This is a genomic window from Arthrobacter sp. NPDC058130 (assembly GCF_042884475.1).
In the GTDB taxonomy this organism is placed as follows: Bacteria; Actinomycetota; Actinomycetes; order Actinomycetales; family Micrococcaceae; genus Arthrobacter.
In genome coordinates this window covers 356,014-413,230 of sequence record NZ_JBHVTV010000003.1, presented here as the reverse complement: position 1 = coordinate 413,230, position 57,217 = coordinate 356,014, and the positions used below count along the sequence as shown (strand labels likewise).

Here is a 57,217-nt window from a genome sequence, read left to right as displayed (position 1 = left end):
ACCTATTTACCTTGTAATCCACTCAACATTCGAGACAAGCGAGGATGCCATGTCCAGGAAACGTCACGAGTCCCCGACGGCTGCGTCGAAGGAAAAGGTCAGCTTATGGGGGCTGGTCCTACTCGGGTTTCTCGCCTCCCTCGCCTTGGTCGCGGCGCTATCCTATGTGTTCGCCGCCTACACCACGCAGAGTCTGACACCCTTGGGCAATGAGCAGACGCTGACGACTGATCAACAGTCCGGCGTTCTTCGTAACGCCGTGACAGCAGGGGCTGCGCTCGGTGTTGGCGTGACGCTCCTCCTCACCTACCGGCGTCAAAGAGCCACGGAGGAAAATCTCTCGATCACTAACAGCCTTTTGGAACTACAGCAACGGCAGCATGATACCCAGGTGGTCTCCGCCCTTAGGGACCGTTACTCACTTGCAGCAGAGCAGCTGGGGAGCAAAAAACTCCCCCTTGCCATTGCTGGCGTCCATTCAATCGAGTCCCTGACCGATGAATGGTTTGCGCAGCGCAACGACGTCGAGCGGCAAAACTGTGTAAGCCTTTTGACTGAATTCTTAAGACTGGCGAAGAAGGACAAGGATAATCTATCGGACGTAGGCTCCCTCATTACCGCGACCATCCTCCGCCGCTTAAAGGCAGGGCTCGAAGAGGGACGCTACTGGGGGCTGCGGATCAACATGGCCTATCATGCTCCGTCCATCATTTCCGACCTATACGTCAATGGCGCGCAGCTGGACCTCCGGGGCGTTCGTGCCGAAGACCGTGGAGACCATGACCTCGGCACCATGACCAGATGGTACATGGCCGCCGGCAGCGTCGACCTGACGGATCTGCAGTTGGACATGGGCAGTCTCCTCTTCCAGGACTCCGTGTTTCATGGCGGCAGCATCAGATACAGTATCGACGAAAACGGCAGTGGTCGTGGTCGAATCGACTTCTACCGCTGCACTTTCAGCGGAACAAAATTTGAAAATGTCGAACAAAGCCGCGATGCCCTGTCCCTTACCTTCAAAGACTGCCGATTTGAAGACGGTAGCTTTAGCTTTGCCACGCATCAGCGGCCCAAATCCTTGTCATTCGTCAACTGCACCTTCGACAAGAACATATTTGCAGGCAGCAAAGAAATGAGCGGGTTTGACTTCACCGAGCTCTTAATTCAGAATTGCGAATTTGCGAACGGGCTCCAAAGACTTGAAACTCGGAAAGCGCCAGAAATTCCAGAGCGCGACTAGTAAGACGGCGGTCGCTCTCCGTCGACATCCCGAGGTCGGGCAACTCAGCGGGCAGCGTCTCCGTTCGCAGTCACCTGGTCGACGGCACCGCGCAGCCCGGCGGTATGGAGTTCGGGTAGTGGACTGCGACATATTGCACGCGCTTCGTCGGCAGACACACCCAGCATTCGCAGCAGCGCCTCGGTCGCCCGGTCCGTCGTCTCGGCGTCGTCGCGGTCCGGTTCGGCATGGATGAGCTGTCCGAGGAAGGTTGCCGCGCCGACGGCGCACACCACGGCGACGTCGACGTCAGTCATTGTGAACCGACCGGATTCGACGCCGACCTGAATGTCACGCCGGACACGCGGCGCCAGTCCCGTCTGCGCGCCAAGGAGACCCAGTGCGTTGTGCAGGATCACCATGCTGAGCTGAGGTTCACGGCGATGGAAGCGACCAGTCAACCGGAAGCTGGTCGCAAACGCGACGGCGGGGTCCTCGGCGTCCGTAGTGAGCTCGTCCAGGACCGCGCCGAGGAGGTCCATGACGTGCTCGACCGCCGCCTCGAAGAGCTGGTCTTTCGACTCAAAGTGGTTGTAGAAGGAGCCGATCCCAACGTCCGCGGCCTGAGTGATCTCCAGCACCGACACGTTGGTTTGCCCTTGAGCGAGGAAGGACTGTGCTGCGCGGACCAACGCGGCGCGAGTCCGCGCCTTCCGTCGATGCGACCGGGTTGGCTCCGGGGACGAGGCTGGGGCTTGGGTCAACGCTGGCTCCTTGAAGTCATCCGGTCATAGGAATCCTACAGCGCCTCATCAACAGTGAAGAAATCTTCAACTACCCTTGACTGACGATATCTTCATAACAGAATATATATTCAGAAAGTGAGGCCATCCATGAACGACCACCATGACCACCCTGGGACCCGCAGTGACCTGCACACTGACCTGCATAGTGAGCAAGGGGCGCTGCGAGGCGAGCACCGCGGACGGGCGGCGAACCCGATCATCAAGGTGCATGACATCGCCTGGCTCGAGTTCCAGAAGCCAGACCTGCTCGCTGCTGAGACCTTCGCGCACGCCTTCGGCTTCGCCACGAGCCTGCGCACCCCTGACGAGCTGCACCTCCGGGGCACCGACACCGGGGCGCCGTGCGTGATCGTACGGAGGGGACCGAGATCGAAATACCTGGGCGCCGCGTTTACTGCGGCCGAGGCATCGGACGTCCTTCGCCTGGCTGACGCGACAGGCACGACCTCGAAAAAACTACCGGAGACCATCGGGGGCATAGGGGTCGACCTCGTGGATCCGAGCGGCGCCGCGATTCGCGTCGTCGCAGACACGCACAAACTCCCGTCGCTGCCGGCCCAGACGCCCCTCACGTTCAACGTCGGCCACGATCTGGCGCGGGCTAACCAGACCCAGCGGCCCCTGCGTCAACCCGCGACGGTTCAGCGCCTCGGTCACGTCGTGCTGCAGAGCACCAAGTACCGTGAAACGCTCGACTGGTACCTGGAGCACCTCGGCCTGATCGTCAGCGACTTCCTCTACTACCCCGGCCAGCGTGAGCGCGGTCCGACAATGAGCTTCATCCGCTGCGACCGGGGTTCCACACCAACCGATCATCACACCATCGCGATGACGCTGGGCCCGACGAATCGCTACGTGCACTCGGCGTACCAGGTCGCTGACATCGATGCCCTCGCCGCCGGCGGTGAACTTCTGCACGACCTTGGCTACCACCGTTCGTGGGGGATCGGCCGCCACATCCAGGGCAGCCAAATCTTCGACTACTGGCGCGATCCCAACGGCTTCCTGGTCGAACACTTCACCGATGGGGACATGTTCGACTGCACCCTCGAGCCCGGTTGGGCACAAATGTCCGCCTCGAATCTCGCCCAGTGGGGCCCTCCGGCGAGCAAGGACTTCCTCGGTATCTCCCCTGGCCGAGAGTCGCTGCGTGAGCTGACCTCGATGGTCTCCGCCCTCCGCGACGACAACGAGTTCGATTTCGCGCGCCTGCGCGGCCTGATGAAAGTAGTTTCCTCATGACCGTCTCCATCCTGCGTACTGCCGACGATTGGTGGGTCCACACGCCCACCGGTGCCGCCCGTATCGCCACTCCTGCGACCACCACGGGCGAGCTGATCGCCGATCGGGCGGCCATCCACGCCGCGATCGGCGGCAGCGAAACTGTGCCGGTGGAAAACCTGGATCTCATCTCGCCGATCACAGTGCCGTGCCGCGTTGTGGCCCAGATGACGAACTACGCCTCGCACGTGAAGGACGCCGGCATGGATCCTAAGAAAATCCCACTGACCTTCTTCCGCAAGTCCTCGGGCTCGATCAGCGGGCCCCATGACGATGTCGTCCGGCCGGCGCACGTGCGTTTCCTCGACTACGAGGCTGAGATCGGCCTCGTGATGGGGCAAGAGACCCCGGTCGGCTCTGTCATCACCGATGAGACGATCGCCGACTACGTCGCTGGGCTCGTGATCACCAATGACGTCTCGGCCCGCGACCTGCAACTCCCGAAGACCCAGTTCTACGAGTCCAAGTCCTACCCGAGCTTTACGCCCGCCGGACCGACGCTCGTGCTCTTCGAGGCCGAGGACTGGAACCGCTTTGGTGAGCTCCGGTTGCGGCTGTGGGTGAACGGCGAGATCCGTCAGGACATGACGGTGGCCGACATGATCTACCTGCCCGTCGAGGCGTTGCGGGCACTCACCCGCTTCCAGCACCTCTCCCCCGGCGACCTGGTCCTGACGGGCACCCCTGTCGGCACCGCGCTGAGCGCACCACCGAAGCCAGTCGAGATCATCAGCAATCTGCTCCCCCGGGCCACCAAGTGGCGCCTGTTCTTCAAGGCTCAGGGCGGCAATCCGAAATACCTCAAGAGCGGTGACGTCATCGAGATCGCCATCAGCACCGACGACGGGAAGATCGACTTGGGGCGCCAGCGCACGACGGTAAGGGACGCCCGGTGAACGGCATGCCTCTCTGGCCGCGGTACTCGGGCCCAGATGACATCGTTGACATCGAGAGGACCCCCCTCTCCGAACGCGGACTTCCGGCGACGACGTACGAGTTGCTGTGCCGAGCCGCCCGGCTCTGGCCGGACCGGACGGCGGCGGCAGTACTTGCGAACACCGAGCGCTGGCAGGAACCCGTCAAGCTGACGTTCGCTGAGCTTCTCGCCAATGTGAACCGGATAGCGAACCTGCTGGCAGGAATCGGGGTCGGCCGCCGGGACACCGTGGCCTTGCTCGCGCCCAACTGCCAGGAGCTCATCTCCGCGACCCTGGCCGCCCAGGCTGCCGGAATCGCCGTCCCGATCAACCCCGGCTTGTCCGAGGACCACATCGCCGAGCTGCTCCAGCGCTCAGGCGCGCGTGTGCTGGTAGCGGCCGGACCCGATCTCGATCCCGTCGTCACCGAGGCCGCCTTAAGCCTCGCGAAGAAAGGCCTGGTGGACCACGTGCTCCTCATGTCACCGACCGGGCAGGCGCCCGCCGGACCGGCCTCGACCGTCGGATACGCAGGCGTGGACTACCTGGCACGCCGGGCAGCAAACGCGCCGTCCGAGCAGTTCCACGGCCATCTGCCCGGGCCAGGCGATCTGGCGGCACTTTTCCACACTGGCGGCACCACAGGCACCCCGAAGCTGGCGGCACACACCCAAGCCAACGAGGTCGCCGACGCCTGGATGCTCGCAGCCAACGACCTCCCCGACGAGAACGCCGTGTACTTCGCCGCCCTGCCGTTGTTCCACGTCAATGCCCTCGTGGTGACCGTCCTCGCACCCCTTTTCAAGGGCCAGACGGTCCTGTGGTCCGGACCGCTGGGCTACCGCGACCCTGCCCTCTACGGCGTCTTCTGGAAGCTGGTCGAGCACCACCGGCTTACCGCCATGAGCGCCGTCCCTACCGTCTACGCCACGCTCTCCGCGTCTCCCGTGAACGCCGACATCAGCAGCCTGCGCCACGCCATGGTCGGAGCCAGCCCCTTGCCTGCGGCCGTTCGTGCCGGCTTCGAGACAGCCACCGGCATCACCCTGATCGAAGGGTACGGACTGACGGAAGCGACGTGCGTAAGCGTACGGAGCTTCCCAGGCGCCACCAACAGTTCGCTCGGCTGCCGACTGCCCTACCAACAGATCAAGGCTGTGCACGTCGACGACGCCGGAAACTGGCACGATGTCGGACCAGGCATACGAGGCCAGCTGGTGATCAAGGGCCCGACGGTCTTTCCCGGCTACGTCGTCGGCAACGGCCCCGACGGCCTCTTGCTCGACGGCCTCGGCAAACTCCGGGACGGCTGGCTCGACACCGGCGACCTCGGACAGGTCGATGAGGACGGCTTCGTCCAGCTCACCGGTCGTGCCAAGGACCTGATCATCCGAGGCGGACACAACATCGACCCCGCAATCGTCGAGGACGCCCTCCGCACCCACCCGGACGTGACGGGAGCAGCGGCGGTCGGCAGACCCGACCGGTATGCGGGAGAGGTACCTGTCGCCTACGTAACGTTGGCTAAGGGTGCGACCACCAGGACCGAGGACCTCATTCGATGGGCGGAGGACCGGGTCGGGGAACGGGCGTCCTCGCCGAAGTCGGTCACAATCGTCGACCAGCTTCCGGTCACTGCCGTCGGCAAACTCTACAAGCTCGCGCTACGGGCCGACGCCACCAAGGTAGCGCTGAGCGAGGCCTTGCGGGAGATGGCAGCCGTCAACGCCGTAGAGACCGATATCGAGGACGGCACCATAGTCGTCACCGTGCGTGCTGACGAGGCATCGCATGCGGCCGTCAAGTGCGCCCTCGACGAGTACGGCGTCCGATGGCGGATCGCGCACCGGCCCGCAGGAAAGGCGGAACGATGATCATCGTCCTCACGATAGCGCTGGTTGGATGCTTCACCCTGCTCGGCCTGGCGAAAGTGGTCGGCGCCGCGGGGATGCCAGCCCGCGCCGCACACGTGGGCTTCACCAGCGGCGCCTACAAGCGCATCGGCGCCTTGGAGCTGCTTGCCGCCCTCGGCCTCCTGCTCGGTCTGATCGAGGCGTGGATCGGCCTGGCCGCGGGAGTCGGCCTCGTGCTTCTGATGACGGGAGCCTGCGTCACTCATCTCAGGAACGGCGACGGTCCACGTGAGATCGCCCCGGCGGTGGCCATGACGGCGGGAGTCGTCAGCTATCTTGTGCTCGTTACGGCGGCAATAGTATGAGCGCCCATAACGACGGCGCGGCGCCGGTAGTCGTCGTCGGCGCTGGCCCTTCCGGGCTGGCTGTCGCCACCCTACTCGGCCAGTACGGCGTCGAGTGCCTCGTCCTGGAACGCCGGGAGGGCGTCCACCCGCTACCACGGGCGGTACATCTCGACGACGAGGTCTACCGCATCCTCAACCGCCTGGGCGTGGGGACACAATTCGCTGGGCTCAGCCGCCCGGCACACGGGCTACGTTTGCTCGCACCCGACCACCGAGTGCTCGCGGAATTCCAGCGACCGGCCGACGGCGGCGCCCACGGCTATCCCCAAGCGAACATGTTTGACCAGCCGGACCTCGAGCATCTCATGCGCAACAACCTCCGGAACATGCCTACGGTGGCCCTGCGCGGAAGTGTCGAGGTTCTCCGTGTGACCCAAGGCAACGCGGCAGTCCAGGTGGACTTCACCGATCGTGCCACAGGGGCACGCGAGTCGGTCCATGCCAGCCATGTCCTCGGCTGCGACGGCGCCAACAGCATGGTGAGGGGGGCCATCGCCGCGGAGATGGAGGACCTGGGCTTCGAGCAGCGCTGGCTGGTTGTCGACGTCGACACCTCGGCGCAATTGAACCAGTGGGAAGGCATCCACCAACTGTGCGACTCCTACCGCGCCGGTACCTATATGCGCGTCGGAGAGGTCCGTTACCGCTGGGAGTTCCGACTGCTCCCGAACGAGACTGCCGCCGACTTTGCGACGATAGATGCGCTCCATCCGCTGATCCGGCCGTGGACCGGCGACGTCCCGTTGGACGATCTGCGCGTGATCCGGGTCGCCGACTACACGTTCCGTGCCCAGGTCGCCAACAAGTGGCGCGACCGCCGGGTCTTTGTCCTCGGCGACGCCGCTCACCTGAGTCCTCCCTTCATAGGTCAGGGCATGGGGGCGGGACTCCGAGACGCGATGAACCTGGCCTGGAAGCTCGCCGGTGTTCTGGCTGGCGACCTCCCCGCAACCACGCTGGCCAGCTACCAGACCGAGCGCAAGCGGCACGCGAGAAGAACCATCACCGTCGCAAAGCTGTTCGGCCTCACCATGACCGCGGGTGGCCGCGTCGGTGCGGCCCTGCGGAGGTTCCTGGCACCGGGCCTGCACCTCGTGGCAGGCCTTCCCGCACAATCATGGACAGCTCTACCGCTCGGCTCTCGGCTCTCGGCACTCGCCCGCCCTTCCGCCGTCGGACGTCTCTGCCCCAACTCTCGCACCTCGGTCACCCCGGACGCCAAGAGATTCGATGACGTCGCCGGAGACGGATTCGCGCTGCTAGCTCTCGCGATCAGTCCCAAGGAGCACGAACAGATCCTGCACAAGGGCGCGGCGCCCGTCGTCCCCGACCCCGGATCTGAGCTCCACCAATGGCTTGTCCGACATCGGATCGCTGCTGCGGTTATCCGCCCGGATCGCGCCGTGATGTCCACCTCCGACTCCGTCGCCGACAGCGTCACCCGCCTGCCGCCGTTCACCTCAACAGCCCCGAAGACCGAGCGGACAGAGCGTTGACCCCGGGGGATCAACCGCTCCCTACCCGAACACAAAAGGAACACTATGAACTCCACGACAATCCAAGCCACGATCGATACTCTCGCCATCCACTCAGACAGCACCCAACGGCTCTTCCTCGAAGCGCGGACCGCCAATAGCTTCTCCTCCAAACCAGTCTCAGCCGACACGTTGGCCGCGATCTACGAGCTGACGAAGATGAGCCCCACGATGATGAACAACCAGCCGCTGCGCATCACCTGGGTCCAGTCACCCGAAGCCCGCGGGCGCCTCGCCTCGCACTTGGCCGAAGGCAACCAGGAGAAGACCCTCACCGCCCCGGCCGTCGCGGTGCTGTCCTATGACAGCGACTGGCACGAATATTTCCCGACGTTCTTCCCGCCGGCACCCGAACGCAAAGCAATGTTCGACGGCGACGCGACCACACGCGCCGAAATCGGCAAGAACAACGCCTGGCTCCAATCCGGAATTTTCATCATGGCGGTCCGCGCAGTCGGACTCCATGCTGGCCCCATGGGTGGATTCGACTCCGCCGGTGTCGACGCTGACTTCAACGCCGGTACCGCACACCGGGCGTTCCTGGTGGTCAACGTCGGGGAACCAGGCGAGGACGCTTGGTTCCCCCGCCTGCCCCGCCTCTCAGCCGACGTCGCCGTACGCACCATCTAACCGACCGCAAGCCGCAACAGGCAGGGTCTTCTTCTTCCACCGTCGAAGGAGGAGACCCTGCCTGTTGTGGTCGACGGGATCCCTCGGGGCCCCCTCGCGTTGCCGCAGGACGTGCGCCTCCAGCCTCCCGCGTCGCCCGGTGCACTGGCGCCGGTGGGGACTGCCGAACTCCGTTCTCAACCGGGACGGTGAGTACCGCTTCGCGCCGGGCCTGCGGACGCTGTACCGGGTTGCCGACCTCGACACCTGAACCACGACGCCGGTGATGGCCAACTGCTTCCCCGACCCGGTGGCGCTCTCATCCGGCATCACCCACGCGTTGGCGTTCCGCACAGGCGACCAAACAATTGCTTCCACCACAGACGGTGGGTATTGCAACACAGCTTCCATACGTTGTATGGTTATTGTTCCATACAACGTATGGTTTAGAGATGCATCTGCGCATTACCGCCGCCATAGCCCATCCCCGTCTGTACAGAGGAGCAACCCATGACCCTGCACTCCACGAACGACCTGCCATCCGGCCCGGCTGACATCGACTCAGTCAAACCCCAAAGACACGGTGCCGGTCGGCGTTCGCGCTGGGATCTCAGCACTCTGCGCGAACTGTGGCGGTTCAAGGACTACGGCCGGCCCGAGCGGAAGTCGCTGGTCTTGGGCGTACTCATGAACGGCGGGCAAATGGCCGCCAATCTTGCCGCCCCCTGGCCGCTGGCGCTGGTCATCAACGACCTGCTCCAGGGCAAGGGCCAAAGCAACGGCCAGGGCAAGAGCGGGATCCTGCACACCGTCGCCGGGTGGTTCGGCGGTTCGTCGATGGCGATGCTGCTGGTCGCGGCGAGCGCCGTTCTGGTTATCACCGCTACCGCGGGGATGTTCTCCTACCTGGGAGACATGTACATGAACGGGTCCGGTCAGAGGATCACCTCGCGCATCCGCGCGGATGTGTTCGCCTACACCCAGCGCCTGCCGATGGCCTTCCACGACCGGCAGACCGTCGGCGAGCTGACCAGCCGTGTCGTCTCCGACACGTCAACGGTGGAATCGACCCTGCGGGATGTGGGCACCGACCTCGTCCCGTCCGTGCTAACGCTGGCCGGTACCGCCGCCGTGATGGTCGCGGTGGACTGGCGCCTCGGGCTGATCGGGCTCGTCGTCGCCCCGTTGATGTTCCTGACCGCCAACCACTTCGCCGGCCTGACCCGGCAGTACGCCCGTCGCAAGCGCGCCGCCACCGGCGACCTGACAGGGCTCGTCACCGAGTCCCTGATGGGCGTCCGAACCGTGCACGCGTTCGGCAACCAGTGGGTGCAGGACCAGCGGTTCGCCGGGCAGAACGACAAGGTGCTCAGGCTGTCGCTTCGCTCGGTCAAGGTCAGCGCCAAGTTCTCCCCCACCCTGCAGTTGGTCGCTGCCGTGGGCACCGCGCTGGTGCTGTTCGTCGGGGGTTACGGAGCACTGACCGGCTGGTGGCAGGTCGGGGTGCTTGTGGTCATCACCAGCTACCTCAAGACCATGCTCTCGCCGACGAAGTCCCTGGCCAAGCTGGCACCTAGCTTTACCCAGGGCGCCGCCTCCGCCCAACGGATCGCCGACATCCTCGACCAGCCCACCGACCACCAGGGCACCGGCGAGCCGCTGCCGGCCCGCGTTGACGGCCGCATCGAGCTGCGCAAGGTCAAGTTGGACTACGGCACCGGCCGCGGCCCGGTCTTCACCGACGTCGACCTGACTGTCACCCCTGGCGAGCGGATCGCCCTGGTCGGTGACAACGGAGCCGGCAAATCGACCCTCCTGTCCGTGATCGGCGGCCTCTACCGTCCCACCACCGGTCAGGTGCTGCTAGACGGGCACTCGGTCCCCGACGTTCCGGAGCACTGGCTGCACCAGCAGGTGGCCATGGTCCTGCAGGACACCTTCCTGTTCTCCGGCACGCTGGTCGACAACATCCGTTATGGCCGGCCCGACGCCACGGACGCCGAGGTGGCTGCCGCCGCTGAGGCGGCCCTGGTCAGCGAGTTCGCCGATGACCTCCCCGACGGGCTCGACACAACCGTCGGCACCGGCGGGACCGGGCTGTCCGGCGGGCAGCGCCAACGCGTCGGCATCGCCCGCGCACTGCTCGTCGACGCCCCCGTCGTGCTCCTCGACGAACCCACCGCCGGCCTGGACGTTCACGCCGAGGAACTCGTTGTCCAGGCGCTGGGCCGGCTCGTCGAAGGCCGCACGATCGTCGCGACGACGCATCGGCCCGCGGTCACTGCGCTGGCCACCCGCAGCGTCTACCTGCGCCAGGGCGGCGTCCTGGACACCGGGCTGCCCGAGATCGTTCCGGCCGACTCTTCCGCCGACCGCACCCGCCTCACCACCATCGGAGCCTTCTAATGACCATCACCCTAACGACCATCACCGCGACGAACACCCGAGAACCGTCCACCAGCTGCACCGAGTCGTCGAAGAAGCAGACGGCGAACCCGTCCCCGCCCACGGCCGGCGAGGTGGTGCTGCGGGCCCTCCTCGCCCAGACCAAGGCGCTTCGGGAGGCCGAGCGCAAGGTGCGCGTCGGCGACCCGAAGGGGGTCACCAAGATGCGGGTCACCATCCGCCAGCTACGTTCCACACTTCGCGGCTTCTCCCGCATCCTCGATCGGCAGGTCACTCGACCCGTCTGCGCCGAGCTGGCCTGGCTGGGCCGCCAGCTCGGTGAGGAGAACGACACCCAGAGGACGCTAATCGAGCTGAAACGACAGCACGACGCTCTGCCATCGGAGTTGATCGTAGGCCCGGTCGTCGACGACGCCCGGACCAAGCTGGACCAGCTCGCCGTCAGTAGTAGCCACACCACCTATGCCACGCTCGACAGCGATCGCTACGCCACGCTTCGTCAGGTGCTGGACTGGCCGCCGGCCGACCCGCCCTTCACCGAGCGCGCAGTGCGGCCCGCGGCGGAGGAGCTGCCAAAGAGCATCGCCAAGGCGCTGCGCACGCTCGACCGTCATCTCGTGGCCGCCCAGGCGCTGCCGGCGGGGACGGAGCTGGATGAGGCGCTGCACGACGCCCGCAAGGCCGACAAGCAACTCCGCTACGTGATCGACGTCGCCGCCCCCGTAGTTGGCAAACCCGCACGGCGGCTTGGCCGGCAGGCCAAGAAGCTCCAGGATCTGCTAGGCGACTACCAGGACGCGGTCGTGACCCGCCCAGTGGTGCAGGAGCTCGGGTCCGCCGCGTCGGCCAAAGGTCATCCGACCAGCACGTACTACCTGGTGGACGCTCTAGAGCAGGTCCGCACCGACCGTGTTCTGGAGAAGCTCCCGCACCGGCTAAACAGCCTCTACGAAGAGGCGGCCTGGCTGCCCAATGCCGACTCCCTCCAGTACGACCCGGGGACCTGAGCAGCGCGGAACGCGAGCCGGAACTGACACGCACCGGAGCTGCCAACTCGAGCGTTACCGGCGGCCGACGAGCCTGCCGCATGCGTGCGTCGGCCCGGTCTCAACCGACCACCAAGGCCAGTCAGCCCCGGCCGCGTCGCGGGCCTGATCCCGCGACGCGGCGGGAACCGGGGCGCACTCTCCGTGGTTCAGAAGTCCTCGTCGAACGAGACGGTGCCGCTGATGCCGATCCGGTAGGCCGTCGACCAAGGCGTTACCGGCAGGAACGGGAAGGGCCGGGACTGAACGTGGGCCTGGCGGCCGCTGTCCGCCGACGGCGCCTGGTCGTCACCAAACCCGACCGGTTCGCCCGGGCCAACCGAAGCTCTATAACGTCATCGAGCTCATGACGAGAGTTTCCCAAGAGTTCCTGCTGCCGACAGGACTGCTCTTGAGGATCTGCCCCCCAAGTCTCAGCAAGTCATGCAGTTCCAAGCGCTCGCGGCCATGAAGGAGTACGCAGCCACACCGCTGTCCAAGCCAAGGGAAGGAGCCGCCAAACCGCAACGGCCACCAACAAAATGGGCCCCGCAGGGGCCCATAAAGAGAGATTTGTACACACTCAGAGGCTCACAAGCCCCTGAGCAGGGGAAACACGTGCCCGAGGTGGGACTCGAACTGCATTCCCGCCCCTGCGAACCCTAGGTGGCCGCGACAACATGCGGAATACGGAGCAGTTCGACGGCAGTAAACCCCGGTTCGAAGCCAAGAGTGCGGACAATGCCACGCACATCTTCTTGATTTAGACCGCTGCGGCGTCACTGACCTGTAACTCAGCGCACCACCCTGCGATGGCCTGTATCCAGGCGCTGGGTCCAGCCGCGGGAATCAAGATGTTCCAGCAGCGGAACCGCGATCCGGCGTGTCGTGTCGAGTGCCTGACGTGCGTCGCTCATGGTGAAGGGCTGCTCCAGGCGGGCGAGGGTGCGCATTGCAAGGGCCGGCGCCGTAGGCAGCAGTACCACTCCGTCACGCAACCGCAGCAAGCGCCCCGTGCGTTCGGCGGCGGCCAGCTCCCGGCTGCCTAGGCCAAGCGCGGCCAGCTCATCGGATTCCGGGGCATGGAAGGGATGTGCGGTCAGCCTGCGCTCCAACTCGGCGATTGCGGGCTCGACGGCGCCGAGGTTGTCACGGCTGCCAGGCGGCCGGACGTGGCCGCCGTCCCGTTCCAGGCGTGCACCGTCGATGACGTGGGAAAGCAGCCTCTCGTCGGGCAACTTGAGCAGGTCCCGCGCCGCGCCCATGGACAGGCCTGGGGCCAGAGGATCCCGCTCCTGCAGTGCCTGGACTGCAGCGCGCAGCCGACGCTGCCATGCCTCGAGGACTGGGGCGTGCACCCACCAGTCACCGAAAACCCGTACGCCCGCGGGTGCGGCCGCGTCGTTCCCGGACAGCAGCCCCAGCCGGCGAAGATGCTGCACCTGCACCGCTCCGCGGGCTGCTACTTCTCCCAGCACGTCTCCGGCCGGGTCCATGCCTGCAAGCCGCTCCGCCCAGTGGGCGCCGTCGCCGCGCCGGCGCAGGGCCGGAGGATCGGCGTCGAGAATGCGTGCGCCGCCGAGCACAGAGCGGCTCCCCGGGTCCCGCAGCACCAGCCGGTCTCCGAGAACGAGGGGCAGGTGCCTGTCGAGGACAAGCCGGGCGTGATCGGCCCCGAAGGGACGCAGCCGGGCCGGAACAGCCGCAGTGCCAACATGCACCATGAGTCGCTCCGGCACATCCGCATAGGCCACGCCGGTGGTGCGCCGGATGCCGACGACGTCGGTGGTGGGCCACGCACCGGCGGTAACCAGCGCATCTCCGCGGCGGATGTCCGTGGCGGAAACGTCCCGCAGGTTCAACGCCACCCGGCTGACCGGCTCCACTGAGGCGTGTGAGGTGTCGCGGCTCTGCAGGCCACGGACCACGACGGGCCGGGAACCGACGTGGCCGAGCAGCTCCAGCCGGTCACCCTGAGCCAGTGTTCCTGCTGCCAGCGTTCCGGTCACCACCGTTCCGGAACCGGTAATTGTGAACGAGCGGTCCACCCACAGCCGGACCCTCCCGGTGGTGGTGGGGGCAGGCACGTGGGCCAGGACGTCGTCGAGCGCGGCGCGCAAGTCACCCAGGCCGCTCCCGTCGATGGCAGACACAGCTACTGCGGGCGCGTCCTGCAGACCGGTCCCGGCCAGCTCTGTCCGGGTCCTGGCGAGTACATCCGCACGCCGCTGGGCGGATGCCCTGTCCGTGCGGCTAAGGACCACGACGCCATGTTGGATGCCCAGCGCAGCGACTGCATCCCGGTGATCACTTGACTGAGCCTGCCAGCCCTCGTCGGCGGCGACGACGAAACAGACAACGGGAGCGGGACCGATTCCAGCAAGCATGTTGCCGAGGAAGCGTTCGTGGCCCGGCACGTCCACGAACGCCACGTCCTGGCCGGACGGCAACGTTGTCCAGGCATAACCCAGGTCAATGGTCAGCCCGCGGCGCCGTTCCTCCTCCCAACGGTCCGGCTCCATGCCCGTAAGGGCGCGAACCAAGGTGCTTTTGCCGGAATCGACATGTCCGGCTGTGGCAACTACGTGCACTGATCAGCCCGCCCTGCCTGCATCCGCAGCCTCCAGGGCGGCCAAAGCCTCCCGCACGGCGGCCAGTATCAGGTCATCATCAGCTGCGGGCACGCAACGGAGGTCGACCAGGCAGGAACCGTCGTGAACGCGCGGCAGTACCGCCGGGTCGCCGGCGCGCAAGTAACCTGCAAGTCCTTCAGGAAGCAGGAGCGCCCATCCCGGCAGGGGAACACCGGGGGCACCGCCGCCGCCGACCCTGCCATCATGGGCCACGACGGGTACCCCGAGGGCTTGGGCGAGCCTGTCAGTGCGGCGCCGCAATTGCCCGATGTCGGCGTGCAGCGATTGGACAACCGGCGGCGCTCCGCCCGCCACGGTCGCCTCCAGGGCGGCGAGGGCGAGTTTGTCGGCCCGGACTGCACGGGCGAGCGGGTGGCGGGCCAACCGCGTGATGATCTCTTTGCGGCCCAGCAGCAAGCCGGCTTGGGGGCCGCCCAGCAGTTTGTCACCGCTGGCGATGACGACGTCGGCCCCGCTCACCAAAGCGGACGCGGCGTCCGGTTCATCCGGCAGGAAGGGGTCCGGTACCAGCAAACCACTGCCCAGGTCGGCCACGAGAGCTACGCCATTGGCCCGCGTCAGCTGGCTGAGTTCATGCAGCGGAACAGCGGACGTAAATCCGTCAACCCGGAAGTTGCTCGGATGGACCTTGAGTATGCAGCCCGTGTCCGGCCCCAGGGCGCCGGCATAGTCCTGCAGGTGCGTCCGGTTGGTAGTGCCGACCTCGCGAAGCGTCGCGCCCGTCGACTCCATCAAGTCGGTCAGCCTGAAGCCCGCGCCGATCTCAACCAGTTCGCCGCGGCTCACCACCACGTCCCGGCCGGCGGCCAGGGCCGTAGTGGCCAATACCAGTGCCGCAGCCCCGTTGTTGACCACCAGGGCATCCTCGGCGGCGGGGCAGGCGGCGAGCAACGCGGCACGGGCGCCGGCACCCCGGCGGGAGCGGCTGCCGTCTGCCAGGTCCAGCTCCACGTCGACGTAGCCACTGGCCGCGACAACAGCTTCCACCGCGCCTGCAGAAAGGGGGGCCCGCCCGAGGTTGGTGTGGACGATCACGCCGGTTGCGTTCAGCACCGGGCGCAGGGTGGTCGCTTTACGTGCAGTAATGGCGCCCAGCAGAGCGGGCTCCACCTGTCCGGGAGGCAACTCACCGCGCCGGGCCTGCTCCTGGATGTGCCGGACGAGTTCGCGGATGACGCGGTCGTTTAGCCGTTTCCTGGCCTCCCGGACGGCCGGAAGTGCCAGCAGGTCATTCGTGCGTGGAATCAGGCGGCGCGGATCGACCTGGTCCACAACCCCTCCTCATTCCGCGGCAGTGCTGCCGGTGGTTGGCGGTGGCGGACGGGAATCGAACCCGCCAGGCCGAGATGCTCAGCCTCACCGGTTTTGAAGACCGGGGGGCCCACCAGGACCCGGACGCCACCGCGTTCAATTTAGCAGATTGCCCTGGAGGGGTACGCTAGGCGGGTGAATGAGGCTCAGACGTCAGTTCAGCAACTCGATGATGGTGCCGTCAGCGCAATCCGGCTCACCGATTACGCCCACGGCGGGGGCTGTGCCTGCAAAATTCCGCCCGGCGAGCTCGAAGATGCGGTCCGTGGCCTCATCGGCCAACCCGGCGCCGAGGTGCTGGTGGGTCTCGACCATGGTGATGACGCGGCAGCGGTCCTCGTGCGCGACGACCTGGCGGTACTCACAACCGCCGACTTCTTCACGCCCGTCGTCAACGACGCCTTTGACTGGGGCCGGATCGCTGCCGCCAATGCGCTCTCGGACATCTACGCTATGGGCGGCCGGCCGGTCACGGCTATCAACCTTGTCGGTTGGCCCCGCGGTGTCCTGCCGTTGGAGTTGATGACCGAAGTCCTCCGCGGCGGCCTGAGCGTGGCGTCAGAGGCTGGCTGCCCGGTGCTTGGCGGGCACTCCATTGACGATCCGGAGCCGAAGTACGGCATGGCGGTAACCGGCGTCGCCCATCCCGACCGTTTGCTGCGAAACGACGCCGCCCAGCCGGGGCTGCCGATCACGCTCACCAAGCCGATCGGCGTCGGACTCCTCAATAACCGGCACAAGCAGACCGGTGAGGTGTTCGCTGAAGCGGTAGCGACGATGGCGGGCCTCAACCGCAACGCGGCCGAGGCCGCGGTGGCCGCCGGGGTCAGGGCGGCGACCGACGTGACGGGTTTTGGCCTCCTTGGACATCTTTACAAGATGGTCCGCGCCTCGGAAGTGGGTGCAGTGATCGAGCTGAACGCGGTACCGCTGATCGACGGGGCGCGGGAGGCGTTGCGTGATGGCTTCGTTTCCGGCGGGACCCGGCGCAACCTCGACTGGGTGCGGCCGCACGTGGGCGCCGCTCCCGGTGTCACCGAAGACGACCTGCTCCTTCTCGCCGACGCGCAGACCTCCGGCGGCCTGCTCGTGGTCGGCGAACTGCCCGGGTATCCCGTGATCGGGTACACCACCGCGGGTCGGGGCATCGAGATCCGCTAGTCCACGGCCGGCGCGTCAGCCGGCAGTGGTGATCGAATCGCCGGTGACGCCCGCCGCGCGGCGGTCGGCGAGCCGGTTCTTCTGCGGTTCGATTGTGAAGCGCGGATCCCGGGCCGAGGCTAGGCCGGCCTCGAACACCCCGAACCGGGTGAGGGCCGAGGCAGCCAGCAACGCCACCCCCGACGCCGCGGCTACCGCCCGGTTGCGGCCGGCCAGCAGTGACCCCAGCCCGCCCGCGACCGCCAGCCGCTCGCTCCATTTCAGCATGGCCCCCGCCTTGCCCTGATGCAGGGGTTCAGCTGCGACCGGGTCCATCCGGTGCTCCATCACCCGCGTCGCCACCAGGTCGCCGAGGACGCCAAAGGCGGCGAGTTTCCGGGCGGGGCCTGCCTCGTGCACCGGGGTCGTGATCATGGCGAGGCCGGAAGAGGCGAGGGCCGCCGAACTCACGAAAACGAAAGGCAGTTCCTCATGCGCAGCGTTCCACGTCGGTGTGGCGGTGGCACCGAGCAGGACCGCCGTGTATGCCGCCAGCGGTCCGGCGAACAACGCCGCCTCAAAGCCGGCCGGCCCCTCGACAGCCTGCAGCACTTTCCGCACCGGACCCAGCGGAAGCCGCGCGCCGCTCATCCGATCGATTTCCGCCATCGCCGAGACGGCTGTGCCGGCGCTGAAGGCGCTGAGAGTCCACGAGCCCACACTCATCGGCGAGGTGACCTTGAAGGTCCGCAGCATATTCAGAAAGCGCTCGGGCCTGCCCAGGTCCTTCACCAACGCCACAGCGCCCAGGCTCACTGCTGTCAGGGCGCTCAGCCGGGCATTCCGGCGCAGCGTCGGGCGCCCGGTCAGCTGCCCGCCTAGGCCAAGCAGTGCGGACCCCCCGGCGACGCCGCCAAGGAACAGGTAAAGAGCGACATCGTCGCCCCACGGCGCCGGCTTGACCACGGGACGGCCGTAGTACGAGGTGAATTCCGGCTCCGGAACCATGGACATCTCCCGGGAGCCGTCACCGTTGTTACGCCGGCCAGGGCCGCGCTTGCCGGCGGCGCGGCGGCGGCGCGCAGGCTCGGGTGGCCGGAAGCTGTCGAAGTCTGAGTGGGTCATGCGCGCCGTCCCAGGAAAGCCACCGCAGCCGCCGCTACCATGCCCGCGACCGCCATGCCGGCGCGCCGGTACATCCGCGGCAGATCGGCTGTCGGCACCCGCGGGTCCGGCGGGAGCCCGTACACCTCGGGCTCGTCGAGCAGGAGGAAGATCGCCCCGGTTCCGCCCACGCCGTCGAGCTCGTTCGCACCATAGAGCCTTGCTTCGGTCAGTCCTTGCGCATGCAGCGTGGCGACCCGTTCCCGGGCCGTCTCCACCATGTCGTCGTGGTCGCCGAACTTGATGGACGTCGTCGGGCATGCCTTGGCGCACGCCGGCGTCTCATCGGCGACCAGCCGGTCGTAGCACAGCGTGCACTTCTGGGCGATGCCCACGTTGGGGACAGCGGGATGCTTGGCATGCTGTTCGTCCCTGCTGGCGGCGACCTTGACCGTGCCGTCGCTGCGGCGCTCGATGACGCCGAAGGGGCACCCGGCCACGCAGGTTCCGCAGCCGTTGCATACGTCGTCCTGCACCACCACGGTGCCGAATTCGGTGCGGAAAAGCGCTCCGGTGGGGCAGACGTCGAGGCATCCGGCGTGCGTGCAGTGCTTGCAGACATCAGAGGACATCAGCCATCGGAAGTCTGCCGTATCCGGCGGTGTGGTATCCGCCTCCGCCAGGTCCGTTACAGCAGCCGCTGCCTGGGCCGGAGGACCTATGTGCGGCATGCCCAGACTGACCAGGGCACGCCCTGACTCCCGCGCCTCGATAATGCGTTCCTGGCCCTGTTCGATGAATGCCACATGCCGCCAGGTACTGGCTCCCAGCGAGCCGGTGTTGTCATAGGAGGACCCAAGCAGTTCCAGGTTTCCGTCCTGCGGATTGTGGTTCCACTCCTTGCAGGCAACTTCACAGGCCTTGCAGCCGATGCAGATCGAAGTGTCGGTGAAGAAGCCCTTCCGCGGATGGCTGTGCTCCCAGTGGGCATCGGCGGTGGGATCGGTCGGTCCGGACAGCTGGCCCATCTAGTCCTCCAACGTCGGGTCGGTACCCGGAGCGCTGCCAGCAGGCAGCGGCTGTCCGGGCGTGTGTGCTTCGGCTAAGGCAGTAGCGATCGCGTTCATCAGCGCGGCCCACCGTCGGTGCGGCCATCCTCAGCCGGGCCGGGTTCGATGCCTTCCGCCGCGGGATCGGTGACGGCGCGGTTACCGGTCTCGATGGTCACTCCGGCCCGCGCCTGGTACTCAGCAACCAAGGCAAGCAGTTCCTGTCCGCGCGGCCGGCGTCCCGGACGGATGTCGCAGGACGCGACCTTGGATTCCTGGATCTGGACGTTGGGATCCAGCGTGACACCGAGCAGATCGTTGGCCGCGTCACCACTGACGACGGCATTGTTGCCGACGCCCCAGTGGTAGGGCAGCCCGATTTGGTGCACGGTATGACCGCCGACGGCCAGGGGCCTCATCCGGTCAGTGACGAGCACCTTCGCCTCGATGGCGGAGCGGGCCGAAATAATGGTGGCCCACCCGTAGGGCTCAAGCCCGCGCTCGGCAGCCAGTTCGGGCGAAACCTCACAGAACATCTCCGGCTGCAACTCCGACAGGTACGGGAGCCACCGGCTCATCCCGCCGGCCGTGTGGTGCTCGGTGAGCCGGTACGTGGTGAAGACGTACGGGTACACGTCTGCGCCACTGGTCCCGGCGCTTGGCGCACTGAGGTTATCCGCGCGGGGGAACACCAGCCGTGCCGGGCTCTGCTGCTGCGGGTAAAGCGCGTTGGCCACCGGTGACTCCTGAGCCTCGTAGTGGGTGGGAAGGGGTCCGTCCACAAGGCCCTTCGGCGCGAACAACCAGCCCTTGCCGTCGGCCTGCATAATGAAGGGATCATCGCCGCCGAGTGCCGCCGGTCCACCGACAGAGGGATCCGGATGACTGCCCGGTGCCCGGTCAACCGGGAAGTCGGGCACGTCGTCTCCGACCCACTTGCCCTGTTCCTGATCCCACCAAATGTATTTCTTCCGCTCGCTCCACGGTTTACCGGCGGGGTCTGCGGACGCCCGGTTGTAGAGGATCCGACGGTTGGCCGGCCATGCCCAGCCCCATTCCGGTGCCGCCGGCCCCTGTTCCTGGCCCGGCTTACGGTTGGCGGCGTGGTTGAAGCCGTCAGCGTACACCCCGGTGTAGATCCAACAGCCGGCCGCCGTTGTACCGTCAGCGCGGAGTTGGGTGTAGGCGGAGAGAGGCTTGCCGGCGTCGGGACCATCCAGATGACGGCCGTTAATCTCCGCAAGCACGGCCTCGCCATCCGGCTCGCCGTGTTCATCCGTGGGATAGTCCCAGGTCAGATCGAGCAGCGGACGGTCGCGTTCGTCCTCGGAACCGGCCAACTTCTCCCGGATCCGTTGGCCCAACTCGAAGAAGAACTGCAGTTCGCTTTGGCACTCCCCTGGCGGCGCCACTGCCTGGTGACGCCACTGCAGCAGCCGCTGGGTCTGCGTGAACGAGCCCGCTTTCTCCACATGGGTTGCTGCCGGCAGGAAGAACACCTCGGTCTCGATGTCCTCGGTGCGCAGTTCCCCGGATTCGATTTCCGGGCTGTCCTTCCACCAGGTTGCCGACTCGATGAGGTTCAGGTCACGCACCACAAGCCACTTCAAATGCGACATGGCCATGCGTTGCATCCTGCCGTGGGCCGATCCCACCGCAGGATTCTGTCCGACCACGAAATAGCCTTCCACCTCGTCCTCGAGCATGGAAATGGCGGTCTCATAGGTACCGTGTGCTCCGGTCAGCCTCGGAAGGTAGTCGTAGGCCCAGTCGTTGTCCGCGTTCGCGGCCTCACCCCACCAGGCCTTGAGTAGGCTGATGGTGTAGGCGTCGGCGTCGGCCCAGAAGCCCTTTTGCTGTTTCGACCCGATCGCTGCCAGATACTCGCTGAGGCTGTCATGCCGGCCGGCACTGGGCATGGGAAGGTATCCCGGCAGCAGGTTGAACAAGGTGGGAATGTCCGTTGAACCCTGGATGCTGGCATGGCCGCGCAGGGCCATGATGCCGCCGCCCGGGCGTCCCACGTTTCCAAGCAGCAGCTGCAGGATGGCCGCGGCCCGGATGAACTGCGCTCCCAGGGAGTGCTGGGTCCAGCCAACGGCGTAGGCAAAGCAGGTGGTCCGGTCGCGTCCCGAGTTTTCCGTGATGGTACGGGCAAGATACTCAAAATCCGCCACGCCGATGCCGCACATGTCCCTGACCATCTCCGGGGTGTAACGGGCGTAGTGGCGCTTTACGATCTGAAAGACGGTCCGCGGGTCCTGCAGTGTGGCGTCACGCTGCACTTGTGCATGCTCCAGAGCCGGGCCGCCACTTCCGAAGGCGTCGCCAGCAGCACGGGCGGACGCCTCGGCACCGTGTTCAGAGCGAGGCCCCGGCTCATCAATCGTGCCCTCACCCCGTTCCGCGTATCCCCACGATGAAGTGTCATACGCCCCCTTCTCCGGATCGAAACCGGAGAACAGCCCGCCCAGGTCCTCAGCGTCGCGGTAGTCCTCATGGATCAGGGCGGCGGCGTTGGTGTACGCGCTGACGTACTCCTTGAACCAGAGGCCGTTGCTGATGACGTAGTTGATCAGGGCGCCCAAGAGCACGACGTCAGAGCCGGCCCGGATCGGAATGTGCTTATCCGCCACCGCGGAGGTCCGTGTGAACCGGGGGTCGATGTGGATGACCTTCGCTCCGCGCGCCTTCGCCTCCGCTACCCACTGGTATCCCACAGGATGGCACTCGGCCATGTTGGAGCCCTGGATGATGATGCAGTCGGCGTTGGCCATGTCCTGCAGCGATTGCGTGGCACCACCGCGTCCAAACGAGGCCCCCAAACTGGGAACCGTGGCGGAGTGTCATATGCGGGCCTGGTTCTCGGTCTGCACCGCCCCTGCAGCCGTGAAGAGCTTCTTGATCAGGTAGTTTTCTTCGTTGTCCAGGGTTGCCCCGCCCAGCGAGGCGATACCCATAGTGCGGCGCAGCAGCCGGCCCTGGTCGTCTTCCTGCTGCCACGTCCTGCGGCGCGTCTCGATAAACCGGTCCGCCACCATCTCGACCGCTGTTGCCAAATCCAAATGTTCCCACTCGGTGGAACGCGGCGCACGGTAAAGCACACGTGTCTGCCGGCCCGGCGAGTTGACCAACTGCTCACTGGCAGAGCCCTTGGGACATAGCCGGCCGCGGGAGATCGGTGAATCAGGATCGCCCTCGATCTGGACAACCTTCTCGTCCTTGACGTAGACCCGCTGTCCACATCCAACAGCACAATAAGGGCACACACTCTGCACGACGCGGTCCGCAGTGGCTGTCCGTGGGGCGATTGCCTGAGTCCGGGGCGAGGTCACCGACGGCCCGCGGCCCAGCAGGTCGCCGGTGCTCAACTGCCGGACGACCGGCCATTGAAGAAAACTTCGCGGTGCCATTTCAGGAGCATATCCCAGACCACGTCGGGAGCAACAGGACGAAGTTGCGCGTGTCCTCCCCCCACAATGCACGTGTTGCACAGCTGGCGCGTGTTGACCTGACTTCCTCCATACCGTTGGAATTGACGACGAAATAGCTCATCGTTTCGCTTAGTGGTGGAACGACCGACCAGCAGGCAAAGCGAGGAACACGGTGAAGCAGAGTGATATTCCCGACGACGGTGGCGCGACCTGCCAATGCGGTTCCGATCCGAGCGATCCCCCCGGGGCCCTTACGATCAACCAGTTGCTACTTGAGAGCCGCATGGGGCTCGAGCGTGTTCACCCCTCGGATCTTGAGCGGGAGATGGCAGCGGGCGCCCTCGTTGTTGACACGCGGCCGGTCGATCAGCGAGATCGCGACGGTGATCTTCCGGGAGCGGTCGTCATTGACCGAAACGTTCTCGAGTGGCGGCTCGATCCTTCCAGCCCCCACCGGCTCCCGATCGCTGACGACCCCGCTCGCCGGATCGTGGTCGTCTGCAATGAGGGGTACAGCTCCAGCCTCGCTGCACACACCTTGCAACGGCTTGGGCTGACCCGTGCGACGGACCTTATCGGCGGTTTCCAAGCCTGGGCAGCGCTGCGCAGGCAGTCCGACTAAATACCTTTTATGTTTCGGCGCTAATAGCTGGCCGAAACAGGGCCCACCTGGCCCGGAATCCAGCGGTTTCAAGGGCAACGGCACGCGATGAGTCGCCGTCAGTTATGCCTGATTGGGTTGCGCAAAGAGTGCGTAAGATTCAATCGCCACCTCGCTTGCAGGCCCTATCGAGGCGGAACGCCCGGCTGGAACGGCCATCATCGAGACAAAACGGGGGGTTCTTTGGACCAACGTCCGATAAATCAAACTGGAAAGCCATCGGTACTGTCCGTCGTCCAACTTGTTCTCAGCATCTGCGCCTTGGTGGCAACAAGCGCCGCGGCCATCCTGTGGAATCCGAACGACACAGACTTCATCACTCGCGCCGACAATGCGAGGTGGAACTAGACCATGCTCTTACCTCACCAAATGGAACTCCCGCTCGTCGTCAACGCCTCAGTTCTTGCAACGTTTGTCCTCGTCGTGACCGCCCTCGTCGGCGTGCTGGCCTCACGCCGACGGGCCGGGGTCAGAACTCCTCCCCAGCTCGTCGCGTTCACGCCTCACGGCAAGGCGTCAGGGAATCAACAGGCCCAGAGTCAAGCCCAGGGGAAACGAGATGCCCACCGTATGGACGGTGAATAGCGCCACCGAGGGCCAGAAAGTTAGCCTCCCAGTTAGCAACCAGCAAGGACGATCTGATGACGCCAAGTAGGGATCTACTTCTAAAGGGACCTCGAGGGCGCCGACTGTGTCTTGAGCTGGCGATGGAGCTGGATCCGGATGTCATGACGGCGGCATTCTGGTTGGCGTACGAACTCGATAGTGGGAGGGGAACATCCAACGTCCTGCTGACCGCTTCCTCTCCCGGTGACCTTGCGAGTCCGCCCCCGCCTCCGTCACCAGAGCAGCTCGTGGCCAGGCTCGCTTCGCTGAACTTCGCCGGCCTTGATGGTGAACAGATGCAGGCGGCCCTCGGGCGGTCGGTCGACACCGCAAGATATTGGCAGGCGCCCGATGGAGAGGACGTGCTCGCAGCACTCCCGGTCATTGCCGCTGCTCTGACCCCGGTCGCCGAACAACTCTTGGCAGCACCCGGCATCCAGTGGTACTGGCAGCCCCGAAGGGTTGAGCAGTGGGCGATTGACTGGCGATCTGCAGTTGACCGGGCACCGCTGCCGAAGAGTCCGCGACAAACGCTGTCCGAGTGGGGCCGCAAGGAACGTGCCGGGGAAGAACGGGCTGCACACGAACTCCCACGCGACCCGTACGCCAACGTCTCTGGAACGTGGTGGTCGATCCCGCACGGGCTGGTCCACACCGTTGGGCAAGTCCCGGCCGCCCTGAGCCTCGTAGAAGATTCCCTGGGCTGGGAGCATGCGACTACGATTCCGGTCCGGGGAGCGGGCCGGACTCTTGAGATCGGCACAGCAGAAGACTGGATATCGCTGTGCCGCAAATTCCCGCTGGACGTCACCACATCCCGGCGACACGACTGGTTCCGCACCACCGGGCGCCCCGGCCGATGGGTTATCCCGGATTGGGAACAAGTGGCCTTCATTCCCATGGTCTTTGTCAGGGGTTCCCGACGATTTCGCACACGCTTCCACCAACGTCGAAAACGCCATCCACGAGGAATGGAAATCCCACCTCGCACCCCTTGACGCTTTGGCCGGCGTAGAAGCCGCCGCTCGCGAATACACTCAGGCCGGCCGCCGGCTGGACAAGACCGTCGCGGCCGCGAAGTCAGCGGGGGCATCCTGGGCGGACATAGGCCGCGTCGTCGGAATCAGCCGACAATCGGCACACGAACGCCGGGCCGACAAATAATCGACCCAAACCCCGAGCAGTTTGTGCTCAGATGTGTCTCATCCGCTCCGACTGGGATTCCCGACACGCTTCCGACGACGTCCCGTTTCCTTGGAACCGGCACACTCAAAACGGGGTGCTCCCCAGCAGCCCGAGTTCGCGGACGGCCGCGTAATTTGACCATCCGTCATGTTGTCCCAAAAGTACCGCGCCAATTACCCGGGATCCGGCTATCGTCATCGGTTCCCCCGCAGTGCAGGTAGTTGCCGCCGAATTAAAGCACCCCGGATCGTTGGCCCGGTCGGTTCAGGACCTCAGCAACGCCGGCCACCGAGGCGGTGTGGGCATAGAAGAAGTCGCATTCCACGCACGTGTACGTGACTTCAACCAGCCCTCTGCGCGGCGGCATGGGGGTGTCGATGGATTCGATGATCAAGTACTCATCCGTCTGGCATTGAGTGCACCAGAGTCGCTGCCCCTCCCCCGGACCTGCTGGGCGGGCCAGGCTTGCGCGGATGGGAAACAGTCGACATTGACAGGCTCTTTTGTCCGGGAAGGTGGCCCACATCCACCAGGCCCCGCTTCCCTCATCGTGGTGTCCCCCGTGCATCAGGTTGACTCCCGGTCCGGGCCCTGACAAGGAAACTGCCCAGAGCAGGACCCAGCCCGCTCGGGGCACGCCTGCGTCACGTTCGCACTTGGAATGACCGGTATCCCCCAGCGGCCGGGCCCATGGTCCTTTGAAGATGGAACCGGTTTGGGACCCGCGCGGAGACGCGACACTCACAGGATGCAGATAGCCCCCGCGCTCGATCCTGAGGGGAGAGCGCGGGGGCCGTCACTGAGGCTTCCATCCGCCATTGGGGGGACACGGAGGAACCTGCCCAACATAATTGACCTGAAATCTCAAGTCAAACGCAAACCCACGCGCCGCCCGCGTGGGAACTCCCGAGGGCCCGGCCCGCATTTCGTATTCATAAGGCTGCTGTGTATTCTCAGATGCGCCAGACAGATCGGTCTGCCCGTCCCATTGCCTCTTTCACTCAGCACCCGAGAGCAATGCTTCGAACATTGAAAAGGCATCTCCCATGGAACCGTTGACCGATACAAACACCTTCCCCCTGTCTATCGCGCAGGTGGATGCAACGGTCTACGTCGAACCACCGCTGGCATCCGCAAAGCTCGAAAAGGCGCCAGCTGACCTTTTGGCGCTCCGGGAGCAACTGCTGGCGGCCGTGATTGCCCGGGTCGGGGAAGTAGAGGCCGCAGAGTGGGCCCTCGATCAGGCGAAAGCCGCCTGCGATGTGCAGATTGCGGCCGCCCTGGCCGCGGGCGTACCGGCCGACAAGGTTGCCACGGCCGCGGGCGTATGCGCCTCAGCCTTGCCTCAGGTCACGACGAAACCGGTGCCGGTAGCGGGTCAATCCCGCGTCGACCTCGGGAGCAGGACCGACGCGTCCGGTCAGCAGATGCGCCCCGGCCGGTAGCTCCCGCGCCCAGTTTTGGTCATTACTTTCCGCTGAAAGGTGGCCGGGGAGCCCACCTCTCGGTCATCGAATGCCGCGGCCGGCACACGGCGGATCGGCCGTGGCAGGTTGCGGCGCGCTCCTGACGCCGAATGGGTGCTGATGTGGGACACAATATGGTCGGTGTCTACCGCCTGACGACCCGGATGGTGTGCAGTGATGGGTCGGCCGGGTCGGGAAGTACCATGCCGGCCTGCAGGCCCGATTCGAGGTAGTCGATGATGGCGGTGTTGATCTTCTCGCCGGGGACAATGACGGGGATTCCGGGCGGGTAGGGCGTGATCTGCTCGGCGGCTACGCGCCCTGCCGCGTCCCGCCTCGGGACGTCCTCTGTCGGGCCGAAGAAGGCATCGCGGGGCAGGGCCACCGTTTCAAGTTCCAGCTCCGAGGGTGAGGGCAGTGCCACCTGCGGTGGCGCGGGCATGGACGAAGCTGCCTCGATCAGGGCCTCCAGCCCGTCGAGCAGACGCCGGGTTGAGGCGTCGTCGTCGGCCATGGACAGTGTCGCCAGGATCCTGCGGTGGTCGCTAAGGCCGACGTCGAGCCGGCGGTGGTCCCGCAGCCAGTCGGCTCCCTGGTAGCCGCTGATGCCCAGTGCGGACAGGTCCATGAGGATCTGCATCCGGTCCAGGTCGTGGGAGGACTCGGCGGTGAGGAGTTCATCTTCGAGCACTTGGATGCCTGGGAGCGCGTCGATGGCCGTGCGGAGCCTGCCGGCCAGGGACAGTGCGTTGCCGAGCAGTTCGGTTCCGTGTTGGACCATTTGCCGGCGCCAGCCGTCGATGGCCGAGTAGAGGATGGCGTTGGGGCTGGTGGTCATCAGCAGGTCCGCGCAGGCGGCGAGGTGTGCGGGGTCCACCAGGTCGCCCTGCAGGTGGTAGACGGAGCCTTGTTCGAACCCGGCGCCCATCTTGTGCACGCTCACGACGCAGATGTCCGCTCCGGCGTTCATGGCCCAGGTGGGCAGGTCTTTGTGGAAGGGCAGATGCGCTCCCCAGGCCTCGTCGACGATGAGTGGTTTGCCCCGATCGTGGCAGATTTTCGCGATCGCACCGATGTCCGCGCAGGTTCCATAGGGTGTGGGACTGACGATCAGGGCTCCGGCGGCGTCAGGGTACCGTTTCCACATCTCTTCCACGTCAGCTGGCGACGGCGGGTGTGCCAGGTGGAGCTGGGGATCCCAGCGCGGCCTGATCCAGCGGGGCTGGATACCGGAAAAGACCAGTCCGGCGACGATTGATTTGTGGGCATCGCGGCTGATGAGAAGGTCTCCCTTGCCTGCCGCCACGGCCAAGACGGCTGCTTTGACAGAGAGTGAGCTGCCGCAGGTTGAGAAGAAGGCCTGTTCAGCTCCGACAGCCTCCGCCATGAGCTGTTCGGCCTTTTTCAGGTAGCCGCCGGAGGAGGTGCGGTCATCCAGACCGGCGGAAACCAGGACGTCGGAGCGGAAGGTTTCAGCTCCGAGGACGTCCCGGACCCGGGGATCCGCTCCGTGGCCCTGCCGGTGCCCCGGAGGGGTAAAACCGTAGCGATCCAGGCGGTGATACTCGGCCAGCGCCTCGATCAGGGGCGCTTCATTCTGGTCCATCAGTCACTCTTTCCTGAGTTGTCGGTGCGCACTTTTGTGGTGCTCCCGCTGCTTACGTCATGGAACTGGCCACTGTAGTTACCTGTCCTGTCAGCTGCCTGAGAGAGTGGCCCGGAGTCAGATGCCGCCGACGATGATTCTGACCGCGGTGGTGCTATATCCCGCGTCGCCGGACCGGCAATTTTCGCAAGCTACGCTCGACCCCCTGCGTCGTTTCCTCTGGAGGGGGTGCTGCTTTCCGGCTCATCGTGGCCGTTCCGGTGCTGTTCGCGCAGGTCGCGTCCGCGGCGGATGTCCTCTTCTTCGCGGGCCTGGAATTTGTCGCTCTGTTTCGTGTCCCGCGGTGGCAACTGGATGGTCTCTTCAGCCTCGATGCCGGCCTGGAGTTGGCGGCCGCGTTCCATTTCGGCGTCGAACTCCGCGCCGAACAGCAGTGACATGTTCAGGATCCAGAGCCACAGCAGTGAGATGATGACGCCGCCGATTGCACCGTAGGTCTTTTCGTAGCTGGGCAAGTTGTGCCATTACCTATAGTTCGTGAAACCGCGGCAACCTCCGCCGAAAAGCCGGGACTTCGTAGCTTCACCGGCCCCGAGGGACACAGTTCCAAGGTGCGCCGCCCCGGTAGGATGCGCCGTTAGAGCAGCCCGGACCCGGAGACCAGCTGCGCGCGGCCTTCTTCGAGACGGTACGCGACGCCGAGCACCGCGGTGGAGGAATCCTTCACAGCGGAGGCGATGACCTGGGAGCTCTCCAGCAGCCGGTCCACCGTCTGCCGGGCGTGCTCGATGACCATGTCGTTGACCTCGGTATTGTCATCGCGCAGGGAGGCCAGCACCGACGGGGTGATGCGTTCGACCAGGTCCCGGATGAAGCGCGGCGGCATATCCCCGGTTCTCACAGCGTCCTTCGTTGCGGTCACGGCCCCGCAGTTGTCGTGGCCCAGGACGACGATCAACGGGACGCCCAGGACCGAGACGGCGTACTCGAGCGATCCCAGCACAGCGTTGTCGAGCACGTGCCCGGCGGTCCGGACCACGAAGGCGTCACCCAGGCCGAGGTCGAAGATGATCTCCGCGGCCAGCCGGGAGTCTGCGCAGCCGAAGATGACCGCGAAAGGGTGCTGGGTATCAACCAGCTCACTGCGCCGCTCGACCCCCTGGTTCGGGTGCAGGGCCTCGCCGGAGACGAAACGGGCGTTGCCTTCAAACAGGCGCTGCCATGCTTGGGCGGGGCTGAGAGTGGTAGTCACCCCTGCCACGTTACTCGTCCGCGCCTTGGGTCGCAGAGAGATTCCCGGCGGTGGACCGGACTTGAAAATCCGCTGGGATGTCATTCGGAGGACGTCAACAACGGTCGTTTGAGTAGTCGCCTTGAAGGGGCTTCCATGGGCCTCTGACCGCCGAGGGAATAAGCACGAGAACTCGGGTATCCGATCACAGCCGCCGCGGCCGGTCGAGACCATCATCCAGACGTAGCCCTGGTCGGCTCTCAACTCCTCAAAACAGGCCAGTGGCCCGGAGTCGTGGATGTCGCCGAAGAACCGCTGCGCGTACATCGGCCAGTGGGTGGCGGTGAAGATCCGCTGGGACCTGCGCGTCGACAGCACCGAGAAAGCAGCACTGGTCCGCTACGCGGACTCCTGTCCCAACGTCACTCTCACGGTCACCCGCGCTCAAAAGAAACACCCTCCCCGCGCTCCCCCGGGTCTGGCGATAGCCAAGCCAAGGCAATGAGTGGTCGGGGCCCGACGATTGCCAGCCGCCAGGACTGCCGTGCCGGCAGCTTCGGCCGGGCTGGAGCACACGGGTGCTCTCCCGGCCCACCGGCTGCAAGCGCTCGAGGGACGATTCGATGTCTAAGGGCCTGACCGCGCAGCAATCGCTGCGCTTGGCTCGCCATGATCCCGTGGTGATTCGGGGGCAGGCTGGCTCAAGTGCTGGCGGGTGCGTCCATCTGGAAACCGCATCTGCACCGCAGCACGTAGGCAGGGAAGTATCCCGTTATATGGTCCAGCGGCCCGGGTTGCCGGGACGCGGCGTTTTCGGCCTGCGGCACCAGGAGGGACATGGGTTCCCTGCAGTGGACGACGCCCAAAATCCGGTTGGTGACGCCGCCGTCGAATCCCGCACGGCGCAGGATGGCAGCGGCGGACGGTGCGGTGGTTACCAGGACCTGGGAATCGCCGCACGCGGTACAGGTGACGCTCAGGGTGAGGATGCCCTCCCCCGCATCAAGGACCGTGATGGAGGCGGCGATCACGTGGCGGTCGGTGCGGCAATTCATACACCAGGGTCGTCCGATTCTCGACTGGTCAGCGCTGCGTGCCGGAGGTAACGCTCAAGCGGCTCAGACCAGACCTGGGTAGCTCGACAGGATGTAGTCATTGGCCGCGGGACCCGTCATGCGAAGCGGCGTGTGTCCGGGACGGATCCGTTTTTCTCGCATGGCAGCCCAGAAGGCGTCTTCGGGCCGGGGCACCGTCTGGGACAGGAAGCACCAGCTGGTGTAAAGGCCATAGAGGCAGTCCCGTCCGAGGACGGACTCGGAGGCGGCGTCGGGGGCGGTGGCTTCCTGGAGGAACTGGTCATACTGCGAATCTGCCATGGTTGGCTCGTTTTCCGCTGGGTGCGTTGTGTGCTGCCGGGGGCTACAGCAGCTGATACTTGGACGCCCTGCACGAGGCGGCAAGAGTTGGGCCCGAACGGCCATGTAACGAGAAGCCCCGGCTCTACGACCCGTGATTACGACTTCCCTACACTGTAGACAGTAAGCGTAGACTGCAGTGTAAGCAAGCCCCCTGACCCACCTCCACGAGCGGTCTCTCCTTGGGACCGGCCGCCGCCCGATCCGGATCGGAAACCATGTCCCCCGCAGAAACGCCGGCCCCCACCCCGGCCCCGCCGAAGCAGCGCCTGAGCCGTGAGCTGGTCCTGTCCGCCGCCCTGGCGGTGGTTGACGCCGAAGGACTCGACGCGCTCACCATGCGCCGGCTCGGACAGGAAATCGGCCGGGACCCCATGAGCCTGTACCGCTACGCCGACAACCGGGCAGCTCTACTGGACGGCGTCTCGGAGCTCGTCCTGAACGAACTGGTCATCTTCCCCCAGGACCCCGACTGGCAGGCCCAGCTGAGGCGCATTGCCCACGACCTGCGCGACCTTGCGCTTCGGCACCCCAACGTCGTTCCCCTGCTCGTGACCCGCCCGCTGTCGACACCTCTGGGCCTGCGGCCCCTGGGCACGCTCCGGCCCCTGGAACAAATCCTCTCCCTGCTGATCGACGCCGGATTCGCCCCGGCCGATGCCCTCCACGTCTACCGCGCCTACTACGGCTACCTGTACGGTCACATCCTCAACGAATTGCAGGAATTCATCGTGGACCCGGAGGAGAACGAAGCCCTGCTCCGCCTTGGCCTGCACCGGCTGCCGGCCAAGGAATTCCCCCGCCTCCGCGCCCTCGCCCCGGTCCTCGCCGACTACGACGGAATGGCCGAACTGGATCAGGGCATCACCATCCTGCTGACCGGCCTCGCCGCCCGCCTCTCCCCCAAAGCGTAATCAGCGACTTTCGAAAGGCATCACCGATGTTGCTCCTCGTCGGCCTCAACACAGTCGTGAAAAACCTGCCCGGCCGGACGGCAACCTGCCAATACTGCGGCCGGCTGGTCCACCACCACCTGCAGGAACGCGCCACCAAGTTCACGCAGTTCTTCATCCCCGTCCTGACCACGTCCAGGACCTTTCGCATCACCTGCTCGAACTGCGGCCAGACCTCGGCCATCAAACCGCGACAGAAAAAAGCCCTGGCATGGTGAGGCGGAACTGTCACCCCCGACTTGAATCCCATGCCGGAGACGGACACCCGCGTAGCCGGCAGTCAGACTCCCCCGGTCATCGCACCCCGTTGAACCCTGCGGCCGCCACGCGGACCGCATCCGGGCGCCCGAATCCTTGGACTGGAAAAAGCTGGTCTTCCGGTACTTCTTCTCAGGCTCCGGCGCGGGCTGACTTGGATTCACCTGAACCTGCTGCGGAACTTGCTGCACCGGCTGCACCTTTCCCGCCGGCCACAATGGTCAATGATTTGACTTCACCTACGGTGCTATCCGTCAACCACTGGCAACCCACCCTCTCCGTTGAGCACCCGGCCAAATGAACAGCAGTTTCAGGGAATTTCGGCTGAATGCAATCAGCGAGCCATCCGAGAGTCACAGCAATTTTCACGCAGCAGCCAAGCTGCCTCCCGAGGAGACAAAGCCACTCGAACCAACATGCCGGGAAATGACCCATCGCACGACCAAAGGCAGGGCAGCGCACCACCATCCTCAGCAGAGCGCCTGCGGCCAGACATCATCAGGCACAGGCCTCCGTGTCCCCGGCAGGGTCAAGCGACCAGGAGCCACCTTCGCTGTTTGTGACTCTGGACTCCGCTGCCCACGCGCTGCGCAATTATGAATTCACCTTGGGCGCTCCCGGATGCCGGAAACACGAATAAAGCAGACATTAGGTGTTGACACTGTCAACACCCTCTTTGGCAGGACAAACAGCGCGCCCGCAACTCTCTTGACGACCAGGACGAGCATTCCAAGAAAGTTCGGACCAAGGTCGACGACGTCATGTCGTACCCGCAAACCAGAGCCATGAATAGGTGTTGGCCAACCACGACCAACCCGACAGAACCGGAACGAAGAACCACATAACCCCAAACGACAGCAGGCGGAAGGCCCGCTAGCCAGGGCCTTGAACCCGCCACACACACAACGTCAGAGGCCACCGCGGCGGCCAGGCCACAGACCGCAACAAGCGTCAGAGGGACCCGAGCAGGGTCAATGTACACACGTTAAAGCAAAAGCCCCCTCTGACGAGGGGCTTGCGTGCCCGCGGTGGGACTCGAACTGCATTCCCTCCCCCGCAAACACTGGATTCCCCCGGAAACATAACGAATCCGGGCCGATCCGACCGATGTACGACACGATCCGCAGCCCAAAGTGTGTACTTTGTGCACACCCCAAATTGGCCACGTCAAAGCTCTCAGTCCAACGACCGCACCCCGCAGCGAAGGGAGGCGGTCCTTCTTTGTCCTAACAGATTTTGTTCAGCGCGAAAAAACTTCTGCGGTTTCAAATCCGAGGCCGGCGGAACGCCACAAAAGCCCAGACACTCGTCCAGCCGCCCGGCCAGCATCCCGGATCTTCAGGTCCGCTGTCACGTCTTCCTGTCTCCTCATGACCCGACCGGCACAGACTCACATAGAAGTCAGGAAGCAGCCAACCGGCAAAGCCCACGAACCTGGTGCCTAGCGCCTGACGAGATACCTGGCAATCAGCCCGGTGCTAACTTCAAGTGAGACATCGCCGGCTGCCCCACCCACGACGAGTTCAAATGCCGCATCTGCGCTGAAGCTGCCGTCGACCAGCGGGGGGAGCCACACCACCGGCTTCAGCAGCGCGGCTGCCTTCATCGGCAGCTGCGGATAGGCCTCCGTCCCCAAGACCGTTGTTGCCGACCGGACCAAAGCCGAGGAGAGGAGTCCAATGTCACTTGCTTGGACCCGTACCGGTCAACGACCTGCACCGCATCCCCTCTATCCCGAGGTACACGGTCACGCATCCTCAAGGCGCGTCAGGAGCTCCGCGTCATGGCTCATGGCGAAATCCAAACCCTCGCCAATCTCACTGCTGCCCCCGTGACGCTACAGCACCAGCTCTGCACCCTGGAGCAGTAACGGCGGACAGAACGCCATTCTCGCGGCCCGATGCCACAGCGATGCCACAGCCACCATCTGTCAGCACCACTGGTGGGGCCGGCTACGAGCAAGTTGGGACGTTCTGCCCTAGCGCCTAGGTCTCATGGACCCAAAAGTGAGCTCATGACTCCCAAATCGGACCGTGGTCTATGCCTACGGCCTGTGATCTGTCCCCTCCAAGGAGCACAGGGAATCCAGAGACCCGTTCCCGTGGACCGAAAATGATACCAACACAAAATGTCGACCGGGTGAGCGCCGAGGACTTGATGTCTCTGGACGCTGACATCGGCTCAACGCCAATGCAAGTGGGGGCCATCCTCATGCTCAGCACGGAACCCGGTGAGGACCCGGTTTTCCTCCTGAATGCACTAATGCTTCGGCTCGGCGCTGTTCCCCGGCTGCGTCAACGGCTGGTCTCTGTCCCCTTCGGCTGCGGGCGTCCAATTTGGGCAGATGATTCCGGCTTTGACCCGGCCCGTCATCTGAGCGCGATCGCATGTCCGGCGGCTGGCCGTGAGGAGGCCGTGCTGAAGATTGCGGCAGAATTGCTGGTTACTCCGCTGTCCCACGACCGTCCCCTCTGGGCGGCCAAGCTCGTTACCGGCGTAAGTCAGGACCGGTCAGCGCTTGTTTTCGTTTTTCATCATGTCCTCACTGACGGGATTGGAGGTATCGCCGTCCTGGAGGCCTTGGCAGCCGCGGAAAACGGGTGGGATGACCGCCGGGAGGCAGGGACTCCACACTCGGCGGCGCACCTGGTCATTGACGCTGCACGGACCCGGCTCAACGCGCTGGCCCGACTGCCCGCTGCGCTGCGCACAGCAGCCGCCGGAGCCTTCGAGCTGAGACTGACGGGCAAAACCCGGGCTGCCCGCACGTCACTCAACCGCCCGACGGGTCCGCAACGGACGCTTGCTGTCCTCCGCTGCGAGGTGGAAACAGTCAGAACCGCCGCACACCTGCAAGGAGCCACAGTCAACGATCTCATCCTCGCCGCCGTCTCGACAGCCCTGCACCGCCTGCTGCTGGCGCGGGGCGAAGTCGTCGACGAGTTCGTGATCTCCGTACTGTTTTCGGCACGTCGCCAAACAACAGTCACCCACCTGGGGAACCGGAGCGGAATAATCCCCGTGCCCGTTCCCGCCGTCGGTCCGGTCAACGGCCAATTGGCAGCAGTAGCCGCAACAATGAAGACTGCCAAGCAGCAACCCCCCGGAGCCTCCGCTGCAATCCTCGGTCCCATATCGCGGGTCCTCGCGCACCTAGGCGCCTACCGCTACTTCATAGACCACCAACAGCTTGTCCATACTTTCGTCACAAATCTGCGGGGACCGGAACGCGCCCTAGTGATCGCTGGCACGCCGGTAACCGGCATCATTCCGCTCGGAGCAATCAGCGGCAACATCACGGTGGCGTTTGCAGTACTCTCATACGCCGGCACACTGACCATCACCACAATCGCTGACCCCGAGACATGCCCGGACCTGACAAGACTGCGTGACGAACTTGCCAGGGCCTTACAAGCTCTGACGGTGACTGGACCTTCGTGAGCTTTGACCCAAGAATATCCGGCCCCAGTAACACACCCACACCCCGCGCCCTTCCCGGTTCAACAGTCCGACCTCGTGCAGGACCTTCAGATGATGGCTGATCGTCGGCTGGGACAACTCAAAAGCGTCGTTCAGGTCGCAGACGCAGGCCTCATCGCCTTCATGGGAGGCCACCAGCGACATCAGGCGTAACCGTATTCACGTCCATCTATGTTTAGGCAAGGGTCGGGCCGCCTCCTGCAGCAAGGCCAGCAGTTCAAACCGTAAGTTTGGGCGTCTTACAAGCCCGGGACCTGGTCCGTCCAGCCCACACGACCGAACCGTCGTGCCCCCGAGGCGAATGAGGAAATACCTGCCGCACAACGGCCCCGGCCCAGGCCCAGCTTGACCAGGGCCCACGCCTAGACCCGGGCGCAGCACCCTCAGAGTTACGCCCTGTTAGCGGCTGAGCTGCCGGGTCGTGCTGGCCGCTCCGAGTTTGTCCGGGTTCCTGATCAGGTAAAGGCCGGTCACATGGTCATTGTCGGATTGCACAATGACTGCCAGGTCAACAACGTCCCCGCTGTAAATCACGATCGCCGGCATCCCGTTCAGTGACGACATCTCGACCCGCATATCGGGAATGGGTTTTTTGGCGATGCCGACCAGGAAGCGCGCGATGTGGTCCGCGCCGACAACGGGTCTGCGGGCGGCCGAGACTTTTCCGCCACCGTCCGACAGAAGGACGGCCCCGGGTGCGAGGACATCCATAAGCGCCTGAACGTCGCCCCCAAGAGTGGCTGCGACAAACCGGTCGGTGACCGCCTTTTGCCGCTGTGCGTCCACCTCGAAACGTGGTTGCCGCGCCTGCACGTGCGCCTTTGCCCTGCTTGCTAGCTGGCGGACGGCCACCAACGACTTGCCCGTCGCCTCGGCAATCTCGGAGTAGGGGAAATCGAAGACCTCGCGGAGGACGAAGACCGCCCGCTCGTCCGGGGACAGGCTCTCGAGGACGACGAGCATGGCAAAGGACACCGAGTCAGCCAGTACGGCATCATCGGCAACATCGGGGAGTGTCACTACAGGCTCTGGCAGCCAGGGGCCGATGTAGTCTTCCCGACGCCGTTGAGTTGTCCGCAGGGAATTCAGGGCCTGGCGGGTCACGGTTTTGGCCAGGTAGGCCCGCTGGTTCCCGATGCCCTCTGCGTCCACAGCCGACCATCGCACATAGCTTTCCTGGAGGACGTCCTCGGCGTCCGTGACCGTTCCCGTGATTTCGTAGGCAATGGTGAACAGCAGGGAACGGTGCTCCTCAAAAACGGTTGCCGATCCCACGGCCTTACCTGGCTTCCACCGGCATGGCGACATCGGCCGGCAGCGGGCCCTTGGGCCACGTGAACGAACCGCTCCGGCGCAGCTCGCCCCGGATCCAGGACAGCGTCAATCGGCATACCTGCTCTTTCGCGAGCCCGGCAAGACGACCCCCGACAACGAACGGGCGGGGCCGGTCGTCGGCAGTAACAGTCTGGATGAGCCCGGCCTTGCGCCCCAGGCTGATGCACCGGAACACGTATCCGGCCGACAGTGCGGCCGGAGACCTGTTCTGCAGGCGGGCGATGATGTTGTCCGCTGCGTGCGCGCCCAGTGGCAAGGCCGACGCGCAGCTCATCCGAAGGTGGCTGCCGACGGAGTCCGGAACCCGCACGGCATCGCCTGCCCCGAAGATCTCAGGGTAGTCCGGACAGGACAACGACTCGTCGACGATAAGCCTGCCTTCCGCATCGGTTGGCAGTCCGCTGTCACGCGCCAGGTCCGGCACGCTGAACCCGGCCGTCCAGACCGTGCAGTCAGAGTGCAGCGTAACCCCGCCGGCAGTAGTAAACGTCGAGTCGTCACACCGTTGCACGCCGGTGTTCTCCAGCATTTCGACACCCAGCGCCGCAAGCCGGTTCCGCACCGCGCGTTGACCTGAACGGGACAGGTCGCCGCCGATGATCCCGCGGGAAACGAGGCGGGCCCGCAGCAGCGGATATCGCTCGGCAATTTCGGCAACGAGCTCGACGCCGGTCAGGCCGGCGCCAACGATGCTCACGGCAGCCCCCTCTCCCAACTGCGAAAGCCTGGCCCGCAGGCGGACCGCAGACTTTGCATCGCCAAACCCATACGCACCAGCCGGCACCCCGGACGACACGTGGCCGCTGCCTACGGCGTAGAGCAGCCCGTCATAGCCGAGCGGGGCCCGGCCGCTTGAGAAGTGCACCTGGCGGTTGTCCGGGTCGATCCGCGATGCACTGTCCTCAATGAAATCCGCACGGCCGCCCAGGACGGACCTGATCGGTACCGCCGCTGATGCCCTGCTCCCGGCGGCAACTTCGTGCAACCGGATCCGTTCGACAAAGTCGGCAACAGGGTTAACGACGGTGACTTGCAGGTCTCCCAGCTGCTTGCTCCCGGCGAGTCTGTTCGCCGCCATGACGCCGGCATACCCGGCTCCGATAATGACCACGCGGCGCGATGACATTTTCAACTCCCATCAATAGATCCGTTGTTGAATATAGGACACCGCCCCGCCCCGGGATGTGACAGCCACGCTCTCCGCGGCACATGCGGAAGTGGTTCTATCTGCGCACGTCGTGGTTCGGGGTATTCGAGTGGTCGCGCGGTTGCAAGCACCGCTGCCGAGGAGCACGCCACCCCTTCAAACGCAGCACGCGCCAAAATTGGCCCCGTTCCTATCATGGGGATTCACGCGTATTCTGAACACACGTTTCGCGCGCGAAGGCTGGACAGAAAATGGCGCCGAAGAACCGTACAGGATCCCGTCTGGCCGCGGCCCTCTCAAGGGTCCTCGGGTTCTTGACTGTGAGCGCGGTCTGCGGCGTGCTGGTCGCGAGTCTGGTGGTCCCCGGTGTCGCTGCTGCCGGCCTTGCGGTCAGGACTTCGATCACCTTCTTCAATGGTCTTCCCTCGGAGCTGGTGGTTGATTCGCCGTCACAGACAACCAAGGTGCTGAGCGCGGACGGGAAGCCGATCGCCACCTTCTATGCGGAGAACCGTGTGAAGGTCGGGTTGGACCAGATGTCCCCCTACATCAAGGATGCGATTGTCGCCATCGAGGACAGCCGCTTCTACGAGCACGCCGGTGTAGACCCGCAGGGGATTCTCCGGGCGCTGACATCCAACCTGACCAGCGGGGGGCGGCAGGGCGCATCCACACTGACCCAGCAGTACGTCACCAACGTGCTCAATGAGTCCCTGTTATCAGCGGACAGGGGCGACCAGGTCATCCTCAGCGGGCAGAAGAGTCTCGGCGATAAGGTGCGCGAGATGAAGCTCGCCATCGAACTGGAGAAAAAATACACCAAGGACCAGATCCTCGAGGGCTATCTCAACATCGTCTTCTTCAACCGGGACGCCTACGGCATCGAAGCCGCGGCGCGGCACTTCTTCAGCACCACGGCCAAGGACCTCACCCTGCCTCAGGCTGCCCTTCTTGCGGGGCTGGTTAACAGCCCCACCTTCTACGATCCGTCCACACATCCGGAAAACTCGGTCAAGCGGCGCAACCAGGTCCTGGAGGCGATGCTCCGCCAGGGCAAAATCACTCAAGCGGACCATGACGCCGCGGCTACCAGCAGCGTCGACCTGAAGATCGCCTCCGCGAAGCAGGGCTGCGCCGCAGCGGAAATGGCGGCGTACTTCTGCGACTACGTTTCCCACCTCATCCTGAACAACCCTGCCTACGGCGTTGATGTGGCCGAGCGCGAAAGGAAGCTCTACCGCGGCGGCCTGACCATCATCACCACATTGGACAGCAGGCTGCAGGCGGCAGCGCAGGCCCAGGTGGACGCCACAGCCGGGCCCAATCCGGACAAGTGGGGAGCATCCCTGGTTTCGATCCAGCCCGGCACGGGCAAAATCCTGGCCATGGCGCAGAACACGGTATTCCTTCCAGAACCCGGGAAATTCGATACGCAGCTGAACTTCAACGTCGATGCCAAGGACGCGAACGGCAACGACCTGAACGGAGCCGGCGGGTTCCAGCCCGGATCCACCATGAAACCGTTCACTTTCGCGGAATGGCTCAACGAAGGCAAATCCCTGGTCGCCGAGGTGGACGCCTCCCGGCGGACCTATCCGCTGGACTTCCCCTGGAAGTCCAGCTGCGGAAAGGTCCTCGGCGCCTACAATACGGCGCAGAAAACCCTCGGCGCCGCCGACGACCTCCAGAACAATGATGAGGGCTACTACCGCAAGATGCCCGTCAACTACGGGCTCTACAACTCCATCAACACGGCCACCTTCGCCGAGGCCGCCCAGCTGGACTTCTGCGGCATCCAAAAAATGGTCGACGCCGTGGGACTCCACAGCGGCGTGGACAACGCCCCCGTCAACATGCACCAGCTGGGCAACCTGCTGGGCGCCATCGGCGTGGCGCCGCTCCATCTGGCCAACGCCTTTGCCACCTTCGCCAATGACGGCAAATACTGCGCACCGATCGCCATCGCCGACGTGACCGATACGTCGGGAGCGAAGCTTCCACCCGAGGCCAGCAACTGCCGCGACGCCGTCAAACCCGAGGTCGCCCGCGGCGTGAACTCCGTCCTTCAGGACGTGCTGAAACGGGGCTCCGGCATCTACATCGAACCCAAAGTCCAAAACAAGGTCCCCGTCGCGGCAAAGACCGGCACCTCTAACAACAACGGCGCGACCTGGGTGGCCGGCTACACCACCGGCCTCGCCACCGCTTCCTTCTTCGGCGACACCCTGGAAGGCCAGAAACGGCCCGGCCAAAACGTCACCATCAACGGCAAGTTCTACAAGGCCATCGACGGGTACATGCTCGCCGGCCCGCAGTGGGCAAACTACATGGTGCAGGTTGCCGGACTCTACCCCGCCGCCGCATTTCCCCCGCCGCCCGAGTCCATGACCAAACCTCCGCCGCCTGGCCCTCCGCAGTGACGCACCTAACGCACCGGCAACTGACGGGAGCCTTCCGTGAAACCTCATTCCGAATCCATGCAAGGAGGATGCTGTGCCCGACCGATGCCCCGCCTACGAGGAGCTCGAACCTGACCGAAGGAACGGCCGGTTTCATTGGTGCCCATCGGGACTACTCCGTTGGCAAGATCTTCATGAAGGAGGACCCAGTGAGCGCCTCCGATGAGCTAGCCGCCATTGAAGCGCGGCTCGTCGCGGACGAGGACGAATACGCGGGCGGGGTCGTCGACAAGAACGTCCGGGACCGGCGCTACCTCCTCACTATGGTGCGCGAATTACTAGCCCGGCTGGAGAAGGTGGAAGCCGTGGCATGGGACTTCGCTGAGCGGGGCGTCCGGATCGAAGAGCAGTTTGACGGCAAGGGGACGATCCACACAGTCAGGGCAGCGGGCCTCGGCGATGGATACCGGGAAGCTGCCCGGAGCATCCGTGCAGCCTTGGGGCCGGCGGTGGGAGAACCATACGGCGACGCAGCGACAACCGCGATCACAAGCCCACCGGAGCACCAGCCACAAACAGCCTCACCGGCCCTCCCACCGGAGGCTCTGGCCGGATAGGGCCAGAGCGACAGCCCGAATTCCTCAAGGCCCGCATCCCTGCGCATGAAGCCGCAGAGCGTGCCATGTCCCGGGCCTGTGGCCCTGGTTCGGAGACCCGGGAGGTGACCAGTACAACGCGTGGCTCCGGCAACGAACGGCAGGACCGGACGACGTCTTTGGCGAACACGGCACAGGGGCACGGGTCACCAGTCCGTCCCATCGGGGAGCGCCCTCCTCTGGCAGCCTGCCGATTCCGGGACAGGCCTGTTTGGTCTGCCCGCGAGGGATTCGGACTGGTGGGGTGATCGTGGGGGCGTCGGGAATGCCCGTGCACCAGGCCAAGCAAGAGAGACCCGCACGTTGCTGTGGATAGCCATCATTCTCGCTGTTCCCTGGCTCCTCGGCTTGCTCGGCGGCATCGGCGGCGGGCTCATTCACCTGCTGTTGGTTATTGCCGTGGTCGTCCTGATCTTCCACTTCATCCGCGACAGGTCCCGCGCGTAAGCACGAACTGCACTGCGCCCCCGCATCTGCCGAACTGTCGGTCACTATGCATGACCGGAGGTCGCGCACTCCGTCCCGTTCGACGGCGAGGGGCGGTACGACTTTTCGACATTCTGGTGGCACTCTGGGACGCCACTGTTGGGGTCAGCCGCCGAAACGAACGGTGGTCACCAGGAAGATCAGTGCGAAGAGACCGACCAGGAGCATCGCCGCCTTGGGGTTGCCGAAGTTCAGGGTCCATCCCAATGCCGAACCGGCGCGGCACAAGCAGAGCGTGATCTTCCCTGTTGATGTAGAACAGGCCACCGCGCCAGTATGTGTCGTCGTCCCGGTGAGTCAGGCCCGTGTCCGCCTCGCTCCCGTCCGGATCCCGGTTATTCCTCGCCAAAATCACAACGGTGACCACGACGGCGGCCAGGATCGGGAGCGCGACCACCAACGGCGACCACGACGTGACTGTTCCGGTCCACATCAACAGCGATGATCCCAGCATTCCCACATCGATCATCGCGACCAGCCCGAGCAGCGCCTTTGCCCCCAGCGAGATGTAGTGCCGGGACCAGCGCACGGAGCCGGCCGGGTGTGCCGGGTCGAGGTCGGGCCTGCTGCGGATGATCGCGGCCGCCATTCCCGCGAGAAGTGCTGTTATGCCGATCTGCACGAACACCAGTGAGAACGCCGCACCGACCGACTTGGTGACCACCCGGTTTGGCACACCGTTCGCACCGTAGTGCACCACCAGCGTCTCGGGCATCGACGGGTAGCTGAGCACACCGATCAGCACCGTGGCGGCGGTGATGGTCACAGCCGATGCCAGCCAGAGCCAGGGGAAGCGGGGCGGATCAGTCCGCAGTTCGGTGCCCACCGCGATGCCTTGGTGCAGGCCCTTGTACCAGTCCACGGCGGTCTTTGCGGCCCGGATTTCCTGGTGGGCCAGAAAGAAGCATCCGTACCAGACGCCGTCGAGCACCAACACCGACAAGGGCAGCAGCAACGGGTCCGCGGTCACCGCGAAGAGGCCAACACCGGCCCCGCCGACGACGAACCCGCCGATAAGTACCCTCCACCGATAGATGCGGGCCTGCCCGACAACCGCCGGCTCTCCGACACGCCGGGCCGGCACCCGGACCCCGAAGGGCACGGTCGGACTGGTCACAGAGGGCAGCACCAGCGCCAGTAAGAGCACCAGTCCCACCAACACAAGACTCAGCACGATGGCAACGCTCATGGCGCACCCTCTCGCTGCCCGGCACCAGATGAATCGAGCACGGACCGGCAGGTCTCGAGAACCTCATCCGCCGGTAATCCCCGGGCCACGGCCTCAGCCAGAAGAGTCCGTGCCCTTGCCGTCCACTCGGAAGGAAACGGCGGGTCCGCGACCGTCGGCATCACTACCGCGCCAGCCTTGCGGCTGAGCCGGACCAGGCCCTGCTGACGCCGGGCTCGAACACATTTCCACCTCCGTGGACGGTGAACCACGCACCTTCACGCTGCGGGCCACACAGATATATCGCCGAGAAGGCGGCCAATGGAGGGTAGCCCATCGTCATGCCGACACAGTCATTCCCGGCATATAAGCAACCGAATTTCAGGTGAGCAGGAATCCGAACCAAAGCCGGTGGTGACCAGAGTTCCCTCTTCACGCCCTTCCCGCTGTTGGGGGTTCTGCAGACGAAACGGAAATTCGCTTAGAGCCAGGTCGTGGTGAAACTGTGCCTTTAGCCAGCGAACCCTCCCAGGCCAGGCGCGGGGGTGTTTTTCGTCGCCTCGTCCCCTGGATATCCTTCCCAGGCCAGCCCGCGCTTGGACGCAGAGCCGGCCCGGCAGGAAACCGACAAGAGGCACGCGCCAGATGCCCGCGTTCGCAAGGCGGGCCATATCCTGCCACAACACAAAACGCTAATAAGTAAGCCTGGCAATCACGTACGATTCAATTGGCTCCAAGTCGTCGGTACATGCACGAGGTGTGCGCAAGGGTTCGAGACCGGCAGGGCGGCCGTTCCCAGCGACCCCGGCCCGCAGGGCAATAGGAAGGTGAGTTCGGGGCCGGCGGCAGGATCCTCCACCTTAAATTCCCGGCGGCCGCACCACCAGGTCGGCCATTTGTTCAAGACCTTGGGGTGTCAGAGTTCAGCCAACCGCCAGTCCGCCGTAGTACCCCGCTCCCCCAAAAAATTTGAAGCACCGGAACGCTTCTTGCCTGCTTCCGATTCCAATTAGGTCGCTGAGCCGCCCCAAGCCGCAGCCAGGCCGCAACGCACCCAATGGAATTTCGGACTGCAAGAGTCGTTACGGACGTTTTCTATAAATCAGACGTAAGTGTGGACACCGTCAACACACAGTTTGGCAGGACAAACGTGACCGCAACTCCTCTGACGTCCCGGAGAAACTTTTCAAGAAAGTTCCTATCCAATGTCAGCGGAGTTATGTTGTCCCCCGCTCCCCCGGCCCATGAATAGGTGTAGGCCACCCCGGCCACCCGACCAAACCGGAACGAGGGACCGCAAAACCCCAGCTCACAGCAGGCGGAGGCCCAACCAGCCAAGGACTTGAACCCGCCACCCACACACCTGAACAGGCCACCGCGGCGGCCAGGCCACCACCCGCGAACCAGCCGTCAGGGCGACGCGACCACAAGCTTTGTCAACACATCAAAGCAAAATCGCCTCTGACGAGGGAAAACGTCGTGCCCGAGGTGGGACTCGAACCGTATTCCCGCCCTTGCAACCACTGGGAACTCCCGGAAACCTAGTGGCCCGCCTGAGCTACCTCCTGGCGAAGTAGCCGCCTTCAGCGGGAGGGTTCCGCCGCGCGGATGTTCCCGGTGTCACGACCGTTCCTGCTCGCCTCCACTCCCGCGCCGCTAACGGCAGGCAGCATCCGCACCGGGACGTGCTTCCGCCACTGCGTGGCGCGCTCGTAAGCGTGAGCGATCGCGAGCACCGCGGCATCTGCGTGTTCAGGCCCCATGATGTGCAGTCCAACGGGCTGCCCGCTGGCAAAGCCACAAGGCACACTGACGCCGGGCATTCCGGTGAGGTTCGCTGCGGAAAGCATACGCAGCGCAGTAGCCAATGAGTTCTGGGTTGTGGACCCGGTCAGTTCCGAAGACATCGAGGACGCGAGCGGTGCGATGGCCGGCAGCGTGGGCGAAACCAAGCCAGCAACTCCCGCGCTGACCATGGCCTCAGGTATGAACGACCGGAGGTAGCTCCGGACCTGCCAAGCCAAACGAATGTCATCCTCGGACACCAAGGCACCGGTCTCGATCATGACGCGTGTGCCAGGCAGATAGCGTCCGGCGGCACCCCTCAGCCGCTGGCGGTGATGGTGGGCCGCTTCCGACAGCGAAATCGCCACACTCGCGTGCAGGGCCAGGTCCAGATCGGGAAGCGACAGCTCCACGATCTTGATCCCCAGTTCCTCCAGCACGGACAATGCGTCTTCCACTGCAGCCACAACGCCGCGGGTTACTCCCCATTCAGACCATATTCGGCGGTCAACTCCAAGCTTTGTCTCTTCAGGAATGTCCTGGATCCGCGCGGAAACCGACCCTCCGAGCAAGGTCAGCCCACGCGGTTCCACCATCCCGTCAAAGAGCATCGCGCAATCTTCGACACTCCGGGCGATCGGTCCCACATGGTCCAGCGTGTGGCTAACGTGAAGGACCCCGGAGGAAGACACGACGCCGAAACTGGGCTTGAGCCCCACCAAACCGTTGACGGCGGCCGGGTTTCGCACCGAGCCGCCGGTATCCGTACCCAGGGCACCGGGACCACTTCCCACGGCGACAGCGACGCCGGACCCGACGCTGGAGCCGCCAGCGTACCGATCAGGATCCAAGGGGTTGCGTGACGGTGGCACCCCTTGCCCGAAAGCGAATTCATGTGTTTGAAGTTTGCCCAGGATCACGGCACCGCTGGCCCGTAGTCGATGTACGACCCCGGCGTCGTCCTTCGCGATGTTCCCCCGCAGGCTCTCCGAGCCGCCTTCGCTCGGCATCCCGTGGACGTCGATGACATCCTTCACCCCCAGCGGAATGCCGTGGAGGCTGCCATCGAACTGCCCGCTGGCAGCCTGCCCGTCGGCCAGGATGGCCGCTTCGCGCGCGCCTTGCTGATCCACGTATGTCCAGGCGTGGGCGTAGACTTCAGTGTCCTGAATCCGGTCCAGAACCGAGTCGAGGAGTTCAACGGCCGAGAGCTCCCGCCGTCGGATGAGTCCGGCCGCCTCGGCGATGCCCAGTTCCCATGGTTCGGTCACGGTTTCGCCTCCGCCTGCGGCGTGGAGTCCTGACTTGCGGAAGCGGCTTGATCCCCGAAGACAACCCGCTCAGATGCACGAGTCTGCTGTTCGAATGTTGCCTTCAGGGAATCCATCCCAGCCCGGAAGTCGCGATACGCTCCTTCGAGCGCAGGCAGGTCCTCCCGCGCGATCGCGTCGCCTACCAGCGCGCGAATGACTCTGCGCTGTGCGCCGGTCAATCCGGAATTCATCGGTGAGCCTCCGGCGTCAGCTGGCCATCCCGAACCACGCACACGCCTTCCACCAGAACAAACCGCACGTCGCGTAAATCGTCAGCGCGGGCGACAACTACGTCCGCGATGCAGCCGGCCTCAAGCCGCCCACTTGCGGGAGCGATGCCAGGGATGAGCCCCGCCACGGCCGAGGTCGCCATGGCGACGGCACCGGCCAACGAGCGGTGTCCGAATGCCGCGATGTCCTGGACGGCGGAGATCAACTCGTCGTGATCGCCGTCGTGCCCGTAGTCCGTGCCGATGACGGAGATGAGGTCCGGTTCCCGGAGCAGCAGGTCCCAGTGTTCACGCGTGGTGACGGTGTGTTTGCGGTGCAGGAGATCGAACACCGAGGCCTCGGCAGGCCAGCCCATTTTCCGGCCCAGGACGGCCAGCTCGCGGGCCTCGTCGGGGGTGTGGGAGGGGTGGTTAGCGTGCGCTGCAATCACGGTGGCCTCGCCGCCGTCCAGCTCGAACATGAGCTCCCGCAGGACGCCGGCCGTGGCCGAGGCGCTGTGCACGATGGCCGGCACGCCGAACTTTGCCGCCGCTTGGACTCCTTCCCGGATCCCTTCGATGGCCGGGACGAACGAGGGCATTACGGAATCCGTGACTAGCTTGGCGAGTTGAGTTGCGGTGAAGGCCTCCGCGAGTCCGGCCTCTTTGGCCGCCTCAGCCAGGGCAACCACATTGAGCGCAGCGGCGTCGATGAACCGGCCCAGCACTGCTTCCTTGATGCGCCTCGCCTGGTCGATGGTGATGAGGATCCCGGAGACCTTGTGGATGGCCGCCGGGATATAGACGAGATCCTGGCCTCCGCCGCCCAGCGTTTGCCCTCCGCCCAGTTCCCCGATGGCGACAGCACCGTCTAAGAGCATCCGCTCAACGGTGAGTTCGCGGGCCTCAGCCGTCAGTCCCTGGCCGTCTGCCATGCCCGCTGCCTGCAGGCAGTGCGGCAGGTGCGTAGTGGCACCCCGCACGTGGACGGCGTGCCGGCGGTCAGCCTCGCGCACATCATCCATGGACGCGAAGCCACAAAGGCTGAGGACGGTGGTCGTTCCGGCCAGGAGGTGCCTGTCCAGGTTGCCCATCCACCGCTCTTCGGTCAGGGCAGGCGCCGCACTAGGGAATAGGGCGCCGGGGGTCACTCCGTGGGTGTGGCTGTTGATGAGGCCCGGCATAACGACGCAGCCCGAGGCGTCGATGACGTCGCCGGCAAAATCCCGGTCTGCTCCCCAGGGGTCCGCACCCCGGATGTCGAGGACGTCCGCAATGCGGCCGTCGCGGATGACCACCGCACCGCCCTCGATGACGGTGTCCCCGGAGCCTTTGATGACGGTGCCTCCGCGAATGAGCGTGGACATTCGCTCCCCTCTCGACTAGTTTCATCATATCGAAGTTTGCTTCACTATAGCCGCAACGATGCGGCGTCGGAACCCATGAAGGGAGAAGCTGATGGCAATGCGACCGATGCAGCGGGATTTCGTCGGATATGGCGAAACTCCGCCTGATTTCCGCTGGCCAGGCGAAGCCCGCGTGGCCGTTTCCCTCGTCATCAATGTGGAGGAGGGCGCCGAACGGAGCATCCCCCGCGGAGACAACGCCAACGACCTGGGGGCGCACTGGATACCGGCCCGTGCCTCGGCCACCCGGAATCTGACCCTGGAATCAGCCTTCGAATACGGCTCCCGCGCAGGCATGTGGCGGCTGTTGCGGATCCTGCGGAATCACGACGTCCGGGCCACCGCCTTCTGCTGCGCCGTGGCGCTGCAACTCAACCCGGCCATCGCCGCGGCGCTTGTCCGCGACCGGCACGAAATAGCCGACCACGGCCACCAGTGGGACACGCACACGGACCTCGATGACGACACTCAGGAGCGTCTCATCCTCGCCTCCCGCGACGCGATCGAGGCCAGCACCGGCCAAGCCCCCACCAGCTGGTACTCGAGGGACGGACTCAAGCCCGGTACGCGCAGGGTGCTCGCCGGGAACGGATTCACCTACGAGTCCAACAGCTTCAACGACGACCTGCCACACTGGGGCTCCGGACCCGAAAATCCGAGGCTCCCGGTACTGCCCTACGCGGGAGACACCAACGATTCCGGGCTGTTCAGGCAGTTCCCAACCGCAACATCGTTCGGCAACCACCTGACCGCCGCAATGGAGCTGCTGCTCGACGACCCCCGCGGCGGCCCCTCGGTGATGAGTGTCGGGCTGCACCCTAGGCTCATCGGACGGCCGGCGTACGCCTTGGCCCTCGACCGTTTCCTTGCCCATGCGAGCGGCAAGGCCGTCTGGTTCGCGCCGCGCGAAGACATCGCGAACGCCTGGAAACGGACGACAACGGAGCGGACGACGGCGGACGGGTCACCGGCGTCGTAGAGCCACTGGCGTCGCTAGTGCGCTGCGAGCAACGCACCCCACCCAGGGATCGGGCGTGGAACGCCGGCCAGGAGGAGGACATGCCACAAGGTAGCAATGGCGCTGTCCACAATCGGGATGCCGAACTCCTGCTCGAAGCCCTCCACCAGGTAGCCCGAGCGCAGGTTGGTGCCGACGCACACCACTGCATCGAGGCCGTGCGCGAATGCCGGCCGCATGATGGCGCCGATGGCGGAGGCGTCCAAGCGGGCGATCTCCGGGTTGCTCATTGCGGCCTCCGGAACCGAAACTGCCTGCACGTCGATGCCGTGGATCGAGTACTCCCGCTGTATCTGGGAAGCGATGGCTCCAGGGCCCGGAAAGACGAGGCCGATCCGCGCTGCCGACAACGCGCCGAGGGCCTCGACGACGGCCACGGAGGCGGTCGTCGCGGGCGCGCCGCACACTGCCTCAAGCTCGGCGCAGAGGGCCCGGTCCCTGGTGATCCCCGTCCAGGAACCAGAGGTGCCGTGGAACGCGATGGCCTGCAGATCGGCGTCGTTCAGCATTGCCGGAGCTTCGCCGAGAATGCCCAGGTCCACCGTGTCATCAAGGCTCGGCGGAAGGCGGAACCGGCTGTAATGGACGCCCAGATCCGGCTGCTCTGCAAGGATCGAAGCCGTGAGCGTCTCGGCATTCGAGTTGCTCGAGGGAACAAGGATCCCCAGCCGCGTCCCCGGCCCAGGAGCGCCCACCTCTAGTGGGCCTTGCCGAGGGACGGTGGCGTGGAGATCGCTAGCATCACTGCGGCCGAATCGGTGTGGTTGCTCCACCAGTGAGGGAAGGAAGCGTCGTAGGTGAGGCTGTCGCCGGCTTCCAGTACAAAGTCTTGGCCGCCGACAGTGGCCACCAGCGTGCCGGTCTGGAGGATGACACATTCCTCGCCTTCATGGGAGTGCGGAACGTGGGCGCCGTCGAAATTGGCCGGAATGGTCATGCTGAGGACCCCCAGCTTGCGCTCCGAATCGGGAACGATCTGCTCCATGATGATGCCCTGCGAGGGGATTTCAATGCGACGGCGGTCAGCCCGGCGGACCAGCATGTGGTCCTGGCCCTCATTGGGATCCGTGAACATGCTGGCCAGCGGCAGGTCGAGAGAGTTTGCAAGGCGAAGGAGCGTTGCAAAGGAGGGGTTGCCGATTCCGCGCTCGATCTGGCTAATGAGCCCGGCGCTGACACCTGCGCGTTCGGCGAGCTCCTCCACGGTGAACCGGCCGAGGCGCTGGTGTTTGATCATGGCTCCGAGGTGAGCGATCCAGAAGTTGCGTTCCAAGGACTCGGTTGCTTCGCTGCTTGCTGTCTCCGTGCCGTCCACGCCGACTCCTTCACTAGTCCTCGGGTTTCCGTCAGTATATCGAAGATGACTCCGCGCAGGAGGTTTTTTGAGCGTCCTAGATTCAGCGAGCCCACTGCCTCGGCCGACGATGCTCACGCGGCCCGCAGATCGACGTAGACCGCCAGGAGGGAGGCAAGCTCCTTCTCCCAATAGACCGCACAGCGGTCTGCTCCGCGATCGAAAACGCTGGCCGCAGCAGCCATGCTGGGTGCTGGAAGTCCGATACTGCAGCCAGCGCCGGCAAGCACGTCGACAACTCGCTGGGCGGCTTCCTGCAAGGCTTCCGGCCGCTCATCTCCGTGCCGGAGGAGGTCGGCAGCGAGATCGGTGGGGCCCACCCAGCCCCCGCCGAACGCGTCGCTGCCAACAAATTCCTTGACGCGCTCTACGGCTTCCGCCGTCTCGAATAACACCGAGATCACTGGAGCGAAGGCATAGTCCCTGCCGAAGGCCGAGGCCGGTGTCACCTGCCTCGGCCGTGTTCCCTCAGGGGCATACCGGGTGGCCTCGTAGGCACATTCCAGTTCGTCCACGGTCCGCACCTGGGGCAGTACGATCTCCGCCACCCCGGTGTTGGCGAAGGCCAGCAGCGTGTTCCTGTCCAGATCCGGCACACGCACAGCCACCTTCACCCCGGAGCCAGCCAGTCGCTGCACCACATCGCTGCAGTGCCGGACGGTCATCCCGGTCTGCTCCGCATCGAGGACCAGGAAGTCCACTGTGGCGTGGGCAAGGAGGGCAAGCAAAGTGGGGGTGGGATCGGCAGTGATGATGCCGACGCTGCGTCCGAGGGCGGCAGCCCGTTCCTGGGTCATGGGAGGTTCCTCCTGGAGGTGGTGGCGCGGAATGGAACAGCGACAAAGTGCCGGGGCGGCGGGTCACTCGTCAGGAACGAACTGCCAGTCCGCGGGCTTGCTGACCCCCACAATGAGTTCCACGTTTTCTTCACCGTCATTGGTGAGTCCATGTGTGGTTCCGCGCGGGATGTAGATGCCGTCGCCGGGTTTTGCCCTGTACGTTGAAGCGCCCAGATGGACGAGCGGGGTTCCGCTCAGGACAACGTAGAACTCCGATGCGTCCGGGTGGTGATGGCACAGGTGGTGCTGGCCGGGCAGGATCCTCCCCCAGCTGACGCACAAGTCATCCGAACCGCTGAGATCCCGGGAGATGAGCGTGCTGACCAGGCCTTGGTCGCGCTGACCGCTGAGTCCAACTTTGTCCAAGGCCGTGAAACCTTGCTTGTGGACGTTGTGCACCAGCCGGTCGATGTTGACCGTGGCCGACCCACCGTAGCCGCGGCGCATCATGCCGCGCCTTCGAAGGCGGCCGCGGCCGCGACGGTGTCGGACTGTAGAGGGTCGGCCGGTACAGGCGGGTGCTCCATCCACCACCGCGCGATCTCCTCACGGGTGGCGAACCACACCCCCTGCTTGGAAAGGGCATATTCGAGGAACCGGCGCACTCCGTGGGCAACGCTGGGCCGGCCGCCGATCCTCAAGTGCAGCCCCACGGACATCATCTTCGGCACGGTCTCGCCTTCGACGAGGAGGCAGTCGAGGGAGTCCTTCAAAACGTTGAAGAAGTCTTCTCCCGTGCCGAGGCTTCCGTTGCCCCAGAAACGGGCATCGTTGGTGTCGCCCGAATACGGAACCACCAGGTGACGGTGCGGGCCTGCCTGCACGTAGTACGGAAGGTCGTCGGCGTATGAATTCGAGTCGTACAGCACACCTTCCTCAGCCAGGATGGTCCGCGTGTTCTCGGTGATGCCCTCCCGGACGTACCAGCCCACCGGCCGAACGCCGGAAACAGCCTCGACGGCGGCCAGGGACTTGCGGATCTCCTGCCGCTCCTCGTCCGGTTCCATCCCGACGGTTCCGCGCCACTTGTAGCCGTGGGCGCAGATCTCGTGGCCGTCCCGCACCATGGCCAGGGCGGCATCCGGATTCCGCTCAAGGGCCGCACCGCAGGCCATAACCGTTGCCTGGACGTTGTACTCGCGCAGCATCCCGAGGAAGCGCCAGATGCCCACGCGGCTGCCGTACTCGAAGAAGGACTCCTTCATGAGGCTGCGCCGCGAGGGGTCAGCGGACCAGCCGCCGAAGATCGAGACGTCCTCGTCCCGTTCGTCGCCGGCTTCGATGGAACTCTCGGCGCCTTCCTCGTAGTTCAGCACCACGGAGACAGCAACTTTCGCGCCGTGCGGCCACGTGACAACCGGAGGGTTCTCCCCATATCCAATCAGGTCGCGCATTGGCTTCTCCCTGCCTGTTCATTATATTGATAATATTTCATTTTACAGCACCTGCCCTTGGTAGACCCTCCGGTGGGCGGCAAGTGAGGTCTTGAGCATGCTGTCGACGTCGTCAATGACATTTCCGTGTGCGGGCCCGATCATCAGGGCAGGATAGGACTCCAAGGTGTCTTCAATGCCCTGGAAGGCCGTGCCGACATCGACAAATTTGGTCCAGTAGAGCGCGCGTCCGGTGCCGTAGGCGGCCTGCTCCACCGAGGGCGGCGCCGGCATCTCGCTGGAAAGCAAGCGACACTGCCCTGGCAGGTGTACCGGCTCGTCTTCCTCCTCCGGGCCCGGTATGTCGTGGATGTAGGAAAAGCCGTCGGAGACGAACATGATTCGTGCACCCGAGTCATACCCCCAGAGCGTGTTCTCCAGGTCGCGGATGTACGCCGGGAAGAAGCGGAACTCCCTGTCGCCGAGGTCCAGCGACTCGCCCGCGGCCTTGGCCCGCAGCCGGTCCTTGTACTCCGGAAAATGGAGTGCGTAGTCTCGGACATCGCCGACAACAACAGCCGAGGGGTACCTGGCCAGCAAGACCGGGAGATTGCCTGCGTGCGGGATTTCTGGATGGGTCGGGAAGACGTAGTCAAGCGTCTTCCCGCCCAGTGCATTGTCCAGCTGCGCCAGCACTGTATCCCGGTGCGCCGGATCTCCCGTATCCACCAGGATCGACGCTTGGGAGCCGATCACCAGGTACGACGAGACGTGGTAGTGGACTTCCCGGCCTTCAGCGCTGGCCGACAGGCAGCCGCCCAACCAGTGCACGCCGTCGGCGAGGACTCGGCCCGTGGTGGGCTCCTCGCTGTGGTTGTGGTGACTCATTGGATGCCCACCTTTCTGATGGCCTCGGCCAATGCCGTGGCCTCCGCAGCGGATTCGGCCGGGCCAACAAAGGGTTCGCCGTAGCCCGGTCCAATAGCCTTGACGTGGCGTTCGCGGATGGCCTCTTCGACGTCCCGCGCAATGCCGCGCGTATCAGCCTCGGCAAACCACTGGAACTTGTGCAAACCGGCCGCCGCCTTCGAGCTGCCGTAGGAGCCGTGTGTGAAGGCATCCGAAGTCAGGAGCGCCTTGGAGACGGGATCGAAGATCCACAGCGTCGGCAGGAGCCGCATCAGCGGCGACACGAACTCCAAGATCAGTCCGTCCATGACCTCCACCTCAAGCGACGTCCCCGGGTTGACCATGATGCGCCGCGGCGTCGCAGAGGTCCTCGGAACCGTGATTCCGCCCGTGTACCAGACGGACTCGACGTCGAAGCGCGCCTCGATGGCGGGAAGGTTCAGGCAGCATTCCATCTCCGTCCGCGTCAGCACGACGTCAAGCCGTTCCCCTGGATCGAGAAGCGATTCCAGCTGCCGGATGATCTCCGCTTCGTGGAGCCGGATGCCGGTGTCCACGAGCACCGAGCCGGCGCTTCCTTTGATGAGGTAGCAATTGACGGGCTGCGTCACGCGGACACCCTGCGGGCACCAGCTAACCTGCTCGTCCAGGATGATGTTCGCCCCCAAACGATGGAGGCGGTCTCCGATGAGGCTGTGGGTGCCGTTGACGGCGAGCGCTGCCGGGGCTGTGTGGGGATTCAACGACTTCTCCTCTCCTCGTATCCGAATCGGCCCACCTAGGAGGCGCTGGCCGAGTCCCAGACGGCGATTGCCTCGTCCAGAGTGCAGACATCGTGGCGGGCCCTCATCACGGTCAATGCAGCATCGTGGACGACGGTGTCGTAGGCGCCGACAGCGTCCTCGAGCAGGACGGCATAGAAGTCGTTGTGGACGGCGTCCCGGAGCGTGGCCTCGACGCATCCGCCGGTGGAGACGCCGACCAGGGCGACGGATTCGATGCCCTGGCTTCGCAGCAGGAGGGCCAGCTCCGTGCCCACGAACGCGCTGGGGCGGCGCTTGGTGATGATGACCTCGCCGTCTTCGGGCAGGCACTCGGCACAGAACTCTGTGGCCGGGTCGCCCTTGAGGCTGAGCCTGCCCAGGTCAATGGGCCGGCCGTTGGCGGCCGTGTACAGAGCCCGCAGCCACGCGGCAGGTGAGCTGCCGCCGTCGGCCAAGTTTTCGACGCGGATGTGGAAGATGGGGACACCGTTCTTCCGCGCCGACTCGATGGCCCGTCCGCAGCGCTTGGCGACGGCGGGCATCATGCTGAGGTCGTGGCCGGAATCGCCGATGGCGCCGCCGGCGTACACGGCACCTTCTTGCATGTCGATCACCACAAGGGCGGTCGTGGCCGGGTCGAGCAGTTCCTGGAGGGTGTCGCGGACCTGCTTTCCGCAGATTTCAATCATGGGAGGTTCCTTCTGTGAGGTGGTGCCGGCCGGATTCGACGTCGGCCGGCCGGCACCACGCGGGACTGCTGGCGGCCTAACGGCCGAGGGCGCTGAAGTAGATCTGACCGTTGGCCAGAGGCACGGCCCCTGACAGACCGGTCTTGGTGACGAGTACTCCCCTGGTTTCGACGAGGGACAGGATGGCTGCACCGTCGTCAACCAGGGAGGCCATCTTCTTGAGAAGAGTGGTGCGCTTGTCTGCTTCCGTGTCAGGCGTGGCGGCAAGTTCGCTGCGCGCCTTGTCGAACTCAGGGCTGGACCAGCCGGTGCTGTTACTCGGGGCGCCAGTTCCATAGAAGGCGTAGCTGTAGAACGCGGGGTCCGCGATCACAATCGGTTCGGAGTAGAGCACCGCCTGGTAGCGGCCTTCGAGCAGCGCCGTAGAGAAGTCGGTCGAGCTGGCAACGTTCTGCAGTTGGACGTCGATCCCGACGTCCTTGAGCATGGATTGGAGCAGGACTGCCGACTTGGCGGCCACCGGGCCCGGGCGGGTGGCACTGTAGCTGAGCGTCATCGGGAACCCATTGGCATACCCGGCCTCGGCCAGGAGCTTCTTGGCTTCGTCCTTGTTGAACTTGTAGATTGCGGAATCCTCGACCATGGGGAAGATGGATCCGGCGGGTTGGCCGAAGCCGGCATACGCACCCTTGATCAGTGCTTCACGGTCGATTGCCAGGGAGACGGCGTGACGAACCTTGGGATCAGCCAGCGGGCCGGTCTTTGTGTTGATCATCATCGTGTCGCGGGTCTGGCTGGCGCAGTCGAGGACGGTGACGCCCGGCGCCTTCTCCAGGGACTTGTACTGGTCGTACTCGAAGCCGTTGGCCACCTGGACTTCGCCGGATTCGACCAGCTGGCTGCGGGTGGCGGTGCTTTGGACGGCCTTGACAGCCACGCGCTTCACAGTCCCGCGCGTGCCTTCCCACTTCGGATCAGCCGTCACAGTCAGTGAGGCACCTGGCGTGAATTCTTCAAGCTTCCAGCCGCTGTAATCGGCCAGGTTCTTCGACAGCCAAGCATTTGCGGTCGGATCTTCCGCGGTGACGTGCTTCTTGGCCTCGGTGCTGTCGTGGACGTAGAACAGGTTGTTTTGCAGGGACTCTTCGGTGTACGAGGTCAGTGCTTTGGTGTTGAGCTGGACGGTGTGCTCGTCGATCACCTTCACCAGGTTGTCGACGTTGAAGCCGCTGCTCTTCAGCGTGCCCTTCATGACCGGCTGCCGCTTCATGCCGATATCGAAGCTCCATCGGATGTCTTCGGCCGACAGCGTGTTACCGAATTGGCTGGTGAGCTTGCGGAGCGTGACCACAACGCCTGTGCCGTCCGCGCTGGGCTTGGCGCTCTCTGCCAGCCGACCGGACAATTCCGTGGACGGCGTGGGGCACGTCTTGCCGTCGCTGGCTCCCGCTTTGTACTCAAGGAGCTGCGATCCAAGGCCGGTAAGCACCACGTGCGAGGCGCTGCCTCCCCAGGGCGACGGCGTGAGGCTGTCCGGCAAGGCTCCGACGGCAACAACAACACTTTCGATGGACGGGTTGACTGCAGCCTGCGGTGAACCGCCGCAGGCGACAAGGGATGTGGCGAGGGCGACAGCGGCGCCCCCAGGGAGCAAACGCAAACGTTTCATAACAGTGACTCCGTCTATTGGGGAAGCTACGGCTGAACAGTTTCGTATCGGTAAGCCTGCTTGTGGCCGGCCCGGATGATGGGCTCCACGTCGCGGATGTTGCTGATGAAGTTGCCGTGAGTGGGTGCCACGGATTTGACGCCGATCTCATCAATAAGATGAAGAACGCGGTCATAGACTGCGTCGGCGTCATTGGCGAAGCGGGCCCAGTACAGGGCGCTTCCGGTAAAGAAGGCAGCATTCTCGACGGCGATGGGCACCTGCAGCTCGCCGGTGGTTAATCCGCATTCGCCCGGGAGGTGTACCGGGTCTTCGTCATCGAGCTCGGGGCGGTGCATGTAGCAGAAGCCGTCGGCGGTGAAGAGCACGCCGGCTCCAGGTGCGAACCCCCATTGGGTGTTGGGCAGGTCCCGGATGAGGGCCTCCACCACCATGAACTCCTGCCCGCCCAGATCGATCCGGTCTCCAGGCACCCTTGCGTGGAGGTTCGGCGCGATCTGCGGGTAGAAGAGGTGGTAGTCGCGGATGTCGCCTACCACCTGGATGTCCGGGTACTTCTCCACGAGCCGCGGAAGGTTTCCGGTGTGGGGAAGCTCGGGGTGCGTAGGAAACACGTAGGTCAGCTGCCGGCCGTCCAGCAGCTCATCGAGTGTGCTGGAAATGATGGGCCAGCTGGACGGGTTGCCCGTGTCGACCAGGATGGACGAGTGCTCGCCCTGAACGAGGTAGGTGGAGTTGTGGCCGTGGATCACACGGTCCGCCAGGTGGAACGGGAGGCAGGAGCTCATCCACGTGACGCCGTTCGCAACGCTGCGAGGGAGGTCGCTGCTCATTGTTTCTACGAGTAGTTCTTCCATGATGATCTCCTAAACCAGCTGCGGGGTGAGCGCGTCGAGCATGAAATCGAGGTGGCGCCGGACCACATCGCGTCCCTTCAGGACGCAGCCGCGTGACGGGGCGATGACCTCGGGGGCCAGGGTGTCGAACTTGTCCTGAAGCCATTCCCTCAGGGGCTCGCAGGTGGAGCGCGGGATCCATTCATATTTCGCATAGAGGTGGCCGGCCACCTGTTCCACCGTGGTGGTGT

51 protein-coding genes, 1 tRNA gene and 2 pseudogenes (1 of these 54 cut by a window edge) are annotated in these 57,217 nt (G+C 64.9%); 22 read left to right on the top strand and 32 right to left on the bottom strand.

Annotation, left to right across the window (positions count from 1 at the left end):
- Window positions 1-49: 49 nt before the first annotated feature.
- Window positions 50-1,240, top strand: coding sequence for a hypothetical protein (locus tag ACFVTM_RS09550; protein WP_390203191.1), 1,191 nt, complete (start codon window positions 50-52; stop codon window positions 1,238-1,240).
- A 44-nt stretch (window positions 1,241-1,284) separates the two neighbouring features.
- Here ACFVTM_RS09550 and ACFVTM_RS09545 read toward each other — a convergent pair whose 3' ends face one another.
- Window positions 1,285-1,983 carry a TetR/AcrR family transcriptional regulator gene (locus ACFVTM_RS09545; protein WP_390203190.1) on the bottom strand — a complete coding sequence of 233 codons (699 nt, stop codon included), beginning with the start codon at window positions 1,981-1,983 and terminating at the stop codon, window positions 1,285-1,287.
- A gap of 129 nt (window positions 1,984-2,112) precedes the next feature.
- Between ACFVTM_RS09545 and ACFVTM_RS09540 the strand changes: the two genes are divergently transcribed.
- From ACFVTM_RS09540 to ACFVTM_RS09505, 8 genes are all read left to right on the top strand, one after another.
- On the top strand, window positions 2,113-3,267 hold the full coding sequence (locus ACFVTM_RS09540) for a VOC family protein (RefSeq protein ID WP_390203189.1): 1,155 nt from the start codon (window positions 2,113-2,115) through the stop codon (window positions 3,265-3,267).
- Window positions 3,264-4,202: a fumarylacetoacetate hydrolase family protein gene (locus tag ACFVTM_RS09535; RefSeq protein WP_390203188.1), complete on the top strand. Its 939-nt coding sequence runs from the start codon at window positions 3,264-3,266 to the stop codon at window positions 4,200-4,202. The genes ACFVTM_RS09540 and ACFVTM_RS09535 overlap by 4 nt, the downstream gene beginning before the upstream one ends.
- A 5-nt stretch (window positions 4,203-4,207) precedes the next feature.
- Complete coding sequence (locus ACFVTM_RS09530; RefSeq protein ID WP_390203230.1) at window positions 4,208-6,097, top strand: acyl-CoA synthetase; 1,890 nt, start codon at window positions 4,208-4,210, stop codon at window positions 6,095-6,097.
- Window positions 6,094-6,441, top strand: coding sequence for a DoxX family protein (locus tag ACFVTM_RS09525; protein WP_390203187.1), 348 nt, complete (start codon window positions 6,094-6,096; stop codon window positions 6,439-6,441). Before ACFVTM_RS09530 ends, ACFVTM_RS09525 begins: the two co-directional genes overlap by 4 nt.
- The gene (locus ACFVTM_RS09520; protein WP_390203186.1) at window positions 6,438-7,979 is read left to right on the top strand and encodes a bifunctional 3-(3-hydroxy-phenyl)propionate/3-hydroxycinnamic acid hydroxylase; all 1,542 of its coding nucleotides are present in this window, start codon (window positions 6,438-6,440) and stop codon (window positions 7,977-7,979) included. Before ACFVTM_RS09525 ends, ACFVTM_RS09520 begins: the two co-directional genes overlap by 4 nt.
- Window positions 7,980-8,024: 45 nt before the next feature.
- Window positions 8,025-8,648 carry a malonic semialdehyde reductase gene (locus tag ACFVTM_RS09515; protein WP_390203185.1) on the top strand — a complete coding sequence of 208 codons (624 nt, stop codon included), beginning with the start codon at window positions 8,025-8,027 and terminating at the stop codon, window positions 8,646-8,648.
- 489 nt (window positions 8,649-9,137) lie between these two features.
- A complete protein-coding gene (locus ACFVTM_RS09510; protein WP_390203184.1) occupies window positions 9,138-11,033 on the top strand; it encodes an ABC transporter ATP-binding protein in 1,896 nt (631 codons plus the stop codon).
- Entirely contained in the window at window positions 11,033-12,040 is a 1,008-nt protein-coding gene (locus ACFVTM_RS09505) for a CHAD domain-containing protein (protein WP_390203183.1), read from the top strand. Before ACFVTM_RS09510 ends, ACFVTM_RS09505 begins: the two co-directional genes overlap by 1 nt.
- 812 nt (window positions 12,041-12,852) lie before the next feature.
- Here the strand turns inward: ACFVTM_RS09505 and selB are convergent.
- The 3 genes from selB to ACFVTM_RS09490 form a co-directional block, all read right to left on the bottom strand.
- On the bottom strand, window positions 12,853-14,649 hold the full coding sequence (gene selB / locus ACFVTM_RS09500) for a selenocysteine-specific translation elongation factor (RefSeq protein ID WP_390203182.1): 1,797 nt from the start codon (window positions 14,647-14,649) through the stop codon (window positions 12,853-12,855).
- A 3-nt stretch (window positions 14,650-14,652) separates the two neighbouring features.
- Window positions 14,653-15,984, bottom strand: coding sequence for an L-seryl-tRNA(Sec) selenium transferase (gene selA / locus ACFVTM_RS09495; RefSeq protein WP_390203181.1), 1,332 nt, complete (start codon window positions 15,982-15,984; stop codon window positions 14,653-14,655).
- A 36-nt stretch (window positions 15,985-16,020) separates the two neighbouring features.
- Window positions 16,021-16,115: transfer RNA gene (locus tag ACFVTM_RS09490), tRNA-Sec, on the bottom strand.
- Between the two features lie 97 nt (window positions 16,116-16,212).
- Between ACFVTM_RS09490 and selD the strand changes: the two genes are divergently transcribed.
- Window positions 16,213-17,184, top strand: coding sequence for a selenide, water dikinase SelD (gene selD / locus ACFVTM_RS09485; RefSeq protein WP_390203229.1), 972 nt, complete (start codon window positions 16,213-16,215; stop codon window positions 17,182-17,184).
- Window positions 17,185-17,199: 15 nt separating this feature from the next.
- On the opposite strand, the gene nrfD is transcribed toward selD, so the two are convergent.
- The 3 genes from nrfD to fdh form a co-directional block, all read right to left on the bottom strand.
- Window positions 17,200-18,288 carry an NrfD/PsrC family molybdoenzyme membrane anchor subunit gene (gene nrfD, locus ACFVTM_RS09480; protein ID WP_390203179.1) on the bottom strand — a complete coding sequence of 363 codons (1,089 nt, stop codon included), beginning with the start codon at window positions 18,286-18,288 and terminating at the stop codon, window positions 17,200-17,202.
- Window positions 18,285-19,295: a 4Fe-4S dicluster domain-containing protein gene (locus tag ACFVTM_RS09475; protein ID WP_390203178.1), complete on the bottom strand. Its 1,011-nt coding sequence runs from the start codon at window positions 19,293-19,295 to the stop codon at window positions 18,285-18,287. Before ACFVTM_RS09475 ends, nrfD begins: the two co-directional genes overlap by 4 nt.
- Window positions 19,296-19,393: 98 nt before the next feature.
- Window positions 19,394-22,729: a formate dehydrogenase gene (fdh, locus tag ACFVTM_RS09470; protein ID WP_390203177.1), complete on the bottom strand. Its 3,336-nt coding sequence runs from the start codon at window positions 22,727-22,729 to the stop codon at window positions 19,394-19,396.
- Window positions 22,730-22,922: 193 nt separating this feature from the next.
- On the opposite strand from fdh, the gene ACFVTM_RS09465 reads away from it, so the two are divergent.
- Together ACFVTM_RS09465 and ACFVTM_RS09460 are read left to right on the top strand one after the other, a co-directional pair.
- On the top strand, window positions 22,923-23,372 hold the full coding sequence (locus tag ACFVTM_RS09465; RefSeq protein WP_390203176.1) for a rhodanese-like domain-containing protein: 450 nt from the start codon (window positions 22,923-22,925) through the stop codon (window positions 23,370-23,372).
- An 893-nt stretch (window positions 23,373-24,265) separates the two neighbouring features.
- Window positions 24,266-25,015, top strand: coding sequence for a hypothetical protein (locus tag ACFVTM_RS09460; RefSeq protein ID WP_390203175.1), 750 nt, complete (start codon window positions 24,266-24,268; stop codon window positions 25,013-25,015).
- A 419-nt stretch (window positions 25,016-25,434) separates the two neighbouring features.
- On the opposite strand, the gene ACFVTM_RS09455 is transcribed toward ACFVTM_RS09460, so the two are convergent.
- Entirely contained in the window at window positions 25,435-25,596 is a 162-nt protein-coding gene (locus ACFVTM_RS09455; RefSeq protein WP_390203174.1) for a hypothetical protein, read from the bottom strand.
- Between the two features lie 652 nt (window positions 25,597-26,248).
- Here ACFVTM_RS09455 and ACFVTM_RS09450 point away from each other — a divergent pair.
- Window positions 26,249-26,647 (top strand): hypothetical protein, encoded by a 399-nt coding sequence (locus ACFVTM_RS09450; protein ID WP_390203173.1) that lies wholly within the window; start codon window positions 26,249-26,251, stop codon window positions 26,645-26,647.
- A gap of 166 nt (window positions 26,648-26,813) precedes the next feature.
- Here the strand turns inward: ACFVTM_RS09450 and ACFVTM_RS09445 are convergent, their stop codons facing one another.
- The 3 genes and pseudogenes from ACFVTM_RS09445 to ACFVTM_RS09435 form a co-directional block, all read right to left on the bottom strand.
- Window positions 26,814-28,274, bottom strand: coding sequence for an aminotransferase class I/II-fold pyridoxal phosphate-dependent enzyme (locus ACFVTM_RS09445; protein ID WP_390203171.1), 1,461 nt, complete (start codon window positions 28,272-28,274; stop codon window positions 26,814-26,816).
- 191 nt (window positions 28,275-28,465) lie between these two features.
- A pseudogene (locus ACFVTM_RS09440) lies at window positions 28,466-28,792 on the bottom strand (YhjD/YihY/BrkB family envelope integrity protein); the annotation flags it as partial.
- A 119-nt stretch (window positions 28,793-28,911) separates the two neighbouring features.
- Complete coding sequence (locus ACFVTM_RS09435; RefSeq protein WP_390203170.1) at window positions 28,912-29,526, bottom strand: carbonic anhydrase; 615 nt, start codon at window positions 29,524-29,526, stop codon at window positions 28,912-28,914.
- A gap of 277 nt (window positions 29,527-29,803) precedes the next feature.
- Between ACFVTM_RS09435 and ACFVTM_RS09430 the strand changes: the two genes are divergently transcribed.
- Window positions 29,804-30,010 carry a hypothetical protein gene (locus tag ACFVTM_RS09430; RefSeq protein WP_390203169.1) on the top strand — a complete coding sequence of 69 codons (207 nt, stop codon included), beginning with the start codon at window positions 29,804-29,806 and terminating at the stop codon, window positions 30,008-30,010.
- A gap of 196 nt (window positions 30,011-30,206) precedes the next feature.
- On the opposite strand, the gene ACFVTM_RS09425 is transcribed toward ACFVTM_RS09430, so the two are convergent.
- Complete coding sequence (locus ACFVTM_RS09425; RefSeq protein ID WP_390203168.1) at window positions 30,207-30,560, bottom strand: hypothetical protein; 354 nt, start codon at window positions 30,558-30,560, stop codon at window positions 30,207-30,209.
- Between the two features lie 63 nt (window positions 30,561-30,623).
- Window positions 30,624-30,881, bottom strand: a complete 258-nt coding sequence (locus ACFVTM_RS09420; RefSeq protein WP_390203167.1) for a hypothetical protein — start codon at window positions 30,879-30,881, stop codon at window positions 30,624-30,626.
- Between the two features lie 257 nt (window positions 30,882-31,138).
- Here ACFVTM_RS09420 and ACFVTM_RS09415 point away from each other — a divergent pair, with 257 nt between their 5' ends.
- Together ACFVTM_RS09415 and ACFVTM_RS09410 are read left to right on the top strand one after the other, a co-directional pair.
- Window positions 31,139-31,834 (top strand): TetR/AcrR family transcriptional regulator C-terminal domain-containing protein, encoded by a 696-nt coding sequence (locus ACFVTM_RS09415; RefSeq protein ID WP_390203166.1) that lies wholly within the window; start codon window positions 31,139-31,141, stop codon window positions 31,832-31,834.
- Window positions 31,835-31,860: 26 nt separating this feature from the next.
- Window positions 31,861-32,091 (top strand): zinc-ribbon domain-containing protein, encoded by a 231-nt coding sequence (locus ACFVTM_RS09410; protein ID WP_390203165.1) that lies wholly within the window; start codon window positions 31,861-31,863, stop codon window positions 32,089-32,091.
- Window positions 32,092-33,572: 1,481 nt separating this feature from the next.
- On the opposite strand, the gene ACFVTM_RS09405 is transcribed toward ACFVTM_RS09410, so the two are convergent.
- Window positions 33,573-33,767, bottom strand: coding sequence for a hypothetical protein (locus ACFVTM_RS09405; protein ID WP_390203164.1), 195 nt, complete (start codon window positions 33,765-33,767; stop codon window positions 33,573-33,575).
- A gap of 404 nt (window positions 33,768-34,171) precedes the next feature.
- Here ACFVTM_RS09405 and ACFVTM_RS09400 point away from each other — a divergent pair, with 404 nt between their 5' ends.
- A complete protein-coding gene (locus tag ACFVTM_RS09400) occupies window positions 34,172-35,572 on the top strand; it encodes a wax ester/triacylglycerol synthase domain-containing protein (protein WP_390203163.1) in 1,401 nt (466 codons plus the stop codon).
- Here ACFVTM_RS09400 and ACFVTM_RS09395 read toward each other — a convergent pair.
- The 3 genes and pseudogenes from ACFVTM_RS09395 to ACFVTM_RS09385 form a co-directional block, all read right to left on the bottom strand.
- Window positions 35,540-35,770 (bottom strand): annotated as a pseudogene (locus ACFVTM_RS09395) (ArsR/SmtB family transcription factor); the annotation flags it as partial. The gene ACFVTM_RS09400 and the pseudogene ACFVTM_RS09395 sit on opposite strands and share 33 nt — an antisense overlap.
- A gap of 240 nt (window positions 35,771-36,010) precedes the next feature.
- Window positions 36,011-36,886, bottom strand: a complete 876-nt coding sequence (locus tag ACFVTM_RS09390; protein ID WP_390203162.1) for an RNA polymerase sigma-70 factor — start codon at window positions 36,884-36,886, stop codon at window positions 36,011-36,013.
- 4 nt (window positions 36,887-36,890) lie between these two features.
- A complete protein-coding gene (locus ACFVTM_RS09385) occupies window positions 36,891-38,072 on the bottom strand; it encodes an NAD(P)/FAD-dependent oxidoreductase (protein WP_390203161.1) in 1,182 nt (393 codons plus the stop codon).
- A gap of 272 nt (window positions 38,073-38,344) precedes the next feature.
- On the opposite strand from ACFVTM_RS09385, the gene ACFVTM_RS09380 reads away from it, so the two are divergent.
- From ACFVTM_RS09380 to ACFVTM_RS09370, 3 genes are all read left to right on the top strand, one after another.
- Window positions 38,345-40,513, top strand: a complete 2,169-nt coding sequence (locus ACFVTM_RS09380; RefSeq protein WP_390203160.1) for a transglycosylase domain-containing protein — start codon at window positions 38,345-38,347, stop codon at window positions 40,511-40,513.
- 188 nt (window positions 40,514-40,701) lie between these two features.
- On the top strand, window positions 40,702-41,109 hold the full coding sequence (locus ACFVTM_RS09375) for a hypothetical protein (RefSeq protein ID WP_390203159.1): 408 nt from the start codon (window positions 40,702-40,704) through the stop codon (window positions 41,107-41,109).
- A 342-nt stretch (window positions 41,110-41,451) separates the two neighbouring features.
- Complete coding sequence (locus ACFVTM_RS09370; protein ID WP_390203158.1) at window positions 41,452-41,595, top strand: lmo0937 family membrane protein; 144 nt, start codon at window positions 41,452-41,454, stop codon at window positions 41,593-41,595.
- Here the strand turns inward: ACFVTM_RS09370 and ACFVTM_RS09365 are convergent.
- The gene (locus ACFVTM_RS09365; protein ID WP_390203157.1) at window positions 41,570-42,823 is read right to left on the bottom strand and encodes a DUF1648 domain-containing protein; all 1,254 of its coding nucleotides are present in this window, start codon (window positions 42,821-42,823) and stop codon (window positions 41,570-41,572) included. The genes ACFVTM_RS09370 and ACFVTM_RS09365 overlap by 26 nt on opposite strands.
- 223 nt (window positions 42,824-43,046) lie before the next feature.
- Between ACFVTM_RS09365 and ACFVTM_RS09360 the strand changes: the two genes are divergently transcribed.
- The gene (locus tag ACFVTM_RS09360) at window positions 43,047-43,172 is read left to right on the top strand and encodes a hypothetical protein (RefSeq protein ID WP_390203228.1); all 126 of its coding nucleotides are present in this window, start codon (window positions 43,047-43,049) and stop codon (window positions 43,170-43,172) included.
- 1,213 nt (window positions 43,173-44,385) lie between these two features.
- On the opposite strand, the gene ACFVTM_RS09355 is transcribed toward ACFVTM_RS09360, so the two are convergent.
- From ACFVTM_RS09355 to ACFVTM_RS09345, 3 genes are read right to left on the bottom strand one after another with little or no spacing between them, the layout of a single operon-like run.
- Window positions 44,386-45,858: an amidase gene (locus ACFVTM_RS09355; RefSeq protein ID WP_390203156.1), complete on the bottom strand. Its 1,473-nt coding sequence runs from the start codon at window positions 45,856-45,858 to the stop codon at window positions 44,386-44,388.
- A complete protein-coding gene (locus ACFVTM_RS09350) occupies window positions 45,855-46,091 on the bottom strand; it encodes a hypothetical protein (RefSeq protein ID WP_390203155.1) in 237 nt (78 codons plus the stop codon). Before ACFVTM_RS09350 ends, ACFVTM_RS09355 begins: the two co-directional genes overlap by 4 nt.
- Window positions 46,088-47,476 carry an amidohydrolase family protein gene (locus ACFVTM_RS09345; RefSeq protein WP_390203154.1) on the bottom strand — a complete coding sequence of 463 codons (1,389 nt, stop codon included), beginning with the start codon at window positions 47,474-47,476 and terminating at the stop codon, window positions 46,088-46,090. Before ACFVTM_RS09345 ends, ACFVTM_RS09350 begins: the two co-directional genes overlap by 4 nt.
- A 91-nt stretch (window positions 47,477-47,567) precedes the next feature.
- Here ACFVTM_RS09345 and ACFVTM_RS09340 point away from each other — a divergent pair, with 91 nt between their 5' ends.
- Window positions 47,568-48,494, top strand: coding sequence for a polysaccharide deacetylase family protein (locus ACFVTM_RS09340; RefSeq protein ID WP_390203153.1), 927 nt, complete (start codon window positions 47,568-47,570; stop codon window positions 48,492-48,494).
- Between the two features lie 14 nt (window positions 48,495-48,508).
- Here the strand turns inward: ACFVTM_RS09340 and ACFVTM_RS09335 are convergent, their stop codons facing one another.
- From ACFVTM_RS09335 to ACFVTM_RS09285, 11 genes are all read right to left on the bottom strand, one after another.
- Window positions 48,509-49,228, bottom strand: coding sequence for a hypothetical protein (locus tag ACFVTM_RS09335; protein WP_390203152.1), 720 nt, complete (start codon window positions 49,226-49,228; stop codon window positions 48,509-48,511).
- A 2-nt stretch (window positions 49,229-49,230) separates the two neighbouring features.
- The gene (locus tag ACFVTM_RS09330; protein WP_390203151.1) at window positions 49,231-49,848 is read right to left on the bottom strand and encodes a cupin domain-containing protein; all 618 of its coding nucleotides are present in this window, start codon (window positions 49,846-49,848) and stop codon (window positions 49,231-49,233) included.
- Between the two features lie 113 nt (window positions 49,849-49,961).
- Window positions 49,962-50,684, bottom strand: coding sequence for an aldolase/citrate lyase family protein (locus ACFVTM_RS09325; RefSeq protein WP_390203150.1), 723 nt, complete (start codon window positions 50,682-50,684; stop codon window positions 49,962-49,964).
- Window positions 50,685-50,747: 63 nt separating this feature from the next.
- Window positions 50,748-51,176, bottom strand: a complete 429-nt coding sequence (locus ACFVTM_RS09320) for a cupin domain-containing protein (protein WP_390203149.1) — start codon at window positions 51,174-51,176, stop codon at window positions 50,748-50,750.
- Window positions 51,173-52,120: a polysaccharide deacetylase family protein gene (locus tag ACFVTM_RS09315; RefSeq protein WP_390203148.1), complete on the bottom strand. Its 948-nt coding sequence runs from the start codon at window positions 52,118-52,120 to the stop codon at window positions 51,173-51,175. Before ACFVTM_RS09315 ends, ACFVTM_RS09320 begins: the two co-directional genes overlap by 4 nt.
- A gap of 42 nt (window positions 52,121-52,162) precedes the next feature.
- Window positions 52,163-52,987 carry an MBL fold metallo-hydrolase gene (locus ACFVTM_RS09310; RefSeq protein ID WP_390203147.1) on the bottom strand — a complete coding sequence of 275 codons (825 nt, stop codon included), beginning with the start codon at window positions 52,985-52,987 and terminating at the stop codon, window positions 52,163-52,165.
- Complete coding sequence (locus tag ACFVTM_RS09305; protein ID WP_390203146.1) at window positions 52,984-53,751, bottom strand: MBL fold metallo-hydrolase; 768 nt, start codon at window positions 53,749-53,751, stop codon at window positions 52,984-52,986. Before ACFVTM_RS09305 ends, ACFVTM_RS09310 begins: the two co-directional genes overlap by 4 nt.
- Window positions 53,752-53,786: 35 nt before the next feature.
- Window positions 53,787-54,461, bottom strand: a complete 675-nt coding sequence (locus ACFVTM_RS09300) for a cysteine hydrolase family protein (protein ID WP_390203145.1) — start codon at window positions 54,459-54,461, stop codon at window positions 53,787-53,789.
- 76 nt (window positions 54,462-54,537) lie between these two features.
- A complete protein-coding gene (locus ACFVTM_RS09295; protein WP_390203144.1) occupies window positions 54,538-56,130 on the bottom strand; it encodes an ABC transporter substrate-binding protein in 1,593 nt (530 codons plus the stop codon).
- Window positions 56,131-56,156: 26 nt separating this feature from the next.
- Window positions 56,157-56,987: an MBL fold metallo-hydrolase gene (locus tag ACFVTM_RS09290; protein ID WP_390203143.1), complete on the bottom strand. Its 831-nt coding sequence runs from the start codon at window positions 56,985-56,987 to the stop codon at window positions 56,157-56,159.
- 9 nt (window positions 56,988-56,996) lie between these two features.
- Window positions 56,997-57,217 carry the end of a hypothetical protein gene (locus ACFVTM_RS09285; RefSeq protein ID WP_390203142.1) on the bottom strand. The gene runs 607 nt beyond the window's last position, so only the last 221 of its 828 coding nucleotides appear in the window; its start codon lies beyond the right edge, outside the window — the gene reads right to left on this strand; it ends in the stop codon at window positions 56,997-56,999.

Coding starts and splice junctions, on each gene's coding strand:
- ACFVTM_RS09385 (WP_390203161.1), bottom strand. CDS start 38,072: ATGTCATCGCGCCGCGTGGTCATTATCGGAGCCGGGTATGCCGGCGTC.
- ACFVTM_RS09410 (WP_390203165.1), top strand. CDS start 31,861: ATGTTGCTCCTCGTCGGCCTCAACACAGTCGTGAAAAACCTGCCCGGC.
- ACFVTM_RS09525 (WP_390203187.1), top strand. CDS start 6,094: ATGATCATCGTCCTCACGATAGCGCTGGTTGGATGCTTCACCCTGCTC.
- ACFVTM_RS09345 (WP_390203154.1), bottom strand. CDS start 47,476: ATGTCCACGCTCATTCGCGGAGGCACCGTCATCAAAGGCTCCGGGGAC.
- ACFVTM_RS09510 (WP_390203184.1), top strand. CDS start 9,138: ATGACCCTGCACTCCACGAACGACCTGCCATCCGGCCCGGCTGACATC.
- ACFVTM_RS09540 (WP_390203189.1), top strand. CDS start 2,113: ATGAACGACCACCATGACCACCCTGGGACCCGCAGTGACCTGCACACT.
- ACFVTM_RS09325 (WP_390203150.1), bottom strand. CDS start 50,684: ATGACCCAGGAACGGGCTGCCGCCCTCGGACGCAGCGTCGGCATCATC.
- ACFVTM_RS09425 (WP_390203168.1), bottom strand. CDS start 30,560: ATGAATTGCCGCACCGACCGCCACGTGATCGCCGCCTCCATCACGGTC.
- ACFVTM_RS09310 (WP_390203147.1), bottom strand. CDS start 52,987: ATGAGTCACCACAACCACAGCGAGGAGCCCACCACGGGCCGAGTCCTC.
- ACFVTM_RS09475 (WP_390203178.1), bottom strand. CDS start 19,295: ATGGGCCAGCTGTCCGGACCGACCGATCCCACCGCCGATGCCCACTGG.
- ACFVTM_RS09515 (WP_390203185.1), top strand. CDS start 8,025: ATGAACTCCACGACAATCCAAGCCACGATCGATACTCTCGCCATCCAC.
- ACFVTM_RS09430 (WP_390203169.1), top strand. CDS start 29,804: ATGTCGCCGAAGAACCGCTGCGCGTACATCGGCCAGTGGGTGGCGGTG.
- ACFVTM_RS09340 (WP_390203153.1), top strand. CDS start 47,568: ATGGCAATGCGACCGATGCAGCGGGATTTCGTCGGATATGGCGAAACT.
- ACFVTM_RS09400 (WP_390203163.1), top strand. CDS start 34,172: ATGCCTACGGCCTGTGATCTGTCCCCTCCAAGGAGCACAGGGAATCCA.
- ACFVTM_RS09350 (WP_390203155.1), bottom strand. CDS start 46,091: ATGAATTCCGGATTGACCGGCGCACAGCGCAGAGTCATTCGCGCGCTG.
- nrfD (WP_390203179.1), bottom strand. CDS start 18,288: ATGACCCACTCAGACTTCGACAGCTTCCGGCCACCCGAGCCTGCGCGC.
- ACFVTM_RS09505 (WP_390203183.1), top strand. CDS start 11,033: ATGACCATCACCCTAACGACCATCACCGCGACGAACACCCGAGAACCG.
- ACFVTM_RS09295 (WP_390203144.1), bottom strand. CDS start 56,130: ATGAAACGTTTGCGTTTGCTCCCTGGGGGCGCCGCTGTCGCCCTCGCC.
- ACFVTM_RS09520 (WP_390203186.1), top strand. CDS start 6,438: ATGAGCGCCCATAACGACGGCGCGGCGCCGGTAGTCGTCGTCGGCGCT.
- ACFVTM_RS09380 (WP_390203160.1), top strand. CDS start 38,345: ATGGCGCCGAAGAACCGTACAGGATCCCGTCTGGCCGCGGCCCTCTCA.
- ACFVTM_RS09365 (WP_390203157.1), bottom strand. CDS start 42,823: ATGAGCGTTGCCATCGTGCTGAGTCTTGTGTTGGTGGGACTGGTGCTC.
- ACFVTM_RS09530 (WP_390203230.1), top strand. CDS start 4,208: ATGCCTCTCTGGCCGCGGTACTCGGGCCCAGATGACATCGTTGACATC.
- ACFVTM_RS09445 (WP_390203171.1), bottom strand. CDS start 28,274: ATGGACCAGAATGAAGCGCCCCTGATCGAGGCGCTGGCCGAGTATCAC.
- ACFVTM_RS09550 (WP_390203191.1), top strand. CDS start 50: ATGTCCAGGAAACGTCACGAGTCCCCGACGGCTGCGTCGAAGGAAAAG.
- ACFVTM_RS09315 (WP_390203148.1), bottom strand. CDS start 52,120: ATGCGCGACCTGATTGGATATGGGGAGAACCCTCCGGTTGTCACGTGG.
- ACFVTM_RS09450 (WP_390203173.1), top strand. CDS start 26,249: ATGGAACCGTTGACCGATACAAACACCTTCCCCCTGTCTATCGCGCAG.
- ACFVTM_RS09535 (WP_390203188.1), top strand. CDS start 3,264: ATGACCGTCTCCATCCTGCGTACTGCCGACGATTGGTGGGTCCACACG.
- ACFVTM_RS09420 (WP_390203167.1), bottom strand. CDS start 30,881: ATGGCAGATTCGCAGTATGACCAGTTCCTCCAGGAAGCCACCGCCCCC.
- ACFVTM_RS09290 (WP_390203143.1), bottom strand. CDS start 56,987: ATGGAAGAACTACTCGTAGAAACAATGAGCAGCGACCTCCCTCGCAGC.
- ACFVTM_RS09320 (WP_390203149.1), bottom strand. CDS start 51,176: ATGATGCGCCGCGGCTACGGTGGGTCGGCCACGGTCAACATCGACCGG.
- ACFVTM_RS09300 (WP_390203145.1), bottom strand. CDS start 54,461: ATGATTGAAATCTGCGGAAAGCAGGTCCGCGACACCCTCCAGGAACTG.
- ACFVTM_RS09415 (WP_390203166.1), top strand. CDS start 31,139: ATGTCCCCCGCAGAAACGCCGGCCCCCACCCCGGCCCCGCCGAAGCAG.